Origin of the sequence: Pseudomonas sp. Root71 (assembly GCF_001429045.1) — a bacterium.
Lineage (GTDB): Bacteria > Pseudomonadota > Gammaproteobacteria > Pseudomonadales > Pseudomonadaceae > Aquipseudomonas > Aquipseudomonas monachiensis.
The window spans coordinates 280404-335845 of record NZ_LMHY01000001.1; the positions used below are offsets into that span (position 1 = coordinate 280404).

Genomic DNA, 55442 nt, shown 5'->3' on the forward strand with positions numbered 1-55442 from the left:
GCACTTGTCCTTCATATACGCGCACTGCCGGGCCGGTCATCATCACCGGTTGGCCAGGGCCTGCCCACTCTATGGACAAGCGCCCGCCAGGCAGGTCGATCAATAGCGGCGAATCCATCCACCCCTGGCTGATCGCGGCCACTGCGGCGGCGCAGGCGCCGGTTCCGCAAGCCTGGGTTTCCCCGGCTCCACGCTCCCAGACTCGCAACTGCGCGCGGCTCCGGTCGATGACCTGGAGAAAACCGACATTGACCCGTGCCGGGAAGCGCGGGTGATGTTCGATTTTCGGCCCCAGTTCATGCACCGGCGCGTTGTTGATATCGCTGACCCGCAGCACGGCATGGGGGTTGCCCATGGACACGGCAGCCAGATCGACCGGGGTGCCGTCGACGTCGACCTGATAACTCGTGGCCTGCTCCGGTGCCTGGAACGGAATATCCGCCGGCACCAGGCGCGGGGCGCCCATGTTGACGCTGATCTGGCCATCGTTACGCACGTCGAGCTCGATGACGCCGCTTTTGGTCTCGACGCGAATCAGCCGCTTTGCGGTCAGGCGCTTGTCGAGCACGAAGCGGGCGAAACAGCGCGCACCGTTGCCGCATTGTTCCACTTCGGAACCGTCGGAGTTGAAGATCCGATAGCGGAAATCCACGTCCGGGTTGCTCGGCGCCTCGACGATCAGCAATTGGTCGAAACCGATGCCGGTGTGCCGGTCGCCCCATTGCTTGGCATGCTTGGGCAGGATGTGCGCGTGCTGGCTGACCAGGTCGAGGACCATGAAATCATTGCCCAGGCCGTGCATCTTGGTAAAACGCAGCAGCATGGTTTTACTCCGGCAGCAGGCTTTCGCCAGCAAACAACTCGGCTACCGTTTCACGGCGACGCACTTCAAATGCCCGATCACCGTCCACCAACACTTCTGCGGTACGGCCGCGGGTGTTGTAGTTGGAGCTCATGACAAACCCGTAGGCACCGGCCGAATGCACGGCCAGCAGGTCACCTTCTTCCAGCGCCAGCTGACGGTCCTTGGCCAGGAAGTCGCCGGTCTCGCAGATCGGGCCGACGATGTCGTAGGCGCGGGCAGCGGAGGTGCGCGGGCGCACGGCAGTGACGTCCATCCAGGCTTGGTACAGCGCCGGGCGGATCAGGTCGTTCATGGCCGCGTCGACGATGGCGAAGTCTTTGTGCTCGGTGTGCTTGAGGTATTCGACCTGGGTCAGCAATACACCGGCGTTGGCGACGATGAAGCGGCCCGGTTCGAACACCAGTGCCAGGTCACGGCCGTCGAGGCGCTCGCGCACGGCCTTGATGTAGTCGGCAGCCAGTGGCGGCTCCTCGTCCTTGTATCGCACGCCCAGGCCGCCACCGAGATCGATGTGGCGCAGGTAGATGCCGCAATCGCCAAGGCGGTCGACCAGGCCCAGCAGGCGGTCGAGAGCGTCGATGAACGGTGGCAGGGTGGTCAGTTGCGAGCCGATGTGGCAATCGACGCCGACCACTTCCAGGTTCGGCAGCTGCGCGGCACGCACGTACACATCTTCGGCGTCGGCGATGGCGATGCCGAACTTGTTCTCTTTGAGTCCGGTGGAGATGTACGGGTGGGTACCGGCATCGACGTCCGGGTTCACGCGCAGCGAAACCGGCGCGCGAACGCCCAGTTCGGCGGCGACCACTTGCAGGCGTTCCAGCTCGTCGGTGGATTCGACGTTGAAGCAGTGCACGCCGACTTCCAGGGCGCGACGCATGTCGTCACGGGTCTTGCCGACGCCGGAGAACACGATCTTGTCGGCGCTGCCGCCAGCGGCCAGTACACGTTCCAGTTCGCCACGGGAGACGATGTCGAAACCGGCGCCCAGGCGCGCCAGGACATTCAGTACACCCAGGTTGGAGTTGGCCTTGACCGCGAAGCACACCAGGTGCGGCATGCCGGCCAGTGCATCGGCGTAAGCCAGGTATTGGGCTTCGATGTGCGCGCGCGAGTAAACGTAGGTCGGTGTACCAAAGCGCTCGGCGATGGCAGACAGGGCAACACCTTCCGCGAACAGTTCACCGTCACGGTAGTTAAAAGCGTCCATGAGGTTCCCTTATTATTGGTAGACGTCGTGCTTGTGTGCTTTGGAGGCAGGCTGCTGCTGCGACGACTTGGCTTGCTCGACAGGGTCCTGGTCTTCATCGGGCAGGTACAGCGGGCCTTTTTGACCGCAGGCCGACACAAGGCAGGCAACCGCGAGGAGCGCAGCAAGGGAAGAGATCAGGCGCTTCATGGCGAAATCCTTGAAAATGCATTAATTGCGCCGGAGTATACCGGCCACCCGGCAGCTTGCCTATGCAACGGACCGCCCGTCCGGCGGGGCTTGGCCGCAAGCACATCGAACCCACGGGTAGGGCAACTGGTCGTTATCCTTTGCAATCGACGGGGCTCGGTCGTATCTTGCGGCGCTTGAGCCTGATCAGACACTTTTTGAGGTTGCCGTAATGAGTTTGTCCGAAGCGCGTTTCCATGACCTTGTCGATGCCACCCAGCAAACCCTGGAGGACATCTTTGACGAGAGCGACCTGGATATCGACCTCGAAAGCTCGGCCGGTGTGCTGACCGTCAAGTTCGAGAACGGCAGCCAGTTGATCTTCAGTCGCCAGGAGCCGCTGCGTCAGCTGTGGCTGGCGGCGGTTTCCGGTGGTTTTCACTTCGACTACGACGAAGAAAGCGAGCGCTGGATGTGCGACAAGAGCGAAGAGCAGTTGGGTGAAATGCTTGAGCGTATCGTCCAGCAGCAGGCCGGTGTCGAGCTCGATTTCGAAGGCCTGTGAGATCGTGACCCAGCCTGCGCCTGTTCGTGCTCCCAAGCCGCTCTACAGTAACGTCAGTCCGGCGGTGCCATCGCCCTGCAGCGGTGTGTGCCGGCTGGACGAGCAGAAAGTCTGCCTGGGCTGCTTCCGTCACGTCGAAGACATCCGCGAATGGCGTTCGGCCGATGACGAACGTCGGCGGGTGATTTGCGTGCAGGCTTCGAATCGCAAGGCTGGCGCTCTGTAGGAGCTGCCGAAGGCTGCGATCTTTTGGCAGCTCTGAAGATTGCCGAAGAACAAGATCAAGAGATCGCAGCCTGCGGCAGCTCCTACGCCGCCGTGTGGCGGCTTGTATATTTTTTGAGCTGTGATAGTGTCCAGAAACGCCTCAACCCATCGAGGCTGATGAAAACCCCGCCTTTTTCTGGCGGGGTTTTGCTTTTTTCGTGCAGAAGAAAGGAGTCTGCCCAGATCATGACCGCACCTTCCATCACCCTTACCCGTCTGGACGTACAGCGTCTGGAGCGTCTGATCGACAGCCTGGACGACACGCTGCCGGGCGTTATTGCGCTGCAAACCGAACTGGATCGCGCCGATACCCTGGTCGGCCACGATGAAGTGCCGGCGGATGTCGTGACCATGAATTCCCGAGTGCATTGCCGCGAAGAAGGCAGTGGCAAGGACTACCACCTGACCCTGGTGTACCCCAAGGATGCAAATGCCGACGAAGGCAAGGTCTCGATCCTGGCGCCCGTGGGCAGCGCGTTGCTGGGCCTGAAGGTTGGCCAGCACATCGATTGGCCGGCTCCGGGCGGCAAGACCCTGAAGCTGACGTTGCTGGAAGTCGAATCGCAGCCGGCCAATGGCGGCGCGTTCCCGGAGTGAGACCCCCTCAGGCCTGATCAAGCGCCTCGTTCAACGCGTGCTCCAGGTCTGCCTTGTAGCGCAGGTACAGATGGGTGGAACTCTGCCCTTCGCCCAGCAGGCCTGACAGGTCGAGATCGGTGATGTAGCAGCGGTAGCGTTCGGTTTCCCGGCGCTGCCCGACGATTTCCCGGGCGACCACGCGGAACAACTGGTCGCCATGTTCCAGCTCGGAAAACTCCCGTTGATTGCAATACAACGTCACCTGCACCTGACCCGGTGCGGCTTTGCCGACGATCGCCTGCACGTCGTAGAACGGCTTGTTCACCGGCGTCTGCGGTGCCGGCCGGGCTTCGATGCGGCGCGCCCGGCCAGGGCCTGACGGCAGCAGCTGGCAATACAGGGTGTCGAGGTTCAAGGGGTGGGCCGCGTCCATCGGCAACAGGGCATCGCGACGGTACTGGATCGATTGCAGGAAACGCTGCAGCGGCACCAGCAGGCTTTGCTCATCGTGCCAGGGCAGGCGTTGCTGCCACAGGGCGTTGAACTCATCGAGCACGTACAGATCAGCCTGATCTTCATTGACCCGGTAGAACACTTGAATGCAGTCCGGCTGGCCCGTTGGCAGGAACAGCGCGAGGTCGTGGTCTTCCAGCGCCTTCGGATCGAGGTGCAACGGACTGTAGCTCGTCATTTCCTTGCCCAGGTAATCGATCAGTGCCGGCAGAGTGGCCAGTGCTATGTGCTGGACCTGGCCCGGCACCAACTCCAGCACGTGGTAGTGCTGCTGGACCTGGATCAGGTAGCGATGATTGAGCCGGCTCAGCAGCAGGTTCTGCGCGGTATCGAGGATTTCCTCGACCCGTTGGGCAATGAACTGCGCGCGGTTATGGCAGAAGCAGCGCACCCTCAGCTTCGGCTGTTGTGATCCGGTTGGCAGGTTGTTGAGGTAGTCGCGGATGCAGTCGAGCAGGGCGTGGGGACCGTCGTAGCGGCCGACCAGGACTTCGTTCCAGCTATTGAGCGTGACCTGGTCCAGGGTCAGCACCAGATTTTCCCGGACACCGGCGTAGCTCAGGGAGTCGGTGCGTTCGGTGGTCATGAGGATGTTCAGGTCGCGATGGTGCTTGAGCGGATCGATGCCGACATTCACCAGGATCAGCACTTCACTCGGTACGCTTGCGCGCAACAGAGGTTCCTCGGCGACGGTGGGCAAGGGCAGGGCGATGGTCTGTTGCAGGCTGCCAAGCAGATTGAACAGTTCGAATTCACTCAAGTTGCTGGTGCCGGGGTGCAAGGCCAGGCGGGTGCTGCTGTCGATCACGCCATTGCGGTGGCACCAGGTCAGCAGTTCGAGCAGGTGACGGCTGCGTTTGATCGGCGCGAAATGTTCCCACTCCAGTGCCGTCAGGCTGCCGTTGTACAAGCCCCACTGGCTTTGCCCCGGTTCTTTCTTGTTCGGTGCGTGCACCAGCGTCAGGGTGTCTTCAGCCAGATCCGGGGCGATGCCAGGGTTGATGAATTCGACTTTGCCGGCCTTGCGCTCGAAAGCGGCATACAGGCGACGGCCGAGGACGCTCAGGTCGCGTTTGTTGATACGGCTGACCGTTTGTTCGTGACGGGCAAACTGGGTGAGGAAGCGGTAGCTGTAGTTCAGCTCGTTGACCAGTGCCCGCCGTTCGGAGCCGACCTGGCGGACTTTCCACTGGCTGCGGCTGTCGAGCAGGGTCAGTTGCCGCTGGTCCCAGTGCCATTCATGGGCCAGGCGCTCGAGCAAAGAGCGCTGCCAGCTCTGGGTGCGGCTGTTGCCGGTGAGTTTGCGATTGACCTTCAGGTACAACGCGCGACGCACCAGTTCCAGGCGTTCCGGTTCGTTGCGGGCAATCAGGTATTCCTCGATGCGCCGGTACACCACGACGTATGGATCCAGCTCGTCGAGGTCGAGCCGGTTGGCGAACACCGCCTGCTTGAAGCGCAGGCTCAGGCAATGGACCCTGGGGTGTTCACTGGCATAAACCTCAGTCAGCAGCAGCTTGAGAACCGACTTGTAGGGCGACTCGATGCCCTTGAACAGCTGCCAGAGCCCGGCACCGATAAATTCGCCGGGAGGGATGTAGGCCAGGTTGCCGAGGTCGAGGGTTTCATCGGCACGGATGAAGCGTTTGGAGATCAAGGCATGGGTGTAGCGGTCGTAGCTCGACTCTTCGTAGACCGGCACCAGCCACCAGATCGGTGTGCGCCCGGCGAGCCAGATCGCGGTGCGGTAAAACTCGTCCAGCAACAGGTAGTGCTGGGTAGTGCCGCAATCCTCCGAGCTCAGTTGGGTATCACGCTCACCGCGGACGAAACGGCTCGGATCGATCAAGAAAAAATGCGCTTCGGCGCCCTGGCTGGCGGCCCAGGCTTCCAGCAACTGGCATTTCTTGCGCAGCTCGACGAGTTCGTTTTCGCTCAGGTCCGGCCCATGGCAGACCCACACATCCATGTCGCTCTGGTCAGCCTGCGCCAGGGTGCCGAGGCTGCCCATCAGGAACAGACCATGAATTGGTCTTGGCGGGTTGCTGCCGTGGCGCGGCTTATAGGAAAACGAGCGGGTCAGGCGCTGGGCTTCAGCGAGGACATTGGCATCCGGTTCGAAATTCGACAGCCCGGCCGGCGTACCGCCCGAAACATAGCCGGGCAACAGCGGATGGTTAACGTGGAAAAACAGCGGCAGCAAGGTCAGAACCCCTTGCTGGCGGGTCGACAACCCTTCCATGGCGCGAGCCATGCGTCCTTCGTTGAGTTTCAGAAAGCGTGCGCGCAGCTGGCTGAGAACCTTGCGATCGATTCCCTCGTCCAGATCAGGGCGGATTTCGTGGGTGCGCGTCATGTCAGCTCAAACCGGCTCGCAGGGCTCGGACGTGGGGCTCTTCGGATGTGGGGCAGTTTAGCGCCTTGGGGCGAGGACTTTTAAGCTGATTTTGTTTTTCTGGCGTCAGATTTCTAACGATTGGGGGCAGGCATCAGGGGAATGTGCCCGCGGAAATCCCTGGGTCGGGGTCTCCGTGGGCGATGCGGCAGAATTCAGGCTGTTACTTCGGCGTTAAGAATGGTCAGCACGGATTGCACATTTTGCGCGGCGTCACGACCCAGGCTGGTCAGGTAACCGCCGTCAGGTTGGTCGGTCAGTTCTTTTTCAAAGAGGCGTTTGGCGGCGGCAATGTGTTTCGGGGCAGCGGTCTGATGAATTTTCAGACCTTCCTGGGAACTGTCCAGGTTGAAGAGTGCGAGGACTTCCAGTTCGGCAACCAACTCAGGGGTAAGCGACATAAGGACTCCAGACTTTCTAGGAATTGGACGACAGCGCCCCTAAGGTGATCCCACTTGCGCGGCATGTCCAGTGCTCGCGACAGGGTTTTTTGCCTCGGGTAGCCTTCCCCCGGCGGATGGTGGGGCAGCGGGGTGTTTCCAGTGTAGTCAGGTGTCGGGAGACGGCAGGCAGGATTGGCAACAAAATGTGTGTAGCTTGCTTTCCTGTGGCGAGGGAGCTTGTCGGATCGCCGCACCGTCCCGCTCGGCTGCGAAGCAGTCGCAAAGCTTTTGGGGCCGCTTCGCGACCCAGCGGGAGCAAGCTCCCTCGCCACAAGAATCTATTTCGATGCTTACTGCTTTTCCGGCGGCAACTCGGGCAAGGCGCGCAGGGCAGCTTCGTACCATTCGGTGTTGAACGCGCGGTCTTCTTCGAGGATCGAGTCGATTTCTACCGCCAAAACGTGAGCCATCAGGTTGAGAATTTCTTCGCGTTCGTAACCCACCAGTGTCAGCTTGTTGAACGTCGCCTTGGCAGCCGGCGGGTTGTCGCTTTCGATCTGGTTTTCGATGGCCTGGATCAGGGTGCTTTCGGCGAACTCTTCTTCGTCGTTGTCGATATCGGTTGGCTCGCTCATGGCAGGCTCCTAAGGGAAAGGCGGCCAGTTTACCCGCATTCAGCGGCGTGATGCTGCTGGCAAGAATCCCGGCAGCGTTCTATAAACAGGCACTGCCCACCCCGCACGGCCTGGAGGCTATGTGATGTTTAAACTTTATGGATTTTGTGTCAGCAACTACTACAACATGGTCAAACTGGCGTTGCTGGAAAAAGGCCTGCCATTCGAGGAGGTCATGTTCGTCCCGACCCAGACCCCGGAGTCATTGGCGATCAGCCCGCGGGGCAAGGTCCCGGTGCTGGGTGTCGAGCAGGGCTACATCAACGAAACCAGCGTGATTCTCGAGTACATCGAACAAGCCCAAAAGGGCAAGCCACTGCTGCCGAATGAGCCGTTCGAGCGCGCGCAGGTGCTGGCGTTAGCCAAGGAAATCGAGCTGTACATCGAACTGCCGGCGCGTGCCTGCTTCCCGGAAGCATTTTTTGGCATGACGGTGTCGGAGGCGATCAAGGAAAAGAGCAAGGCTGAGTTGCTACTGGGGTTTGCCTCCCTGGCCAGGCACGGCAAATTCGCCCCTTATGTGGCTGGAGAAAGCTTGAGCATTGCCGATCTGTACTTCCAGTACAGCGTGTCATTGGCCAGTGCGGTCGGGCAGAAGGTGTTCGGGATTGATCTGCTGGCAGAAATGCCGGCGGCCAGGGCGTTGCTGGAACGTCTGGGACAGAACCCCAACGTTCAGCGAATTGCGGCGGACCGGGAGGCGGCGATGCCGGCGTTCATGGCGATGATCGCTGCCAAGAAGTAGTTCTGTGGGGTTTTGAAGTCCGGCATCGTCGGAACGCCGCCCGGAGCCGGCTCGCTCCCACAGGATTGGATGTGCGAACACTATCCAGTGTGGGAGCGAGCCTGCTCGCGAAGTTTTTGGCGATTTAGCGGCTGGCGAGCAGCGCCTGACCACGAGCCACGGCAGCCTTCACCTGCGCCGGCGCGGTGCCGCCGATGTGGTTACGGGCATTGACCGAGCCTTCCAGGGTCAACACGGCGAACACGTCCTGATCGATCTGGTCGCTGAACTTGCGCAGTTCTTCCAGGCTCATTTCCGCCAGGTCCTTGCCGCTGTCCACGCCGTACTTCACGGCATGGCCAACGATTTCGTGGCAATCACGGAATGGCAGGCCGCGACGCACCAGGTAGTCGGCCAGGTCGGTGGCGGTGGAGAAACCGCGCAGGGCTGCTTCGCGCATCATCGCGTGCTTGGGCTTGATCGCCGGCACCATGTCGGCAAAGGCCCGCAGCGAGTCGCGCAGGGTGTCAGCGGCGTCGAACAGCGGTTCCTTGTCTTCCTGGTTGTCCTTGTTGTAGGCCAGGGGCTGGCCTTTCATCAGGGTCAGCAGGCCCATCAGTGCGCCGAACACGCGACCGGTCTTGCCACGCACGAGCTCCGGCACGTCCGGGTTTTTCTTTTGCGGCATGATCGAGCTGCCGGTGCAGAAACGGTCGGGCAGATCGATAAACTGGAACTGCGCGCTGGTCCACAGCACCAGCTCTTCGGAGAAGCGCGACAGGTGCATCATCGCGATACTGGCCGCCGAGCAGAATTCGATGGCGAAATCACGATCGGAGACGTTGTCCAGCGAATTGCCGCCAACCGCGTCGAAACCCAGGAGTTGGGCGGTGTATTCACGATCGATCGGATAGGTGGTGCCGGCCAGCGCCGCGCTGCCCAATGGCATGCGGTTGGTGCGTTTGCGGCAGTCGACCAGGCGTTCATAGTCGCGGCTGAGCATTTCGAACCAGGCCAGCATGTGGTGCCCGAACGTCACCGGCTGTGCGGTCTGCAGGTGGGTGAACCCCGGCATGATGCTGGCGGCTTCGCGCTCGGCCTGCTCCAGCAGGCCTTTTTGCAGGCGGGTGATTTCGGCCAGGATCAGGTCGATCTCGTCACGCAGCCACAGACGGATGTCGGTGGCGACCTGATCGTTGCGGCTGCGGCCGGTGTGCAACTTTTTACCGGTCACGCCGATGCGGTCGGTCAGGCGTGCCTCGATGTTCATGTGAACGTCTTCGAGGTCGATGCGCCAGTCGAACTGACCGGCCTCGATTTCACCCTGGATGGTGTTCAGGCCATCGATGATGCTGTCGCGCTCGGCATCGGTCAGCACGCCGACCTTGGCCAGCATGGTGGCGTGGGCGATCGAGCCCATGATGTCGTGGCGATACAGGCGCTGGTCGAAGGTGACGGAGGCGGTGAAGCGGGCGACGAAGGCGTCGACGGGTTCACTGAAGCGGCCGCCCCAGGACTGATTGGTCTTGTCAGTGCTCATGAATTCGCTCGTATCGGCTTGAAGTAAGAAGGCGTGGAACGCTGGCGCGGATAATAACAGGGTTGCCAATCCTGTCGCTGACACTGGTCGATACGTTTTTTTGGGGGGCGAGAGCCCGGGCCCGGGCAATATCCGCGCATTTTTGCAGAACGATATTTTCCAATTGAGCAATATCGTCCCGGCAACCGTCTACAGTTGGACAGTAGGATCAGCGCACTTCTCGGTGCAGCCGCTGGCTATAAGAAGAGTGGGGTGTTCATATTGCGTATCAGCAAACCCTGTGGCGATGCATCGCCAACGCGGGCCTGGGCCGCCAATCGCCCGGCAGATGAAAATTTAGCCGCCGGACCAACGGCACTTTTTGGCGCTCGCGCTAGTCTTAGCGTGGATCGCGGTGACGGATGTCACTTCACCTGTCTACGCTATCCTTGTGCGAGACTCACGCAGGAATCCAGCGCAATATGAATGTCCTGATCGTTGATGACGAACCCTTGGCCCGAGAGCGCCTGAGCCGCATGGTTGGCGAACTCGAGGGATACAGTGTCCTGGAGCCTAGTGCCACGAATGGCGAAGAGGCGTTGGCACTGATCGACAGCCACAAGCCGGATATCGTGCTGCTCGATATCCGCATGCCCGGCCTGGATGGCCTGCAAGTGGCTGCTCGGTTATGCGAACGCGAAACTCCGCCCGCCGTGGTGTTCTGCGCCGGGCCCGATGAATTTGCCGTGGAAGCCTTACAGGCCAGCGCCGTAGGCTATCTGGTGAAACCTGTGAGAACTGAACAATTACATGACGCATTAAAGAGAGCCGAGCGCCCCAATCGTGCCCAGCTCGCCGCCCTGACCCGCCCTGCCGCCGAAAGCGGCAACGGCCCGCGCAGCCATATCAGCGCCCGAACCCGTAAGGGGATCGAGCTGATTCCGCTGGATCAGGTGGTGTATTTCATTGCCGACCACAAATACGTGACCTTGCGCCACGAAAGCGGCGAAGTGCTGCTCGATGAGCCGCTCAAGGCCCTCGAAGATGAATTCGGTGACCGTTTCGTGCGTATCCATCGCAATGCACTGGTCGCCCGTGAGCGTATCGAGCGATTGCAACGCACACCCTTGGGACATTTTCAGCTATTCCTGAAAGGCCTCAACGGTGATGCGCTGATCGTCAGCCGTCGTCATGTGGCTGGGGTACGCAAAATGATGCAACAGCTTTAAACAGCTGTTCGCAGGCCAATTTTACACCCGATTGCCGGACATCCGGGGCCAGGGAGGCCGAGTAGTATCTGATACAAGTCAAAGTGGATTTGGCTGAGCTGTTATTATCCGCCGTATCTATTCAGTACGGATTGATCCATGTCCTCTCGCCAGATCCGCATCGCCACCCGCAAAAGCGCTCTCGCCCTTTGGCAGGCCGAATACGTCAAAGCCCGTCTTGAAGCGGCTCATCCGGGCCTGCTGGTGACCCTCGTCCCCATGGTCAGCCGTGGTGACAAGCTGCTTGACTCACCGCTGTCGAAAATCGGCGGCAAAGGCCTGTTCGTCAAGGAGCTCGAAACCGCGCTGCTGGAAAATGAAGCCGACATCGCCGTGCACTCGATGAAGGACGTGCCGATGGACTTCCCCGAAGGCCTCGGCCTGTTCTGCATCTGCGAGCGGGAAGACCCGCGCGATGCCTTCGTTTCCAACACCTACACCCGCCTGGATGAGTTGCCCCGGGGCAGCATCGTCGGCACCTCCAGCTTGCGTCGCCAGGCTCAATTGCTGACCCGCCGCCCGGACTTGGAAATCCGTTTCCTGCGCGGCAACGTCAACACTCGCCTGGCCAAGCTCGATGCCGGCGAATACGACGCCATCATCCTCGCCGCCGCCGGCCTGATCCGCCTGGGATTCGAAGATCGCATCAGCTCGGCCATCAGCGTCGACGACAGCCTTCCGGCCGGTGGCCAGGGCGCGGTGGGTATCGAATGCCGCAGCGGCGACAGTGAAATCCATGCGTTGCTGACACCCCTGCATCACCAGGATACCGCCACTCGCGTGACCGCTGAACGAGCCCTCAACAAGCACCTCAATGGTGGCTGCCAGGTGCCGATCGCCTGCTACGCCGTGCTGGAGGGCGAGCAAGTCTGGTTGCGCGGGCTGGTGGGCGATCCGGCCGGTGGCCTGCTGCTCAGCGCACAGGCCCGGGCTCCTCGCGACGATGCCGAGGCGCTGGGTGTGCGAGTCGCCGAAGACCTGCTCAGCCAGGGTGCCGGCGCCATCCTCAAGGCGGTCTATGGCGAGGCTGGTCACGAGTGATCGGCTGGCGCTTGCTGCTGACGCGTCCCGCCGAAGAAGCGGCGGCGCTGAGCAGCCTTTTGGCCGAGCAGGGGATATTCAGTAACAGCCTGCCGCTTTTGGACATCATGCCCATTGCGACCACTGACACAATGCGCCAGGTGATTCAGGCGCTGGATCAGTTCTGCGCCGTCATCGTGGTCAGCAAGCCGGCAGCCCGGATCGGCGTCGAACTGCTCGAGCGGTATTGGCCAACACCGCCCGGTGTGAAGTGGATCAGCGTCGGCGCGGCGACTGCGCGGATCCTCGAGGATCACGGGCTGGACGTGAGCTTCCCGGCAGAAGGCGATGACAGTGAAGCCTTGCTCGAACTTTCCCGTCTGCGCGAGGCTATCGCACAACCCGATGCGCGAGTGCTGATCCTGCGCGGGGAGGGCGGGCGCGAGTTGCTGGCTGAGCGTTTGCGTGAGCTTGGTGCTAGTGTCGAGTATCTGGAGTTGTACCGCCGGGGGTTGCCGATTTATCCGCCGACACTGCTGCCGCAACGGATCCAGGCGGAACGCCTGAACGGGTTGGTGGTCAGCAGTGGACAAGGTTTTGAGCACCTGCACCAATTGGCCGGCGATGCCTGGCCGCAGTTGGCGCGGTTGCCGTTGTTTGTACCGAGCCCCAGGGTTGCCGAGATGGCGCGTGCCGCCGGGGCCAAAACAGTTGTGGATTGTCGCGGCGCCAGTGCCGCGGCCTTGCTGACGGCGTTGCGGGAGCATCCCGTACCCGTTTTCTGATGCAAAGGATGGATACGTGAGCGAAACAGCCTTGCCTAAAGATGACTCGCGACCGGTGCTTGATGCACCTGTTGATGCTCCTGTTGATGAAGTGTCGCCGCCGCCACCTGCTGCCGAGCAGCGTCGAGGCAATGGTCTGGCAATCATCGCGCTGCTGTTGGGCGCAGCCGGTGTAGCCGTGGGCGGTTGGGGTGTCTGGCAGGTGCGTCACCTGCAGGCCAATAATCAGCAGCAACTGAGCCAGGTGCAGGCGCTGAATGACCAGGCGCAAAGCCTCAAGCTCAATGAGGAGCGCCTGAGCGCACGCCTGGCGCAATTGCCTCCCGCCGATGAGCTGGAAGCACGCAGTCGCCTGGTGATTCAGCTGCAAGGTGATCAGCAGCGGTTGAACCAACGGCTGGAAACCGTTCTCGGCGCCAGCCGCAAGGACTGGCGTCTGGCCGAGGCCGAGCACCTGCTACGTCTGGCCAGCCTGCGACTGTCCGCGTTGCAGGACATCAGCAGTGCCCAGGCACTGGTCCAGGGTGCCGACGAGATACTGCGCGAGCAAAACGACCCGGGCTCCTTTGCCGCTCGCGAGCAGGTGGCCAAGACCCTGATCGCCTTGCGCAGCACCGAACAACCGGATCGCACCGGGCTGTTCCTGCGTCTTGGCGCGCTGCGTGATCAAGTGGCCAGCCTCACCGAGCTGGCACCGGAGTACAAGGACCGAGGTGATTCGTTGCTGGGCCTGACTGCCGATGGCGACGGTGCCAGTCGCTGGGCGCAATGGTGGGATCAGATTTCGCGCTACATCCGCATCGATTTCAATGCTGACAAAAACGTTCGCCCATTGTTGGCTGGCCAGAGCCTGAGTCAGGTACGCCTGGCCCTGAGCCTGGCGCTGGAGCAGGCGCAGTGGGCCGCACTCAATGGCCAGGCGGCGGTTTACTCCCAGGTGCTGGACGAGGCGCGGGACATCCTCAAGGGCAACTTCAACCCGGACAACGCGCAAAGCAAAGTCATGCTTGAGCAGGTCGCCGAGTTGAGCAAGCAACCTGTCACCGTCGTCACTCCGGACATGACCGGCACCCTGAGCGCGGTGCAGGGGTATCTGGAGCGGCGCAACGTCAACGCTGAAGATTCGGTCAAGCCACTGGCCAGGCCTGCCGCGAACGCCGCGCCGGAGGCCACGCCATGAGACGCCTCTATGTGATCGTGTTCTTCGTGATCGCTGCTACCGCTGCGCTCGGGTTGGCGATTGCCGAACACTCCGGCTATGTGCTGATTGCCTACAAGACCTTCCGTTACGAGTCGAGCCTGTGGGCTACCTTGGCGCTGGTGGCTGTGCTCTGGCTGGTGATCTGGGGCATCAAGTCGCTGGTCGAACTGGTGATGGCTTCCAGTGGCGTGGTCAATCCGTGGTCGCGGCGCAACCGCAGCCGTCGGGTGCAGGTGGCGATCGAACACGGTCAGCTGGACCTGGCCGAGGGGCGCTGGGCCAACGCGCAACGGCACTTGTATCGGGCTGCCGAAGCCGAGCGCCAGCCGCTGCTTTACTACCTCGGCGCTGCCCGTGCCGCGAACGAACTGGGCAATTACGAAGAAAGCGACAACTTGCTGGAGCGCGCCCTGGAGCGTCAGCCTCAGGCCGAGTTGGCGATTGCCTTGAGCCACGCCCAGTTGCAGACCGACCGCGGTGATACCGAAGGCGCCCTCGCCACCCTGCAAGCCATGCGTGAACGCCACCCTCATAACGCACAGACCCTGCGTCAGTTGCAGCGCCTGCTTGCGCAGCGTGGTGACTGGTCGGCAGTGATTCGCCTGCTGCCGGAACTGCGCAAGGACAAAATCCTGCCGGCTGCCGAACTCGCCGAGCTGGAGCGTCGGGCCTGGGGGGCGAACCTGTCCCTGGCGGCGCAACGGGAAGCAGACGGAACGGTGGGGAAGCAATCGCTGGAACGTGCCTGGCAGCAACTGACTTCGGCACAGCGTCAGGAGCCGCAATTGGTGCTCGCGTATGCCGAACAGCTACGGCAACTGGGGGCTCAGGTCGAGGCCGAAGAAGTGCTGCGCACTGCGCTCAAGCGCAGCTACGACAGTCATCTGGCACGACTCTACGGACTGGTTCGCGGCAATGATCCGGTCCGCCAGTTGCAGGCCGCCGAAGGCTGGCTCAAGGACCATCCGGCTGATCCGGGCCTTCTGCTGACTCTGGGGCGTCTATGCCTGCAAAACAGTTTGTGGGGCAAGGCCCGGGACTATCTGGAAAGCAGCCTGCGTGTACAACGCAATCCGGAAGCCTGTGCCGAGCTGGCACGCTTGCTGGCGCAAATGGGCGATGCCGAGCGCAGCAACCAGCTGTTTCAGGAAGGCCTGGGGTTGTTGGATGAGCGCTTGCTCGCGGCCCCTCTGCCAGCGCCGGTCCGCGCTTGAGCCATTCGTTGGCGCCGGGCTCCGGCGCCTGAGCGATGACCTGTGGCGAGGGAGCAATCGCCCTCGCCGCAGTGCGATGATCAGTTGAAATTCAGTCGCCAAATTTCGTCGCAGGAAAAGTCCTACAGCAGACTACATTTTATCCTCTCGCCTGCGTCGGGATTTCCCTACTCCTGTGCTGAAGTCTCTGTGGGCACTTGCCTTGAAAGGCTGTCGCGCTTTCCTCTACCGTAATGGTCTGTCACTACTTTTACGGAAAAGCCATGTCTTTGGCCTGCTCACGCTCCTTGTTTTTCATGGCTTTCATTGCGGGTGCCCTGGCGATGGGCGTTTCCTACTACCTGGAATATGCAGTCGGCCTGCGACCTTGTGGCTTGTGTCTTGTGCAGCGGTTTTGCCTGGCGCTCCTTACCGGCGTCTGCCTGATGGCTTCGGTCCATGGCCCCGGTCGCATCGGAAACGTTCTGTATTGGTTGCTCAGTCTTTGTTGCAGCCTGGCCGGCACTGTCACGGCATGGCGACAAGTCCTGCTGCAAACCCTGCCGGCGGAACAGGTCGCAGCGTGCTCGACGCATCTGGCGGACCTGTTGTCCAACTCGCCGTGGCTATCGGTCGTACAGCAAATGTTCAAGGGCGCTGCCGATTGTGTGGAAATTTCCTGGACGCTGTTCGATCTGAGTCTCACTGAGTGGAGCCTGCTGTTCTTCGTCGCGATGATGATTCTGGCCATTTACCAGTCGCTGCGACTGGTCTGGAGCGGCTATCAGCGACCACTCAGCGGCGAGTCGTCGCACCGGGCCTTTGCGGGCGATTAAACACTTGTATGAACTTTATCGCCTGCGTACCTTGAAGCCAGTGTCGCGCGGGCATAATCTGGCCCGCACGTGTCATTGGAATTATGTTGCTCGATGACGCTCTGCCTGACCGCCCACCGATGTTACAAGAGGCGAGCGGGCATAGAGCAGCTGACCCACAAGGGAAGAGAGATCACCATGCTCGAAAGTTGTCAGAATGCTCAGGAACGCTGGGGCGGAGTGCACCTGCTGATTGATCGCTGGTTGCAGGAACGACACGAACTGATCGGGGCCTATGACGCTCTCGGCGCAAAGCCTGAGGCGCTGGGTGAGAACCGCAAGCCCTTGCAGGAATTCTGCGGCGTGCTTGTCGATTATGTATCGGCCGGGCATTTCGAGATCTACGAGCAGCTGACGGGGGAGGCCAAGGCCTTCAACGACCAGCGTGGCCTGGAGCTCGCCGAGACGATCTATCCGCGTATCGACGTCATCACCGAAAAGCTGCTCGCCTTCAATGACCTGTGTGATGAAGGAAAGTGTGTTGCCGAAGAGTTCAAGACACTCGGCGGACTGTTGCATGAGCGCTTTGAACTGGAAGACTGTCTGATCGAGGTGCTGCATACCGCCCACAAGGAAACTGATTCGGTTCAGGCCTGAAACACTTCTCTGCAAGATCCCGAAACGGCGTGCCAAGGCACGCCGTTTTCTGTTTGCGTTGTCAGCTGGTGGCTCCGCGCAATTCAACTTCGAACACCAGTGGAGTGAACGGAGCAATCACGTCGCCGGCACCGTCGGCGCCATAGGCTTGAGCCGATGGAATCACCAGTCGCCATTTCGCCCCAACCGGCATGTTCTGCAGCGCGCTGCGCCATCCGGCGATCACGCTGTCGAGACTGAACCATTGTGGCTGACTGCTCTGATCGAACACCGTACCGTCGGGCAAGCGACCGATGTACAGCACCTGCACCTTGCCGTTCGGTCCGGGCTTGGCGCCAGTGCCTGGCGTCAACTCGGTCAGCAACACGCCATCGGCCAGTTCGCGCACGCCGGGTCTGGCTTTTTCCGTGGCGAGAAATCGCTGTTCTTTTTCCAGTGCCATTTCGCTTTGCGGCTCGTCTGACTGCATGGCGATCCGGGCTTCATGCTCGTTCAGTATCTGCTGGATCTGCTCGTCCTTCAGCGCTAGCGGCTTGCCCTGATAGGCCTGCTGCAATCCTTCGACCAGTGCCTGGAGCTGCAGGTCGGGAGCCTCTTGGCGCAAGCGTTCGCCAAGGCTTGCGCCCAGGCTGTAAGCGAGATCGTGGGCTTCATTTCCCTGCGTTTTTTCGGCGGCCTGGGCCACCGAAAAAAACACACACAGCGATAAAAAAAGGTAGCGCGACATGAGCTCTCTCCGACCTGAATTGCGGGCGATTATGCCAGCGAGAATATGCGCAACGGTGAACTGCTTTTGCGCCGAGGCAGAAGTTTTTCAAACCTTTGCAACACAGCGCTTTCGATAGTGTCAACATGCCCTAGCGGCGGTTGCTGCAGAGGTCTAGTATGAGCCGCACTCACTTCAGCCAGGAGGTAAACCATGTCGGCCACCAAGAAGCCAGTAAACACTCCGTTGCACTTGCTCCAACAACTCTCGAGCAGCCTGCTCGAGCATCTGGAAACCGCTTGTTCCGAAGCCTTGGCTGATGCTGAAAAGTTGCTCGCCAAACTGGAAAAGCAGCGCGGAAAAGCGCAAGAAAAACTGCACAAGTCCCGTACTAAATTGCAGGACGCTGCGGCAGCCGGAAAAGCCAAGGCGCAAGCCAAGGCCAAGGGCGCAGTGGCCGATCTTGAGGAACTGCTCGATGCCCTCAAGGATCGTCAATCGGAAACCCGCGGCTACATTCTGCAACTCAAGCGCGATGCTCAGGAAAGCCTGAAACTGGCCCAGGGCGTCGGTCGTGTACAAGAGGCTGTCGGCAAGGTGTTGTCCCTGCGTGCGGCCAAGCCTGCTGCGGCACCAGCGAAGAAAGCCGCTGCCAAACCGGCTGCTGCAAAAGCACCGGCCAAGCCTGCTGCTGCAAAACCTGCAGCTGCCAGGCCAGTCGCTAAAACTGCCGCGGCCAAACCTGCTGCCAAACCGGCTGCGAGAAAACCGGCTGCTGCCAGCGCTGCAAAACCTGCGGCTAAAACCACGGCTGCCAAACCAGCCGCCGCACGACCTGCCGCTGCAAGAACCGCTGCTGGTAAACCAGCCGTAGCTAAAACCGCCGCTGCAAAACCAGCAGCTAAACCGGCTGCAAAACCAGTAGCCAAAGCAGCTGCAAAACCGGCCGCTAAACCAGCTGCCCGGACCGCTGCGGCGAAACCTGCTGCCAAGCCGGCGGCCAAACCCGTCGCTGCAAAACCAGCAGCCAAGCCCGCTGCCAAACCTGCTGTAAAAGCGGCTGCCAAACCAGCCGCAAAACCAGCTGCAGCGAAACCAGCAGTCGCCGCCAAGCCGGCCGCTGCCAAGCCAGTTGCCGCCAAACCTGCTGCGGCAAAACCCGCTGCAAAACCAGCGGCCAAACCTGCAGTGAAAAAGCCGGTTGCCGCCAAGCCAGCCACCGCACCGGTTGCCAAGCCAGCCAACCCGGCTCCGGCAGCAACGTCTGCTTTAGCAGCAGCCACCTCGACAGCCACGCCAGCGCCAACGCCGGCCGCCGCATCGATCGCAGCAACCACCCCAACCAGCGCTTCCTAAGTGCCGGTTACCGCGACGCGCAGCTGATGCAGCGCGTCGCGGTGCAGGTGGGCGGCACCCGCCGCCGCACCTTCCAGCCAGGCCGATAGATCGGTCTCGGCATCTTGCGGCCAACTCTGCGCTGCTCTCTCGAGCCGCAACAACAGATGCCGCTCGGCTTCCAGCTCCAGTGCCTTCACTTGTTCACGCAGGTTGTGCAAGTCGGCGTCTGCCGTGGCAGCGGCTTTCCAGTGTGTGCGCAAGGCGCGTAACGGCCGCACGACATCGGCGTCCCAAGGAACGGCCACACTTCGCAGTTGTTGCAAGCGCTGCTCATCGCAGGCCACGCCTCGCTGTCCCAACCAGGCAGCACACAGCAACAGACACACGTTGATACCCGCCGACTGCAATTGCAGGCATGCCTGCTCAATACCCGGTCGAGCGTAAGTGTTCAGGGAAAAGCTCCACAGGTCAGAGGACATAGTGCTACTCGCGCCAGTTGCGAGCGAAGCTGGTAGACTCCGCCGCCATTATGATTCGACTTCAGAACCTGACTTTACAGCGTGGCCCGCAACGTCTGCTAGAAGACGCCGAGCTGACCCTGCACGCCGGCCAGAAAGCCGGCCTCATCGGTGCCAACGGCGCCGGCAAATCGAGCCTGTTCGCCTTGCTTCGGGGCGAACTGCACCCGGACTCGGGTGATTGCTTCCTGCCGGCCGACTGGCGTATCGCCCACATGCGCCAGGAGGTCGACACCCTCGAGCGCCTGGCGGTCGACTACGTGCTCGATGGCGACCTGCGCCTGCGCCAGGTGCAACGCGACCTGGCGGCAGCCGAAGCGGCCCATGACGGTGCCGCACAGGCCCGCCTGCACTCGGAGCTCGACAGCGCCGACGGTTACACCGCCGACGCCCGGGCGCGCAAGTTGCTGGCCGGCCTCGGGTTCACCAACGAGCAGATGGATCGCCAGGTCGGGGATTTCTCCGGTGGCTGGCGGATGCGCCTGAACCTGGCGCAGGCCTTGATGTGCCCGTCGGACCTGCTGCTGCTCGACGAACCGACCAACCACCTCGACCTCGACGCCATCATCTGGCTCGAAGAGTGGCTCAAGAGTTATCCCGGCACCTTGATGCTGATTTCCCACGACCGGGATTTCCTCGATGCCGTGGTCGACCACATAGCCCACGTCGATCAGCGCAAGATCACCCTGTACCGCGGTGGCTACAGCGCCTTCGAGCGCGCCCGTGCCGAACGCCTGGCCCAGCAACAGCAGGCGTACGAGAAGCAGCAGGTGCAACGTGCGCACATGGAAAGCTACATCGCCCGCTTCAAGGCCCAGGCCACCAAGGCCCGTCAGGCCCAGAGCCGGATCAAGGCACTGGAGCGGATGGAAGAGCTGACCGCTGCCCATGTCGATTCGCCGTTCGACTTTGTCTTTCGTGAATCGCAGAAGATTTCCAGCCCGCTGATCGACCTGTCCGATGCCCGCTTGGGTTACGGCGACAAAGCCGTGCTGGAGAAGGTCAAGCTGCAACTGACCCCGGGTGCGCGAATCGGTCTGCTCGGCCCGAACGGTGCCGGTAAGTCGACCCTGATCAAGAACCTTGCCGGTGAGCTTTCGCCTCTGGCCGGCCGCTTGACCCGTGGCGAGAACACCGTGGTCGGTTACTTCGCCCAGCATCAACTCGATTCTCTGGACTCCAAGGCCAGCCCGTTGCTGCACCTGCAGCGCCTGGCACCAACCGAGCGCGAACAGACCCTGCGCGACTTCCTCGGTGGTTTCGACTTCCGTGGCGCGCGAATCGACGAGCCGGTACTGAATTTTTCCGGTGGCGAGAAAGCCCGCCTGGCGTTGGCCTTGATTGCCTGGGACCGACCGAACCTGTTGCTGCTCGACGAACCGACCAACCATCTGGACCTGGAAATGCGCCTGGCGCTGACCATGGCCCTGCAAGAGTTCAGTGGTGCGGTATTGGTGGTTTCTCACGATCGCCACTTGCTCAAAAGCACCACCGACAATTTCTATCTGGTGGCGGACGGCAAGGTCGAGGAGTTCGACGGCGACCTGGAGGACTACACCCGCTGGCTGGTGGAGTATCGCCAGCGCAACGCCCCGGTCAGCAACACGCCGGTCAACCCGGACAAGACCGACAAGAAAGCCCAGCGTCAGGCCGCTGCTGCGTTGCGTCAGCAACTGGCGCCGCACAAGCGCGAGGCTGACAAGCTCGAAGCCGAACTCGGCAAGCTCCACGAAAAGCTGGCGAAGATCGATGCCAGCCTCGGCGACAGTGACATCTACGAGCCGGCGCGCAAGAACGAATTGCGTGACCTGCTGGCCGAACAGGCCAGGCTGAAGGTGCGTGAGGCAGAGCTGGAAGAAGCGTGGATGGAAGCCCTGGAATTGCTGGAAAGCATGCAGGCGGAGCTGGAGGCACTGTCCTGATGGACGCCTTCAAGATGCCGCTACCGGCGGTGTGGGCCGAGCCGATCTGGCTTGGGGTGCAAATCCTGCTGATCCTTCTGGCCGGCTACATCGCCCAGCGTTTCGTCGCCAAATGCCTGACCCGTCTCGGTGAGCGCTATCCGTTTCCGCCGCAGTTGCTGATGCCGCTGCGCGGTGGTCTACGCTGGCTGATCATGGGTAGTGCGCTGATTTTCGTCCTGGAGCGACTCGGTGTCTCGGCTACGGTGCTCTGGACCGCGTTGTCTGGTTTCGTCGCGGTCGCGGCGGTGGCGTTTTTCGCCATGTGGAGCGTGTTGTCGAACCTGCTGTGCGCGATCCTGATCTTCACCGTCGGCCCGTTTCGCATCGGTGACGTGGTCGAGTTGGTGGACACCACCGACAAGCCCGGCGTCAAAGGCCGGGTGGTGGCGATCAATCTTCTTTACACCACGCTGGTCGAGGCCGAAGAGCTCGGCACCGGCAGCGCGATGGTGCAGGTGCCCAACAGTTTGTTCTTCCAGCGTTCGGTACGGCGCTGGCGCGGGACGGATGTGTTTCCTTCCAGCGGGTTTGAGAAGTAAGGCTTCTGCTGCCTGATACACCGCGATCGCGAGCAAGTCGGCAGTCGCCATGTCCTACAAAAAATCGGTAGTCATTGGCCCAAAGCCGCATTAGCTTAGACGTCTGTCACGAATCTGAGTCGAGGTGTGCAATGGAGCTTCAAACATGGCTGGCGTTTTTTGCCGCCTGCTGGGTCATCAGCCTGTCTCCCGGTGCCGGCGCCATTGCGTCGATGTCCAGCGGCCTGCAATACGGTTTCTGGCGCGGCTACTGGAACGCCCTGGGCCTGCAACTGGGCCTGGCTTTGCAGATCGCCATCGTCGGTGCCGGTGTCGGCGCCATTCTCACGGCTTCGGCCACGGCCTTCTACGCCATCAAGTGGTTTGGCGTGGCGTATCTGGTTTACCTCGCGATCAAGCAATGGCGTGCGCTGCCCAGCGATATGAGCGATGACGCGGCCCTGCGCCAGATCGGCAAGCCGATGGCCCTGGTGTTCCGTGGGTTTCTGGTGAACATCAGCAACCCGAAGGCGCTGGTGTTCATGCTGGCGGTGCTGCCGCAGTTCATCGACCCCCATGCTCCGCTGCTGATTCAGTATCTGGTGATCGGCGTGACCATGGTATGCGTCGACCTGATTGTCATGGCCGGCTACACCGGCCTGGCGTCCAAAGTGCTTCGTATGTTGCGAACGCCGAAACAGCAAAAACGCATGAACCGCACCTTTGCTGGGCTGTTCATCGGTGCGGCGGCGTTCATGGCGACGTTGCGCAGGGCTGCCGTTTAAAACGGCGACTTACAAGGAAGGCGACCCTGGAGGTCGCCTTTTTCGTTTGGGGAGCAATTTCAGAAACCAATGCAATTACGAAGAAGTATCAACAAAGCTTGAGCGAAACCCGTCTGGCGTTAACAATATGTAACTTCGTATTTCCAATTGAGATTCATTCATGATTGCCCCCCCACGTTTCCTGGCCTGGCTGTTGCTGCCGCTGTTGGCTGCGTGCAGCTTTCAACTGCTGGCCGCACCCGCCGAGGGTGCACCGCAGGCGTTGCACTTGCTCGATTACATCGGCACCGATTACCCGGACACGGTGCAGGCGGGCAGCATCACGGACCAGGCAGGATTTCGCGCGCAGCAAGAATCGGTCAAGACGCTGGGAAGTCTGATTACAGCCATGCCGGCCAAGCCGGAAAAAGCTGCGCTGGAGCAAAGCCTGGCCGCGCTGGGAAATTCCATCGGCGCCCGGCAGGAGGGTACCGAGGTCACTCGCCAGGCCAGGCAACTGGGCGCGAAGCTGGCCGTGGCCTATGAAGTCAGCCAGGCCCCGGTGATTACGCCGGACCCGGCGCGTGGCGCGCCGCTGTATGCTCAGCACTGCTCGGTCTGCCATGGCGATGCAGGGGCCGGCGATGGCCCGGCAGGTGTCGGCATGACGCCACCACCTTCTGATCTGCGTGACACTACACGATTGGATCGCCTGAGCCTCTACGCGATCTACAGCACCTTGGGCTTGGGCGTCGAAGGGACTGACATGCCGGCCTTTGCCGATCAATTGGATGATCGTCAGCGTTGGGACCTGGCCACCTATATCGCCAGCTTCAGCGTCGACCCGGCGACGGTCAAGGCTGAAAAGACCTACAACATCGCCGACCTGGCTCGTCAGACCCCGGCCGAAGTACAGGCCGTCGAAGGCCCGCAAGCCGCCGCGACCTTCCGTGCCCAGCGGGCGCAACCGCCGCAGGTCAAGCGTGGCCCGGCGCAACTGCTCGACTACACTGCGGCCACTCTGGACAAAAGCATCGCGGCGTATCGTGCCGGTGAGCATGATCAGGCTTATGACTTATCGGTAGCAGCGTATCTGGAAGGCTTTGAGCTGGTTGAGAGTTCGCTGGATAACATTGACGCCAACGTGCGTAAAAACACTGAAAAATCCCTGATGGCCTACCGTCAGTCGTTGCAGGACGGCCTGCCGGTGAGCGAGGTCGAGCAGCGCCTGGAAGTGGCCAAGGACAAGTTGAAGGTATCGGCCGGCCTGTTGGGCAACGAGGGTTTGAGCTGGTCGCTGAGTTACATTTCCGGTCTGCTGATTCTGCTGCGCGAAGGTCTGGAAGCGATCCTGGTGCTGGCGGCGATCCTTGCTTTCCTGCGTAACACGGATCAACAGGCGGCAGTGCGCAGCGTTAACGTCGGTTGGGGCCTGGCGTTTGTGGCGGGGCTGGGCACCTGGGCGCTGGCAGCCTATGTGATTGATGTCAGCGGTTCACAACGCGAATTGCTGGAAGGTGCGACGGCGTTGTTTGCCAGCGTCATGGTGCTGTGGCTGGGCGTGTGGATGCATGACCGTCGTCACGCGGCGGCCTGGCAGGATTACATCAAGACCAGCCTGGTGGGCGGCGGCGGGCGTTTCGGGTTTGCGACCCTGGCGTTCTTCTCGGTGTATCGCGAGCTGTTCGAAGTGATTCTGTTCTACGAAACCCTGTGGTTGCAGGCGGGGCCCGCGGGGCACAACGCGGTGCTGGCCGGTGGGGCCACGGCGCTGGTGTTGCTGATAGGCCTGGCCTGGGTAATTTTGCGCGGTTCGGCGAAGCTGCCGCTGGCGCTGTTCTTCAGCATCAATGCCGGCCTTTTGTGCGCCTTGTCGGTGGTGTTTGCCGGGCATGGCGTGAAAGCGCTGCAGGAAGCCGGGATCTTCGGTACGCGGCCGGTACCGTTCTTTGACTTTGAATGGCTGGGGATCCATGCCGACGCCTATTCGTTGAGTGCCCAGGCTGTGGCGATCATTGCGATTGTCGTGTTGTACGGTCGTAGCCGAGTGGTTGAGAGGCAGCGGGTGCAGGTTTCTTAAACGGCATTCGCTTCGCTCACTTCCGCGGGCAAGCCACGCTCCCACAGGTTTAGCGTTAACCTGTGGGAGCGTGGCTTGCCCCGGGCGGCGTTCCGACGATGCTTTTAAACAGAGGAAAAACCAATGCGTGTGTGGATCGATGCGGACGCCTGTCCGCGGGCAGCCAAGGATCTGGTGGTGAAGTTCGCCCTCAAGCGCCAGTTCGAAGTGGTGCTGGTGGCCGGGCAACCGCAGACCAAGCCGGGACTGGCCCTGGTCAAGCTGATCGTGGTGCCGAGCGGCCCGGATGCGGCCGATGACTACTTGGTGGAACACGCCGTACCCGGTGAGTTGGTGATCTGCAGCGATGTGCCGCTGGCCGATCGTCTGGTGAAGAAGGGCGTGGCAGCGCTTGACCCGAGGGGCAAGGAGTTTGATGCGCAGAACATGGGCGAGCGGCTGGCGGTTCGCAACCTGTTCACTGATTTGCGCGAACAGGGGCAAATGGGCGGTGGCCCGGCACCCTTTGGCGAGCGTGAGAAGCAGGCGTTTGCCAATGCGCTGGACCGGATTTTGACCAGGTTATCCCGCAACGCCTGAAAAGATCGCAGCCTGCGGCAGCTCCTACAGGTATACACCGCCCCTTGTAGGAGCTGCCGCAGGCTGCGATCTTTTGATCTTGTTTTTACGCATCGTTTTCGTGGGTCAGTTCCAGTACCCGGTCCACCAGCTTGTTGATCCCCGATGCCACCTCACTGATCGATTGCGCCAGCATGTACGCCGGGGTGCTCACCAGTTTGCGTGCCTTGTCCTCGACGATCTCACTGACCGCGCAATCGGTATGGGTCGCGCCCATCTTGTTCATCGCGGCAGCGGTATCGGTGTCGTTGCCTATGGTGCAGGTGACGCCAGGGCCGTAGATCTTTGCCGCCAGGGCAGGGGAGATGCACATCAACCCCACCGGTTTACCAGCCTCGGCAAAGGCTTCGGTCAGTGCCAGGACATCCGGTTGAACGCTGCAGCCGGCGCCTTCGATGGCGAAGTTGGACAGGTTCTTGGCCGAGCCGAAGCCGCCGGGCACGATCAGCGCATCGAACTCATCGACGTTCGCGTCACGGATATCCTTGATGTTGCCCCGGGCAATCCGCGCCGATTCCACCAGCACGTTGCGCGATTCGGGCATTTCTTCGCCGGTCAGGTGGTTGATCACATGCAACTGCGCGATGTTCGGTGCGAAACACTGCACCTGGGCACCGCGCTGGTCCAGGCGCAGCAGGGTGATGACGCTCTCGTGGAGCTCGGCGCCGTCGTACACGCCACAACCGGAAAGGATCACTGCAACTTTTTTGCTCATGGGCTTTTCTCCAGATTCATGGCGTTAAATGTCCACTAATTTGTCCTGCGTTGCCATAGGGTTAATTCACGGCTGCACATAGCATCTGTCCTCAAGATTCCGATCAGGGCGCGTCATGGACTTCATTCTGTATGCGGTGCCATTTTTCTTTGTGCTGATCGCTGCCGAGCTGCTGGCCGACCGTTGGCGCGGGGTGAGCAATTATCGGGTGGCGGACGCGATCAACAGCATCAGCACCGGCGTGCTGTCGACCACCACGGGTCTGTTGACCAAGGGGGTGGGGCTGGTGACCTATGGGTTTGCCCTCAAGCACCTGGCACTGTTCGAACTGTCGGCCGACAACGTCTGGACATGGGTGTTTGCCTTTGTCTTCTACGATTTCTGCTACTACTGGCTGCACCGCATGGGCCACGAGCGCAACATCCTCTGGGCCGCCCATTCGGTGCATCACCAGAGCGAGGACTACAACCTGTCCACGGCGTTGCGCCAGACCAGCACCGGATTCCTGTTGAGCTGGATCTTCTATCTGCCGATGGCGGTGTCCGGCGTGCCGCTGCTGGTGTTCGTCAGCGTCGCGGCGCTGAACCTGCTGTACCAGTTCTGGGTGCACACCCGGCACATTCCCAAGCTCGGCTGGTTCGAATGGTTCTTTGTCACGCCGTCCAATCATCGGGCCCACCATGCACAGAACGCTCTCTACATGGATCGCAACTATGGCGGCGTGTTCATTATTTGGGACCGTCTGTTCGGCTCGTTCCAGGAAGAAGACGACAACGAGCCGGTGATCTTCGGCGTGACCACGCCGCTGGCGAGCTGGAACCCCGTGTGGGCGAACGTGCAGTTCTACGCGCAGTTGTGGGTAGATGCGCGGCGTGCCGAAAGCACCCGGGACAAGCTGCGGATCTGGTTCATGCGCACCGGCTGGCGCCCGGCGGACGTGGCGGCCAGATACCCGATGAACAAGCCGGATCTCAGCCAGTTTCGTAAATTCGAGGTGGCGTTGGACGGGCGTCAGCAGCTCTACGTCCTCTTGCAGTTCTGCATCTACATCGCGCTGGGCAGTTACCTGATGAATCTTGAGTCGAAGCTGCCAGTCGCCGCCCTGGTGTCGGGCTGGGGAGCGGTGGCGTTCGGTCTGTTTGTGCTGGGCGTGGCCCTGGAGAATCGCCCGTGGGCGTTGAAGCTGGAACTGGTGCGGCTGGCGTCGAATCTGCCATTGGCATGGCTGGCCCCGATGGTGGGGCTGTGGCCGGCCAGCGCGCTGGGCTGGGTCGGCCTGCTCAGTTACAGCCTGTTGAGCGGCGTCGGTATTTACTGTTGCAGGAGCCGCATCACTCGGTTGGCGTCGTAGGGCCTTCGGTGTTGGTTCGCACAGCTTTCAGGGCTTGTTCGTCGGCGTAGACCTGCTTGGCCAGGCGGGCATTCTTGAAGCGCCGACGCAGCCACAGCACGAAGCCCAGGACCAGCAGCGCACCGAGTACCCATAGCTCGTACTTCTTCACACTGCCGAGCATGCCTTCGAGCACGGCGCCGAAATGGTATGCGGCGGCCGCCAGGGCTGTGGCCCAGATCGCTGCGCCAATGCCGTTGAGCAGCAGGTAACGGCCCGGCGGATAACCTGACAGCCCGATGGCCACCGGCATGACCGTGCGCAAACCGTAGACGAAGCGGAAGCTCAGCACCCAGATGTCCGGGTGCTTGCGAATGTGTTCCAGCGCCCGGTCACCCATCATCTGCCAGCGCGGTTTGCGCGCCAACAGTTTGCGGCCGTGCTTGCGCCCCAGGAAATACCACAGCTGGTCGCCGGCATAGCTGCCGAAGAAGGCCACGACCACCACCAGGTTGATGTCCATGTATCCACGGAACGCGAGGAAGCCCGCGAGTACCAGGATGGTTTCGCCTTCGAAGAACGTGCCTAGAAAAAGGGCAAAGTAGCCGAATTCATGCAGAAATTGTTGGAGCATTGTCTGGGTGCTGGCGAAATGAACGCGCAGCCTAACCCTTCGGGCACATTCAGGAAAGTGTCCAAATGTGTCTCGACGTGAACATTTCCTACAACGACAATGGAATGCGGCTACCTGTCGCAGCGTGCACATAACTGTCACGCGTTCGTCATAATGGCCGCTTATAACTGTCACGCTCGCACGTCTGCGGGCTCAGGAGTCTGCCGTGAGCTTTACCCCCGCCAACCGTTTGTTCCCCGCAACCCGCCTGCGCCGCAATCGTCGTGACGACTTTTCGCGTCGCCTGGTGCGTGAAAACGTCCTGACCGTCGATGACTTGATCCTGCCGGTGTTCGTACTGGACGGTGAAAACCGTCGCGAAGCGGTGGCTTCGATGCCGGGCGTCGAACGCCTGACCATCGACCTGTTGCTGGAAGAAGCGGCCAAGTGGGTCGAGCTGGGGATTGCGGCGCTGGCGCTGTTCCCGGTGACACCCGCGGAACTCAAGTCGCTGGACGCCGCCGAAGCGTGGAACCCCGAAGGCATCGCCCAGCGCGCGACCCGTGCGCTGCGTGCGCGATTCCCTGAGCTGGGCGTGATCACCGACGTTGCCCTGGACCCGTTCACCACCCACGGCCAGGACGGCATTCTTGATGAAGAAGGCTACGTGCAGAACGACATCACCGTCGACGCACTGGTCAGGCAAGCCCTGTCCCACGCCGAAGCCGGCGCTCAGGTCGTGGCGCCATCGGACATGATGGACGGTCGCATCCAGGCGATCCGCGAAGCCCTCGAAGTGGCCGGTCACGTCAACGTGCGGATCATGGCCTACTCGGCCAAGTACGCCAGTGCCTATTACGGCCCGTTCCGCGATGCGGTCGGTTCGGCGCTGAACCTGGGCAAGGCCAACAAGGCCTCCTATCAGATGGACCCGGCCAACAGCAACGAAGCCTTGCACGAAGTGGCGGCGGACTTGTCAGAAGGTGCAGACATGGTCATGGTCAAGCCGGGCATGCCGTACCTGGACATCCTGTGCCGGGTAAAAGAAGAATTCAAAGTGCCGACGTTTGTTTATCAAGTCAGCGGCGAATACGCCATGCACATGGCGGCGATCCAGAATGGCTGGTTGAGCGAAGGGGTTATCCTCGAGTCCTTGACCGCTTTCAAACGTGCAGGGGCTGATGGCATCCTGACGTACTTTGCCGTTCGTGCCGCTCAATTGTTACGAGAGCAAAAATAGCCCTCCCAGGAACATTCGATGAATACCGAAGTACTCACTGAAGTTGCCGTAAAAGACGCTCAACCTGTGGTGGAGCAAGTCGACGAGACCCCGCCGGAGCTGGAGCCAGCTCCGCCCGCGGCGGTCGTCGAAACCGCCGTGACAGCGCCAGCGCCAGCGCTGGCCATTCCCGGCCTGGATGACAGCAGCCTGTACATCCACCGCGAGCTCTCGCAACTGCAGTTCAACATCCGCGTGCTGGAGCAGGCGCTGGACGAGTCCTATCCATTGCTGGAGCGGCTGAAGTTTCTGTTGATCTTCTCCAGCAACCTGGACGAGTTCTTCGAAATTCGGGTCGCCGGCCTCAAGAAGCAGATCACCTTCGCCCGTGAACAGGCCGGCGCCGATGGTCTGCAACCGCATCAGGCGCTGGCGCGCATCAGCGAACTGGTCCACGGTCACGTCGATCGCCAGTACGCGATCCTCAACGACATTCTGTTGCCGGAACTGGAAAAACATCAGGTCCGCTTCATCCGTCGCCGTAACTGGACGACCAAGCTCAAGACCTGGGTCCGCCGCTATTTCCGTGACGAGATCGCACCGATCATCACCCCGATCGGCCTCGACCCGACGCACCCGTTCCCGTTGCTGGTGAACAAGAGCCTGAACTTCATCGTCGAACTCGAAGGCATCGACGCCTTTGGCCGCGATTCCGGCCTGGCGATCATCCCGGCGCCACGCCTGCTGCCGCGCATCATCAAGGTGCCGGAAGAAGTTGGCGGCGCTGGCGACAACTATGTATTCCTGTCGTCGATGATCCACGCTCACGCCGATGACCTGTTCCAGGGCATGAAGGTCAAGGGTTGCTACCAGTTCCGCCTGACCCGTAACGCCGACCTGGCGCTGGACTCCGAAGACGTCGAAGACCTGGCCCGCGCCTTGCGCGGCGAACTGTTCTCCCGTCGCTATGGCGATGCGGTGCGTCTGGAAGTGGCCGACACCTGCCCGAAGCACCTGTCCGATTACCTGCTCAAGCAATTCAACCTGAGCGAGTCGGAGTTGTATCAGGTCAACGGTCCGGTGAACCTGACGCGACTGTTCAGCATCACTGGCCTGGACAGCCAGCGCGAGCTGCAATACCTGCCGTTCACGCCGCAGATTCCGAAACTGCTGCAGAACAGCGAGAACATTTTCAGCGTGATCAGCAAGCAGGACATCCTGCTGCTGCACCCGTTCGAGTCGTTCACCCCGGTAGTCGACCTGCTGCGCCAGGCCGCCAAGGACCCACACGTTCTGGCGGTGCGCCAGACCCTGTACCGCTCCGGCGCCAACTCGGAAATCGTCGATGCGCTGGTGGATGCTGCGCGTAACGGCAAGGAAGTCACGGCGGTGATCGAATTGCGTGCGCGGTTCGACGAGGAATCCAACCTGCAACTGGCCAGCCGTCTGCAAGCGGCCGGTGCGGTGGTGATCTACGGCGTGGTCGGCTTCAAGACCCACGCCAAGATGATGCTGATTTTGCGGCGCGAGGCCGGTGAAATCGTGCGTTACGCGCACCTCGGCACCGGTAACTACCACGCCGGCAACGCCCGCCTGTATACCGACTACAGCCTGCTGACCTCCGACGACGCCTTGTGCGAAGACGTCGGCAAACTGTTCAGCCAGTTGATCGGCATGGGTAAGACGCTGCGCATGAAGAAACTGCTGCACGCGCCGTTCACCCTGAAGAAGGGCATGCTCGACATGATTGCCCGGGAAACCCAGTTCGCCCTCGACGGCAAACCGGCGCACATCATTGCCAAGTTCAACTCGCTGACCGATCCGAAGATCATCCGCGCGCTGTACAAGGCCAGCCAGTCAGGCGTGCGCATCGATCTGGTGGTGCGTGGCATGTGCTGCCTGCGGCCGGGCATCGCCGGGGTTTCCCACAACATCCATGTGCGCTCGATCATCGGCCGCTTCCTGGAGCACACCCGGGTCTTCTATTTCCTCAACGGTGGCGACGAGCAGATGTTCCTGTCCAGTGCCGACTGGATGGAACGCAACCTCGACAAGCGCGTCGAGACTTGCTTCCCGGTGGAGGGTAAGAAGCTGATCATGCGGGTCAAGAAAGAGCTGGAGTTGTATCTGACCGATAACACCCACAGTTGGAGCCTGCAGTCGGACGGTCGTTACATCCGTAACACACCGACCGGCAACCAGAACCCGCGCAGCGCCCAGGCGACGTTGCTGGAGCGTTTGGGCAGTCCGATCCTGGCGGTTCGTTAATTCGGAACCTGTGGGAGCGGCACAAAAAAGGCCTTCCGAAGAAGGCCTTTTTCAGTTTCAGCGAGCGCTCAACACGATATCGACCCGGGTCAGCCATTGCGCTTCGATTTCGAAGTCGGCCTGGGTCAGCTGGTTTTCGTCCAGCCAGTTCTCCGGGAACACCACTTCGAGGCTATTGCCGTGGGCGTTCAGCTCCACCTGGGGCATTTGCTGGGTGCCACGGATGTGGTGGAACAGGATCGCAAAGCGCAGCAGCACGCACAGGCGAATCAGCTTGATGCCGTCATCGCCGAAATCGGCGAACTTGTCCTTGGGAATGTTGCGTCGGTGGCCGCGTACCAGCAGTGCGAGCATCAACTGGTCTTCGCGGGAGAACCCGGCGAGGTCCGAGTGCTCGATCAGGTAGGCGCCGTGCTTGTGGTACTGGTAGTGAGCGATGTCCAGGCCCACCTCATGGACCTTGGCCGCCCAGCCGAGCAGTTCGCGCCAGACGCCGTCTTCCAGGTCCCAATCCTCGGCCACCTGGTCGAACGCATGTAGTGCCTTGCGCTCGACCCGTACCGCCTGTTCCTGATCGACGTGGTAGCGCTCCATCAGCGAAGTGAGCGTACGTTCGCGCACGTCTTCGTGATGATGACGGCCCAGCAGGTCATAGAGCACGCCTTCGCGCAGGGCACCTTCGCAGTGGTCCATGCGCTGCAGTTCGAGGGAGTCGAAGATGGCTTCGAGGATCGCCAGGCCCGCTGGAAAAATTGCCCGGCGATCCGGTTTAATGCCTTCGAAATCGATTTTTTCGACGTCGCCCAGCTTGATCAGTTTGCGCTTGAGCCAGGCCAGGCCTTCGGCGTTGACCTCGCCGGTGCCGTGGCCGCCGGCCTTCAGCGCCAGACCGATGGCGCGGATGGTGCCCGAGGAGCCGATGGCTTCATCCCAGGTCAGGCGGTGCAGGGCGTGCTCGATGCTCATGATCTCCAGCCGCGCCGCAGTGTACGCCTGGGCGTAACGGGCCGGAGTGATCTTGCCGTCCTTGAAATAGCGCTGGGTGTAGCTGACGCAACCCATCTGCAGGCTTTCGCGCAGCAGCGGCTCGAAGCGCTGGCCAATGATGAATTCGGTACTGCCGCCACCGATGTCGGCCACCAGGCGCTTGCCGGGGGTATCGGCGAGGGTGTGGGACACGCCGAGGTAGATCAGGCGCGCTTCTTCACGGCCGGAAATGACTTCCACCGGGTGGCCGAGAATTTCTTCGGCGCGACGGATGAATTCGGCGCGGTTGCGGGCTTCACGCAGGGCGTTGGTACCCACGATTCGCACGGCGCCGGTGGGCATGCCGCTGATCAGTTGGGCGAAGCGCTTGAGGCAGTCGAGCCCGCGCTGCATCGATTCTTCGTTGAGATGGCGCTCTTCGTCGATGCCGGCGGCCAGCTGAACCTTCTCCCCGAGACGCTCGAGAATACGGATCTCGCCGTTCTGGGCCTTGGCCACGACCATGTGAAAACTGTTGGAGCCCAGGTCGATTGCGGCGATCAGGGACAGATTCTTGGCTTTGGATTGCGGCATGGTCTGGGGTCTCGGTCGATAACCTCGACATCGTGCCACGATCAAAGGCTGGCGCCAACGCGTAGGAGCTGTCGAAGGCTGCGATCTTCTGCCGCGGGAATATTTGCGGTGCTGCTGATGGCCTCTTCGCGAGCAAGCCCGCTCCCACATTTAACCGCGTACCTCAGTAACAACGCGGTCAACTGTGGGAGCGGGCTTGCTCGCGAAGGCGGCCTTCCGGTCAACAAAGATCTATCAGCCCACAGCCTCAACCGTCCCGATGAAATTCGCCAGTTCCGCCGTCTGGGGGTTGGCGAACAGTAGTTTCGGATCCCCAACCTCATGCACCTTGCCCTGGTGCATGAACACCAACTTGTCCCCAACCTCCCGGGCGAAGCGCATTTCGTGGGTGACCATGATAAGCGTCATGCCTTCGCTGGCCAGTTGCCGGACCACGCTCAGCACTTCATTGACCAGTTCCGGGTCCAGCGCCGAGGTGATTTCGTCGCACAGCAAAACCTTCGGCGACATCGCCAGTGCCCGGGCAATCGCCACCCGCTGTTGCTGCCCACCGGACAGCCGATCAGGAAAGGCATCGAACTTTTCCCCCAGCCCGACCCTTTCCAGCATCTGCCGCGCCAATTCGGCGGCCTTGGCTTTCGGCACTTTCTGCACCACTTGCGGCGCGAGCATGACGTTCTCACCCACGGTCAGGTGCGGGAACAGGTTGAACTGCTGGAACACCATGCCGACTTTCTGCCGCAGGCTGCGCAGGTCGGCGCGGGCGGCGTCGAGGTACTCGCCGTCGACTTCGATCACGCCGTCGTTGATCGACTCCAGGCCGTTGAGGGTGCGCAGCAAAGTGGACTTGCCCGAGCCGCTGCGACCGATGATCGCCACCACCTGGCCTTCCTCGATGCTCAGGTCGATGCCTTTGAGCACATGGTGATCGCCATAATATTTATGCAGGGCGGAAATTCTAAGCAGAGGCATGCAGTCTCCTTTCCAGGTAGCGCGCACTGAGCGACAAGGGGTAGCAGAGCAGGAAATAGCCGAGGGCGACGAGGCCGTAGACCATGAAGGGTTCGAAGGTGGCGTTGGCGAGCATGCCGCCGGTCTTGGTCAACTCGGTGAAGCCGATGATCGAGGTCACGGCGGTGCCTTTGACCACCTGCACCGAAAACCCCACTGTCGGCGCCACGGCGATGCGCAGGGCCTGAGGCAGGATCACATGGCGCAATTGCTCCAGAGGGGTCAGCGCCAGACTCGATGAGGCTTCCCATTGGCCGTTTGGAATCGAATCGACGCAACCGCGCCAGATCTCCGCCAGATAAGCGCTGGTGAACAACGTCAGTGCAATCGCCGCCGCCATCCACGGCGAAATCTCTATCCCGGCCAATGCCACGCCGAAAAACACCAGGAACAGCTGCATCAATAGCGGTGTGCCCTGGAACAGTTCGATGTAGGTACGGGCGAAACTACGCGGCAGGGATTTTTTCGAGATACGCATGACCATGATCAGCAAGCCAATCAGCCCGCCGCCAATGAACGCCACCAGTGACAGCGCCAGCGTCCATTGCAGTCCCATGAGCAGGTTGCGCACGATGTCCCAGAAGGTGAAGTCGCTCATCGGCTGCTCCTTGCAATGAAGCGGTGGCCTATCCAGTTCAGCAACTGGCGGATCAGCAGCGCCATGCACAGATAGAGCAAGGTAGTCAGGGCATAGGTTTCAAAGGCGCGGAAGTTGCGCGATTGAATGAAGTTGGCGGCGAAGCTCAGCTCCTCCGTCGCAATCTGCGAACACACCGCCGAGCCGAGCATGACGATGATGATCTGGCTGCTCAGGGCCGGCCAGACCTTGCCCAGGGCCGGTAGCAGCACCACATGGCGGAACGCCTCGAAGCGCGTCATCGCCAGTGCTGCCGCGGCTTCCAGCTGACCCCGGGGGATCGCCTGGATGCCGGCGCGGATGATCTCGGTGGAATAGGCGCCGAGGTTGATGACCATCGCCAGCACCGCCGCCTGCCATTCGGAAATTTGCACGCCCAGGGACGGCAAGCCGAAGAAGATGAAAAACAACTGCACCAGGAATGGCGTGTTGCGGATCAACTCGACGTAGACCGCGAAAATTCCCGCGAAAGGCCGAATGTTCCACGCCCGCACCAGCGCCCCGACGATGCCCAGTCCCACGCCGAGCACAGCGCCGATGGCGGTCAGCTCAAGGGTGAACAACGCACCGCGCAGCAACAGGTCGGTGTTGTTCACCACCGGCAGGAAATCGAACTGATAAGCCATAAAACGTCTCCAGCACGCCGAATCAGAGATCGGCCGGCAACGGCTCTTTCAGCCAGGTCAGGGCGTTCTTTTCCAGCGCGCCGTCACTCTTGGCGGTCACGAGGATCTGGTTGACCTTGTCCAGCAGCGCCGGCTCGTTCTTGTTGACGCCGACGTAGACCGGCGAATCCTTGAGCTTCACTTTCAGCGCCGGCACGCGTTTCGGGCTTTTCTCGCTGATCGCGACCATCACCACGTTGCCGCTGGCGATCAGGTCGACTTGCCCGGCCAGGTACGCGGCAATGGTCGAGTTGTTGTCTTCGAAACGCTTGATGGCCACGCCTTCGGGGGCGACCTTGGTCAGCTCGATGTCTTCGATGGCACCACGGGTGACGCTGATGGTTTTGCCCTTGAGATCGTCCAGGCCCTTGATGTCGGCGTCTGGCGGACCGAACACGGCGAGGTAGAACGGTGCGTAGGCACGGGAGAAGTCGATGACTTTTTCGCGCTCCGGGTTCTTGCCGAGGCTGGAGATCACCAGGTCGACCTTGCCGGTGGTGAGGAACGGGATGCGGTTGGTGCTGTTGACCGGGGTCAGTTCGAGCTTGACCTTGAGCTGATCGGCCAGCAGTTTCGCGGTGTCGATATCGAGGCCGCGGGGTTTCATGTCCGGGCCGACCGAGCCGAAGGGCGGGAAGTCCTGGGGCACGGCCACCTTGAGGACGCCGCGCTTGACCACATCCTCCAGACCGTCGGCGTGGGCGGGTGCCTGGTTCAGCATCAGGCTGGCAAACAGGGCGGCGAGGAGGGCGCTGTAACGCTGGGTCATGGCAAATCTCCGGATCGGCAAGAAGTGATTTCTGCGGATCGACAGAGCATGGGCCATGCCAACATGGGGTCTTGAGGGCGCCAGGGCGCGGTTTTGCTGGTGTCGTACGGTCTTACTGGTCTGAACAGTCGGGTTGCGTTTCGCACCCCGATGGCGCAGCCGTGAAAATCACCGAACCCCCATGGGGCACGACTTGCCGGGCGTCGCGAATAGCTTTACAACTGAGCGCACATTGGCCTGGTTCGTCTGGAAAACCATGAACTCGATCTCCCGCGCCGTACCTGAAGTGGCGCTGCAAGCCATCCGTAAACTGATTACCGAACAGGGCTTCGGGCCGGGGGATGCCTTGCCTTCGCAACGGGACCTGGCGGTGCAACTGGGGGTCAGTCGGGCGTCGCTGCGCGAGGCGTTGTCATCGCTGAGTGCGCTGGGGGTCATCAGCATCCAGCCGGGCAAAGGCGTATTCGTGCAGTCGCCGGTGGAGCTGCCGCGTGGCGATGCAGCGCCGGGCTGGCCGTTCGCGGCGCAGGCTTCGCCGCTGGACATCTTCCAGTTGCGCTATGCGCTGGAAGGGTTTGCGGCGGGGTTGGCGGCCGTAACCTTGAGCACCGACGAACTGGATGCGCTGGAAGACAATGTCGCCGCCATGCGTAACGAACTGAAGTCCGGCGACTTCGAAGCCGCGGCCCGCCTGGATTTCGAATTCCACCGCCGCATCCTGCTGGCCAGCGGCAATCAGGCGATGCTGAGCATCCTGACTGCCAGCGCCGACATCTTCCTGGAGAGTCAGAAGCTACCGTTCATCCGGGTCGAACGTGCCATGGAAACCTGGCAGGAACACCGTAAAATCCTTCGTGCGCTGGCCCGTCGAGCGTCTGGCGCCGCGCAAAAGGCTATGCAAGAGCACGTACGCAATGCCGCGCTGCGTACCGGAATCGCGTTCATCGCTCCCGTCGCTTCATGACCTGAGCTATACCCAAACTCATGAATCACCATAGCGAGACTCAATCATCTGCACCTTCCTGAACGAGGGAAGGACCGCTATGATGGGCCACGTTTTTTTGCTTACAACCTGGAGAATTCCATGAGCAGCGATCTTATCAAACACGTTAGCGACGCTAGCTTCGAGGCCGACGTACTCAAGGCCGAAGGCGCTGTACTGGTCGACTACTGGGCTGAATGGTGCGGCCCTTGCAAAATGATCGCTCCGGTTCTGGACGAAATTGCCGAGACTTACAAAGGCAAGCTGACCGTTGCCAAGCTGAACATCGACGAGAACCAGGAAACCCCGGCCAAGCACGGCGTGCGCGGTATCCCGACCCTGATGCTGTTCAAGAACGGCAACGTTGAAGCGACCAAGGTCGGCGCACTGTCGAAGTCGCAACTGGCTGCCTTCCTCGACGCCAACATCTAAGCGTCGCTGCAAAGTGTCCTGAAAAAGCCCCGCAAAATAGCGGGGCTTTTTGCGTATTCAGGGCTAGACGCTCCTAAACTCAGGTGGTACATTCGGCCCCGCACTGGTTTCTCCATTGCCCCCTGCTAGCCGTCGCCGACGCACTCCTTTTCGAATAAGTACGCGATCCTGTCGCCTTCTCTGCGGCGCGGCCTCATTAAGCCAAAAGCTTAATTTCCCCCCTCCATAAATGATTACGTCATTCCTATATGAATCTGACTGAACTCAAGCAAAAGCCGATTACCGAACTGCTCGAATTGGCCGAACAGATGGGCATAGAAAATATGGCCCGTTCGCGCAAGCAGGACGTGATTTTCTCCCTGCTCAAGAAGCACGCGAAAAGCGGTGAGGAAATCTCCGGTGATGGCGTGCTGGAGATTCTCCAGGACGGCTTCGGCTTCCTGCGCTCCGCTGACGCTTCCTATCTCGCCGGCCCAGACGATATCTACGTCTCGCCGAGCCAGATCCGTCGCTTCAACTTGCGCACCGGTGACACCATCGTTGGCAAGATCCGCCCTCCAAAGGAAGGCGAGCGTTATTTCGCGCTGCTCAAGGTCGACACGATCAACTACGACCGTCCGGAAAACGCGAAGAACAAGATTCTCTTCGAGAACCTGACCCCGCTGTTCCCGACCGTGCGCATGAAGATGGAAGCCGGTAACGGCTCCACCGAAGACTTGACCGGTCGTGTCATCGACCTGTGCGCCCCGATCGGCAAAGGCCAGCGCGGCCTGATCGTTGCACCGCCGAAAGCCGGCAAGACGATCATGCTGCAGAACATCGCGGCGAACATCGCACGTAACAACCCTGAAGTTCATCTGATCGTATTGCTGATCGATGAACGTCCGGAAGAAGTGACCGAAATGCAGCGCACCGTGCGCGGCGAAGTGGTTGCCTCGACGTTCGACGAGCCGCCAACCCGCCACGTGCAGGTTGCCGAAATGGTGATCGAGAAGGCCAAGCGCCTGGTCGAGCACAAGAAAGACGTGGTGATCCTGCTCGACTCCATCACCCGTCTGGCCCGTGCCTACAACACCGTGATCCCGAGCTCCGGCAAGGTACTGACCGGTGGTGTCGATGCCCACGCCCTGGAGAAACCGAAACGTTTCTTCGGCGCCGCGCGGAACATCGAAGAAGGCGGCTCGCTGACCATCATCGCCACCGCGCTGGTTGAAACCGGCTCGAAGATGGACGAAGTGATCTACGAGGAATTCAAAGGCACCGGCAACATGGAGCTGCCGCTGGATCGCCGTATCGCTGAAAAGCGCGTCTTCCCGGCCATCAACATCAACCGTTCCGGCACCCGCCGCGAAGAGTTGCTGACTGCCGACGACGAGCTGCAGCGCATGTGGATCCTGCGCAAGCTGCTGCACCCAATGGATGAAGTGGCTGCCATCGAGTTCCTGGTCGACAAGCTGAAAACGACCAAGACCAACGACGAATTCTTCCTGTCGATGAAACGCAAGTAACATCGCCCGTTGAGTTCAAGAGAATGGCGCCCCGGTGGGGCGCCATTTTTTTTGCCCGCACTTTTTTGCCCGGGCCATGGGAGGTTTTTGATTGGCCAAGGTCAGTTACTTGGCAATTCAACCAGGCGCGTTTGCAGTCATCTCCGGGGACGATGCCCAAGCGCGCTGAAAACAACGATCTGAATGGTTTAATGTTTATGAGCTCACTGGCTTATCGACGGGATATCGACGGCTTGCGCGCAGTGGCGGTGATCGCTGTCGTGCTGTTTCATTTTGGTGTTCCGGGGTTTACCGGCGGCTTTGTCGGCGTGGACGTGTTTTTCGTGATTTCCGGTTACCTGATCACCTCGATCATCTGGAATCAGCGCCAGGCCGGACAATTCAGCTTTGTCGATTTCTGGGCCCGGCGTGCGCGGCGGATTTTGCCGGCGTTGTTCGCGATGATCATCGCGGTGCTGGCGGTCGGCTGGTTTTTGCTGGCACCGAAGGATTACGAAGAGCTGGGGCGATCGGTGCGTTACCAGGTGATGTTCGTGTCCAACATCCTGTTCATGCGCCAGGACGGCTATTTCGATGTCGCCTCCGATCTCAAACCCCTGCTGCACACCTGGTCGCTGGCCGTGGAGGAGCAGTTTTACATCGTCTTCCCGTTGCTGCTGACACTGCTGTCGAGCCGTCTCAAGTATCGGCGACTGACGCTGTTCGGCGTATTGCTGCTGTCCTTTGGCTTGAGCGTGTGGGCCGTCGCCCATCATCCGGAAAAAGCCTTCTTCCTGTTGCCGATGCGTGCGTGGGAGCTGTTGGCCGGAGCGATGCTGGCGGTCGCGCCCAAGTCTGCGTGGCGTCTCAAGCCGATGGCGGCGCAGTGGCTGAGCCTGCTGGGCATGGTGCTGATCCTGCTGGCGGTGTTCGGTTATGACAAGGCCACGCCATTCCCGGGCGTTGCTGCGTTGTTGCCGGTGCTGGGTGTGGTGCTGCTGATTCTGGCCAACGGTCATCGTGAAACCTGGATTGGTCAGTTTTTGAGCAGTCGGATAATGGTCGGCCTCGGCCTGGTTTCTTATTCCTGGTACCTGTGGCACTGGCCGGTGTTCGTATTCTCCCGCTATGCCAGCGTCGGTGAGCCGAGTGCTTTCGACAGTGCCGGGTTGATTCTGCTGACGCTGTTGCTGGGTTATCTGTCCTGGAAATTTGTCGAAACCCCGTTTCGTGAGCGTCGCCTGATTGCCGGACGCCGGCAGATCCTGCTCGCCAGCGCATGCGGTGTCCTGGTGCTCGGCCTGGCCGGGCAGACCTTGCGCTGGACCGACGGCTTGCCGTGGCGTCTGTCTGACCAGGCCTTGCAATACGCCAAGGCTCGCGAATGGCGACCGGAGCTGATGGCCTGCCTGGCCGATGACAAGACGCCGGATGACAAGTTGTTCTGCCGTTATGGCGCACAAAATCGCCTGCCCCCAGCGCTTGTCTGGGGCGATAGCCATGCCACGGCGTTGATTCCGGTTTTCGACGAGGGTGCCAAGGCCCATGGCGTCAACGTGATCCTCGCCAGTTCTGCTGGTTGTTTGCCAGTCGATGGCCTGGAGCACGATGCGCGTTGTGCGCGGTTCAACCGGCGCGTTGAACAGGCCTTGATGCCGCAAGCTGTCGGCGATGTGGTGTTGGTCGCGCACTGGAGCCTGTACCTCTATGGCGACGGCAAAGGTGACTTGGGCCACGCACTGAAAAGCGCTGACGGGCACTACGACCGCGCCAGCGCCGAACAACGTCTGGCCGATGGCTTGCGTGCACGAGTCGCGCAATTGCGTGCAGGCGGGCATCGGGTCTGGCTGGTAAAAGAGGTGCCGTTGCAGGCCTTCAGCCCTCCGTATCGCCTCACCCGCCTGGCAATGCTGGACCGCCCGGTCGACGATGTCGGGCTGGCGCTCGCAGAGCACCACAAGCGCCAGGCATTCATCAGTCGATTGTTTGCACAACTGGCGCAAGACCCGGCGGTACAGGTGGTGGACCCGGCGCCAAGGCTGTGTGACGCGAGCGGCCTGTGCCGCGCCGAACGCAGCGGCTACTCGTTGTACACCGATGACAATCACCTCTCGGAAGTCGGTGCGCGGTTCGTGGCGCCGATCCTCGAACCGCTGTTTGTCAGTCTGCAGCCGGGGCAAACCCGGGGTAATGCATCCAGATAAGCAGCGATAAGCTGCCAGCGGCCAGCAGAGCAGGTAGGATGTACGCCTATTTTTCGGGTGCCATCATCAAATGAAATTCAAGGATCTTCGGGATTTCGTGCAGCAGCTTGAGCAGCGCGGAGAGTTGAAACGCATCCAGATCCCCGTCTCTCCAGTGCTGGAGATGACCGAGGTGTGTGATCGCACACTGCGTGCCAAAGGCCCGGCGCTGTTGTTCGAAAAGCCGACAGGCTATGACATCCCGGTGCTCGGCAACCTGTTCGGCACCCCCGAGCGGGTCGCCATGGGCATGGGTGCCGAGTCGGTCAGCGAGCTGCGCGAAATCGGCAAGCTGCTTGCGTTCCTCAAGGAGCCCGAGCCGCCGAAAGGCTTGAAGGATGCCTGGTCCAAGCTGCCGATCTTCCGCAAGATCATTTCGATGGCGCCGAAAGTCGTCAAGGACGCGGTGTGCCAGGAAGTGGTCATCGAAGGCGACGACGTCGACCTGGCCATGCTGCCGGTACAGACCTGCTGGCCGGGCGATGTCGGCCCGCTGATCACCTGGGGCCTGACCGTCACCAAAGGCCCGAACAAGGATCGCCAGAACCTCGGCATTTATCGTCAGCAGGTGATTGGTCGCAACAAAGTCATCATGCGCTGGCTGAGCCACCGTGGCGGCGCGCTGGATTACCGCGAGTGGTGCGAGAAGCACCCGGGCCAGCCGTTCCCGGTTTCCGTGGCCCTGGGTGCGGACCCGGCGACCATCCTCGGTGCCGTGACCCCGGTGCCCGACAGCCTTTCCGAATACGCCTTCGCCGGCCTGTTGCGCGGTAACCGCACTGAGCTGGTGAAGTGCCGCGGCAACGACCTGCAAGTGCCGGCCACCGCCGAAATCATCCTCGAAGGCGTAATCCATCCGGGCGAGATGGCCGATGAAGGCCCATACGGCGACCACACCGGTTACTACAATGAAGTCGACAGCTTCCCGGTGTTCACCGTCGAGCGCATCACCCATCGGATCAAGCCGATCTATCACAGCACCTACACCGGCCGTCCGCCGGATGAGCCGGCGATCCTCGGCGTGGCGTTGAACGAAGTGTTTGTGCCGATCCTGCAGAAGCAGTTCCCGGAGATCACCGATTTCTACCTGCCACCCGAAGGCTGCTCGTACCGCATGGCCATCGTGACCATGAAGAAGTCGTATCCGGGCCACGCCAAGCGGGTAATGCTGGGTGTCTGGTCGTTTTTGCGACAGTTCATGTACACCAAATTCGTTATCGTCACCGACGACGATATCAACGCCCGGGACTGGAACGACGTGGTCTGGGCCATCACCACGCGCATGGATCCCAAGCGCGACACGGTGATGATCGACAACACGCCGATCGACTACCTGGACTTTGCCTCGCCGGTGTCCGGCCTGGGGTCGAAAATGGGCCTTGATGCCACGCATAAATGGCCGGGCGAAACTACCCGCGAATGGGGCCGGGTCATCGTCAAGGACGATGCCGTGACCCAGCGGATCGATGCCATCTGGAATCAGTTAGGAATAGATTGATGCGTGTAACCTTGCAGCCCTCCGGAGCAGTGCTTGAGATATTGCCCGGCGAGCGGATTCTCGATGGCGCACGACGTCTGGGCTACGAATGCCCGCAAAGCTGCCGCAACGGCAATTGCCACGTGTGCGCGGCGCTGCTGGTGGAAGGCCGGGTCGAGCAGGCCGGCAATGTGCGCGACCATGGCGAGTTCTACACTTGCATAGCAGAGCCGCTGGAAGACTGCATCGTGCTGTGGGATGGCGTGCTCGCGCTGGGAGAACTGCCGGTGCGCAGCGTGTCGTGTCAGGTCATTGAGTGCAAGGGGGTGGGCGGCGACACCTGGCGCGTGCGTCTGCGGGCTCCGGCCGGTAAACCACCGCGCTACCACGCCGGCCAGTACTTGATGATCGAGCGCGAGAACGGCGAAAAGTCCGCCTTCTCCCTCGCCTCGGCCCCGCATGCGGGGCGCGACCTGGAAATCCACGTACTGGCGCGCGAATCCAGTGCGCTGAGCCTGATCGAACAGCTCCAGCGCAACAGCATGGTGCGGGTCGAATTGCCGTTTGGCGATACCCACCTGGAGGAGTTGCCGGACGGTCCTCTCGTGCTGATCGCCGCTGGTACCGGCATGGGCCAGATCCACAGTCTGATCGAGCATTGCCGGGCCTCGGGGTTCAAGCACCCGGTGCATCTGTATTGGGGCGTGCGTCGTCCTGAAGATTTTTATCAAATCGAGCATTGGGACGAATGGCTGAAGCTGCCCAACCTGTTCCTGCACAAGGTCGTCAGCGATCAATGCGGTTGGGGAGGGCGGTGCGGCATGTTGCATGAAGCGGTCTGTGAAGACTTCCCTGACCTCAAGCCGCTGCACGTGTACGCCAGCGGCTCTCCGGCCATGGTCTACGGCACGCTGGATGCGCTGGTGGAAGCGGGGATGGACGCCCACCAGATGCGCGCCGACGTTTTTGCGTATGCGCCGCGCCCTTGAGCCGCGATCTTGATCCGCGCTCTTTCGTTATAACTCTATATATAGCCAATCGGCATTTATAAACTTTTATAAATGTCGGTAGGTTATATGTCGTTCAGGCATTTAAATAAGTACGGTGCCATGGCATTCAAATTGCCTTAAAACTTATGTGCCTTATTGTTACAGCTGTGCGTTCTATTAAGTAATTCTTCACTCGCGGGGAGCTGAACGCTATTCGCCATGAGCGCCATTGAATCTGCTTTTTTGAATCTGGCTTACCCTCCGCGGCTCGATCTGGGGCCGCAGCTCACGCACGAACAACTGCTCGGCTCGATGCAATCGACCATGGCGCGCCACAAAGGTGGGCCGGTCTGGTTGTTTGCGTATGGTTCACTGATCTGGCGCCCTGAGTGCACGGCGGTTGAGCGGGTTCGCGGCCGGGTGCATGGCTACCATCGCGGGTTGTACCTGTGGTCCCACGAACATCGCGGCACACCGGAAATGCCTGGCCTGGTGTTTGGCCTGGATCGCGGCGGTTCTTGCAGCGGTTTCGCCTATCGCTTGCCCGAAGAGCAACTCGAAGCCTCGCTCTACGCACTATGGCAGCGCGAGATGCCTTTCCCTTCCTACCGCCCGCACTGGCTCAACTGCCGTCTCGAAGATGGCAGCCAGGTTCAGGCATTGGGATTCGTTCTGGAGCGACACCTGCCCAGCTATGCCGGCAACCTGCCGGACCATGTGCTGAGCCATGTGTTCGAAAACGCCTGCGGGCGCTACGGCACCACTCGCGATTATGTCGAGCAGACCGCGCACGCCCTGCGCAGCCACGCCATGCCAGACCGGAATCTGGAGGCGCGGCTCAAGCGCTGTAAATCAACGGCCGATCAAGCGAGTGCTTCGCGGCCCTGACTGGCGATTTGTTTGTGCCGTAGCGTCGGGGCCAGGAAGGCCATCGCCAGCAGGCAGGCGCCGACCAGCAGCACGAAGCCGCCGTCCCAGCCGAAATGGTCCACGGTGTAGCCCATCGCTGCACTGGCCGCGACCGAACCGCCCAAGTAGCCGAACAGACCGGTAAAGCCCGCCGCCGTACCGGCAGCTTTCTTCGGTGCCAGTTCCAGCGCCTGCAGGCCGATCAGCATTACCGGGCCGTAGATCAGGAAGCCGATGGAAAGCAGCGCGATCATGTCGACCATCGGATTACCGGCAGGGTTGAGCCAGTAAACCAGCGTCGCAACCGTCACCAGCGCCATGAACACCATGCCGGTCAGGCCACGGTTGCCCCGGAAGATCTTGTCCGACATCCAGCCGCACAGCAGCGTGCCCGGGATACCTGCCCACTCGTAGAAGAAGTACGCCCACGAGGTTTTATCCACAGTGAAACCCTTGGCCTCCTTGAGGTAGGTTGGCGCCCAGTCCAGCACGCCGTAACGCAGCAGATAGACAAAGACGTTGGCCAGGGCGATGTACCAGAGCATTTTGTTGCGCAGCACGTATTTGACGAAAATTTCCTTGGCGCTGAATTCCTCTTCGTGGCTGGCGTCGTAGCCTTCCGGGTAGTCGTTCTTGTATTGCTCGATCGGCGGCAGGCCAACCGATTGCGGGGTGTCGCGCATGGTCACAAAGGCAAACACCGCTACTGCCAGCGCCACGGCTGCCGGCACGTAGAACGCGGCGTGCCAGTCATTGAACAGGCCCATGCCGATCAGGAACAACGGGCCGATCAGGCCACCACCGACGTTATGCGCCACGTTCCACACGGACACCACGCCGCCACGTTCCTTCTGCGACCACCAGTGCACCATGGTCCGGCCACTTGGCGGCCAACCCATGCCCTGCGCCCAGCCGTTGATGAACAGCAGAATGAACATCATGGTCACGCTGGACGTCGCCCAGGGTGCGAAACCGAAAATGAACATCACTCCGGCCGACACCAATAGGCCGAACGGCAGGAAGAAGCGCGGGTTGGAACGGTCGGACACCAGGCCCATCAGAAACTTCGACAGGCCGTAGGCAATCGCGATGGCAGACATCGCCAGGCCCAGCTGGCCACGGGAGTAACCCTCGTCGATCAGGTACGGCATGGCCAGGGAGAAGTTCTTGCGCAGCAGGTAGTAACCGGCATAGCCGATGAAGATACCGGCGAAAATCTGCCAGCGCAGGCGTCGGTAGGTGCTGTCTATTTTTTCTTCAGGCAATGGAGCCTGATGTGCGGCAGGACGAAAGAAAGCAAACATTCAAGAGCTCCAGGTTTCTTGTTTTGACTGCGGATACGAATGTTACAGTTTCGTTACCGAAAATAGCACCGGTTCTCATCGGCAAAACAGCGGAAATGTTGGATATCGCGCGTTCCTTTATGAACATGTCGGTCAGATGTAAGTGAGGGGCGTTGTAGGAAGCGTTACCTGTTTGGTTGGCAGGCGCTTGATGTGCCTGAAATAGGGCAGGTCTTTAGGAAAGGCCCTTCGTTTAAAGCAGAAGTCATGGCGTTATGCCGAATGACTCAGCGCCTTAACCTTTGTGCTGTTGCCAGGTCTGGCGTTGTAGGCGAAGGGAGAGGGACATGCGGTGGTGGGTATGCGTGCTGTTGTTGGTGGTGTCCCTAGATGTCAGGGCCGGGGAGGTGTTCCTGATTCCCGAGAATAATCCGAAGCCGGTTTATCCAATGGCGCTGCATAGGGCGGGTGTCACCGGGATGGTGCGTGTCAGCATGATTGTGAAGGCCGATGGATCAGTCAGTAATGCCGTGATTGCGCAAAGTGTGCATCCCGAACTCGAAGAGGCATCATTGGCCGCAGTCAACCAATGGCGATTCAAGCCGTGGACAGTTACCAAGGATCAGCCTGCACAAATCATCGTGGTCGCACCTATGGAGTACAGGCTGGACAGAGATCATCCCTTCCACGTCAACAAGGAATTGGAGCGGCTGAAATGCAGTGCTATCGCACGGGCATCGTTGAACATCGCCACTTCCTCGTGGGTGGACCTGCCGGTTTTCAGCTGGACTCGCAGTTACCTGACCCACTCGCTTTCACCGACGCAATTGCCGGAAGAGAAACGTCTGGCTCTGATCGCCAGGCTCAATGCCAGCGTGCGTTCGATTGTGCAGCGGTGTAGCGCACATCCGGCAAGTCGGTATGTGCGGTTTTTGCCGGAGGAGATTCGGGTGTTGCTTTGACGGCAAGAAAGAGCGCGGCTAAATGGCCGCGCTTTTATTGCAGATAGAGATTCAGCGAACCTGCACCACCACTTTCCCCACCGCTTTACGCTGGCCAAGGTCATTGATCGCCTGCGCCGCATTGCTCAGCGGATACACCTGAGACACCAGCGGCTTGAGCTTGCCTTCGGCAAACCAGCCAAACAACTGCTGGAAGTTTGCCGCATTGTCTTGCGGCTGACGTTGGGCGAACGAGCCCCAGAACACGCCGAGCACCGCCGCACCCTTGAGCAGGGCCAGGTTGACCGGCAACTCGGGAATGCGCCCGCTGGCGAAGCCGACCACCAGCAGGCGGCCGTTCCAGGCGATGGCGCGGATCGCCTGGTCGAACAGGTCGCCGCCGACCGGGTCGTAGATCACGTCGGCACCCTGGCCGTCGGTCAGGCGCTTGATTTCGTCCTTGAGGCTGGTTTCGCTGTAGTTGATCAGTTCGTCGGCACCGGCGGCCTTGGCCACGGCGAGTTTCTCTGCGCTGCTGGCCGCGGCGATCACCCGGGCGCCCATGGCTTTGCCGATTTCCACCGCCGCCAGGCCGACACCACCGGAGGCACCAAGCACCAGCAGGGTTTCGCCCGGCTGCAGGTTACCGCGCTGCTTGAGGGCGTGCATCGAGGTGCCGTAGGTCATGCTGAAGGCGGCGGCAGTGTTGAAGTCCATCGATGGCGGGATCGGCAGCGCGTTGTAACCCGGTACAGCGACCTGCTCGGCAAAGCTGCCCCAGCCGGTCAGGGCCATGACCCGGTCACCGACTTTCAGGTGGCTGACCTTTTCGCCCACTGCGCTGACCACGCCGGCCGCTTCACCGCCCGGTGAAAACGGGAAGGGCGGCTTGAACTGGTATTTGCCCTCGATGATCAACGTGTCGGGGAAGTTCACCCCGGCGGCGTGCACGTCCAGCAGGATTTCGTTCTTCTTTGCGACAGGACTGGCGACGTCTTCCAGCACCAGCGATTCGGCAGGGCCGAAGGCTTTGCACAGCACGGCTTTCATCAGGGCTATTCCTTTGGGAGTGATGGCCGATAAGTGTAGGTGTGTGGGTCGATGGGTCAACGAGCATGCCCGACCCTGATAGTCAGCCATAAGCTTGTGCTGGCGTGGCGGGTCGTTATGCTAGGCCGCAAACCGGATAAGGAGCGAATTGTGAAAGCGTGGATCATGTTGATGCTGGCCCTGTCCCTGCCTGTGGCAGCGGTGGCCGAAGAAGCCAGGGAAGATGCAGCGCCGAAAGTCAGTTACATCACCCTGAGCCCGCCGTTCGTGGGTAACTACGGGCTGGATGGCACGCCGAAACTGAAGGTCTACAAGGCCGATGTGGCGTTGCGGGTAACCGGTGACGAAGCCGCCAAGGCGGTGAAGGCCAATGAGCCGTTGATCCGCAATCAATTGGTCGCGCTGTTCGCCCAGCAGACCACCGAGACGATGAACAATGTCGAGGCCAAGGAAAAGCTGCGTCAGGAAGCGTTGAAGCAGACCCAGCAGGTGATGAACGACGAAACCGGTAAGCCGGTGGTTGAGGATTTGTTGTTCAACAACCTGATCATCCAATAAGACTCTCGCTGTCCTGACGGGCCTCTTCGCGAGCAAGCCCGCTCCCACAGGGTTCCGTGGTGGACTTATGATCATGTTCCAACACAAATCCACTGTGGGAGCGGGCTTGCCCGCGAAGGCGTTCTGAAAGACGCTGCAAATCCTACGGCTTGAGCGCAACCACCGCTGCCCACTGCTCCGCCGTCACCGGCATCACCGACAGCCGCGAGCCTTTCTGCACCAGCGGCAACCCGGCCAGTGCCGTCTGCTGTTTCAGATAATCCAGTTTCAGCACCCGGGCAAAGGTCTCGACATGCTCGACATCGATCGCGCTCCAGGCGTTTTTGTCCGGGGTGGCCTTAGGGTCGAAATAATGGCTCTCTGGCTCCAGCGCCGTCGGGTCCGGATACGCGGCTTCGACAATCTTGCCGATTCCGGCGATGCCCGGCTCAGGGCAGCTGGAATGATAGAAAAAGAACTCATCCCCCACCGCCATGGTCCGCAGGAAATTGCGTGCCTGATAGTTGCGAACCCCGTCCCAGCGCGCTTTGCCGAGCTTTTCCAGCCCCTTGATCGAGAGTTCGTCGGGCTCGGACTTCATCAGCCAATAGGCCATGTCTGTTGCTCCTTGCGTGGTGATTGAGCAGCTTGTCGGCGATTTTATGACAAACCGACAGTCGGTTGACGTCAGCATTTGCGCAGCGGTTCACGTTGTCGCAAAATGCCGGCCTTTAGAGCTTGACGCTGCTGCACGGCCTACAAACGGAAACCGCTGCTGTCATCGTGTTGATGTGCCTTTGGGGGGCAATCGATGAAACGCAAACCGGATTTACTATGGATTTTGGTCATTTTGTTTGGCCTTGGCGTCGTAACCACTGGCTATGCCCAAAGCCTGTGGGCCAACAAGACCGATGCACCGGTCGAACTCGCCCAATTGCAGCAACAGTCGACCGCCTTCAAGCGCTGATCCTGTTGCCTCGGCGCCACTGATCGAAGTGGCGTCTAGCCTGCGTAATACCAGGCCTTGTCTGTCACCGTTCCTTGCAGCGGCACATCCCAGCTCGCCTGAGCCAATCGCGCCACTTTCTGACATTCATGGGCCAGCCCCAACAGCGTCGGCTTGCGCCAGTCGTTTCGTCGCGCCAGGTAGGCCAGGCTGCGGTCGTAGAAGCCACCGCCCATCCCCAGGCGCCCGCCGACATCGTCAAAACCCACCAATGGCAACAGCACCAGATCCAGTGCCCAGATCTTGCGCTGCCGGGCGAGGTTGGCCCGTGGTTCGAGAATACGGAAGCGGTTGGGTTTGAGTTTTTCCCCGGGTCGGATGCGCTGGAACACCATTTTGGTTCGCGGCCAGGCGCTCAGCACCGGTAGATAGGTGGCCTTGCCCCGGCGTTGCGCGGCGCGCAGCAACAGGCGTGGATCGATTTCACCGTCGGTGGGCAGGTAGAGCGAGATGTGCCGGGCGCGGCGGAACAGCGGTTGCTGGGCCAATTGCTTGTACAGTCCGCGAGCGGCCTGGCGTTGCTGACTGGGAGTCAGTGCGCGGCGGGCCTTGCGCAGCATGCGTCGAAGTTGCGGGCGGGGGAGCAGCGCAGGTTCGGTCATGTATTCGGGCTTCAACAATGCGGATACGTGAAGCGTACCCGTAAAAACGCCAATGCCGGTATCAAAACCGGCATTGGACTGAAATCAGGCTCCCCGAATGTGCCGCTGTCGACTTAGCCCTTGAACCCGAAAGTTCAAGGTGGAAGATGCAGTAGGCTTTAAGGCTTTCCGTCTAGCGGACATGCACACCAGCCCAACGTGCAACCTCCAGGGTATAGCAAATCGGCTCAGGGACATCGCCAACTGGCAAGCACCCCAGGGAGTTAGGGGATTATACCGCAAGCGGCGGCGCGAATCAGCCTTTGGTGACGTCCGGATCGGTGGCGAGCGCCAGATCGACGCGATCGAGCAGGTCACGCACCTGTTCGCGGGTCGATCCGCTGGCCTGGATATCCGGGCGTTCTTCCTTGTGCAGCAAGTCGTGGGTGATGTTCAGCGCGGCCATCACGGCGATACGGTCGGCACCGATGACCTTGCCGCTGCTGCGGATCTCGCGCATCTTGCCGTCCAGATAACGGGCTGCGCTGACCAGGTTACTGCGCTCTTCCTGAGGGCAGATGATCGAATACTCTTTGTCGAGGATCTGCACGGTGACGCTATTGCTTGAACTCATGAGTCTTGCTCCAGGGCCTTGAGGCGCGAAATCATCGATTCGACCTTACGCCGGGCGATTTCGTTTTTTTCAATGAGGTGCGCGCGTTCCTCGCGCCAGGTCTTTTCCTGAGCTAGTAAGAGTGCGTTTTGACTCTTAAGTTGCTCGACTCGGGTAATCAGCAGCTCGAGTCTGGCCATCAGCGCTTGCAGGTCGGTGTCTTCCATATTGTCCACTGTGTCTGACGGGGTAGCTGGCGGACAGCCTTTAATAGTCTTGGCGAGTCTGTCGATGTAGGATACAAGGCCTTCATTCTAGACATAGCGCCGTCTGGCGCCTAGCTGCCCATGACCATTCAGAATTCCCCGTACCAAGCCTTCGCCACCCTGCTGACTTCCAGCGGTCACAACGTCTCGCCCGCTGAACTGCACGGGCTGTTGCTCGGCCGCAGCTGCGCCGGCGCCGGTTTCGACGCCGAAGGCTGGCTGATCGACGCCGCTGAACTGCTCGAAAGCGAGCCGCAGGACAACGTTCGCAACGCCCTGACCGGCCTGCAAGAGATGGTAAAAGGCGAACTCACCGGCGATGACGTGACCGTCGTTCTGCTGCTGCCGACTGACGACGCCCCGCTCACCGAGCGTGCCGCTGCACTGGGCGAGTGGTGCCAGGGCTTCCTCAGTGGCTTTGGCTTGAACTGCCGTGACAGCAGCGCCCTGAGCACCGAGGCCACCGAGGTGTTGCAGGATCTGGCGGCCATTTCCCAGGTGCAAGATGCCCTGGAAGAGTCCGACGACGGCGAAAACGACTACATGGAAGTCATGGAGTACCTGCGCGTCGCACCGCTGCTGCTGTTCTCCGAGACCAAAAAAGACGTGCAGGTCGCTGCCAAACCGTCTTTGCACTAATCGTAAGACAGGGAAAACCATCTGCCCATGATTCATATCCCGAAATCGGAATACAGCCGTCGCCGCAAGGCCCTGATGGCGCAGATGGAACCCAACAGCATCGCCATCCTGCCCGCCGCCGCGGTCGCAATTCGTAACCGCGACGTCGAGCACGTCTACCGCCAGGACAGCGACTTCCAGTACCTCAGCGGTTTTCCCGAGCCTCAGGCCGTACTGGTGCTGATGCCGGGGCGCGTGCATGGCGAATACATCCTGTTCTGCCGCGAACGCAATGCCGAGCGCGAGCTGTGGGATGGCCTGCGTGCCGGGCAGGAAGGCGCAATTCGCGACTTCGGCGCCGACGACGCCTTTCCAATCACTGATATCGACGACATCCTGCCAGGCCTGATCGAAGGCCGTGACCGGGTGTATTCGGCGATGGGCAGCAACCCCGAATTCGATCGCCACCTGATGGAGTGGATCAACGTGATCCGCTCCAAGGCCAACCTCGGTGCCCAGCCGCCGAACGAATTCGTTGCCCTGGATCATCTGCTGCACGACATGCGCCTGTATAAATCGGCGGCAGAAGTGAAAGTGATGCGCGAGGCGGCGCGGATTTCCGCCCAGGCGCATGTACGGGCCATGCAGGCCTGTCGCGCCGGGTTGCACGAATTCAGCCTGGAAGCCGAGCTCGATTACGAATTTCGCAAGGGCGGGGCGAAGATGCCAGCCTACGGGTCGATCGTCGCGGCGGGGCGTAACAGCTGCATCCTGCATTACCAGCAGAATGACGCGTTGCTCAAGGATGGGGATATGGTGCTGATCGACGCCGGTTGCGAGATCGACTGCTACGCCAGTGACATCACCCGGACCTTTCCGGTCAGCGGTAAGTATTCTGCGGAACAGAAAGCGATTTACGAATTGGTGCTGGCTTCCCAGGAAGCCGCCTTTGCCGAAATCGCCCCGAACAAGCACTGGAATCAGGCACACGAAGCAACGGTCCGGGTCATTACCGCCGGGCTGGTCAAACTGGGCCTGCTGCGGGGCGACGTTGATGAACTGATCGCCAGCGAAGCCTACAAGGCGTTTTACATGCACCGCGCCGGCCATTGGTTGGGCATGGATGTGCATGACGTCGGCGAATACAAGGTCGGCGGCGAGTGGCGCGTGCTGGAAGTCGGCATGGCGCTGACCGTGGAGCCGGGGATCTATATCGCCCCGGACAACCAGAATGTTGCGAAGAAATGGCGTGGCATTGGCGTGCGCATCGAGGACGACGTAGTGGTCACCAAAACCGGCTGTGAAATATTGACGAACGGCGTGCCGAAAACCGTTGCCGAGATCGAGGCCCTGATGGCCGCCGCGCGGACACAGGCAGCATGAGTCGAGTCAACCTGGCAATCATTGGTGGCGGGCTGGTCGGTGCAAGCCTGGCGCTGGCGCTTCAGGCCGGGGCCAAGGCCCGGGGCTGGAAGATCGTGTTGATCGAACCGTTCGCCCCTGGCGACAGCTATCAACCGAGTTACGATGCCCGTTCCTCGGCGTTGTCCTTCGGCTCGCGGCAGATCTATCAACGGCTGGGCGTCTGGCAGGAAGTCTCGCGCCGCGCCGAGCCGATCAAGCAGATTCATGTTTCCGACCGTGGTCGGTTCTCGACGGCGCGGCTGTCGGCGATGGAAGAGGGTGTTCCAGCGCTGGGTTATGTCGTTGAAAACGCCTGGCTCGGCCAATGCCTGTGGCAAGGCCTGGACAAGGACGTGATCAGTTGGCGCTGCCCGGCGGAAGTCACCCGCATGGAGCCGCTGGTCGATGGCTATCGCCTGACCCTGAATGATGAAACCACCCTGGAATGCGACCTCGCGGTGCTCGCCGATGGCGGCCGCTCCGGCTTGCGCGAGCAGTTGGGGATCGGTATCCGCAAGCGTCCGTACAACCAGAGCGCGCTGATCGCCAACATCACCCCGAGTGAAGCCCACAACGGCATGGCCTTCGAGCGTTTCACCGACGAAGGCCCGATGGCGTTGCTGCCGCTTCCGGATAATCGCTGCGCACTGGTCTGGACCCGCCTGGGCATGGACGCGCAACGCCTGGCGGCCCTGGATGAGCGCAGCTTCCTCAGCGAGTTGCAGGGTGTGTTCGGTTATCGCCTCGGCACATTGAAGCAGGTGGGTGCGCGGCATCTGTATCCACTGACGCTGGTCGAGGCTGAAGAACAGGTGCGCCCGCATCTGGCGATTCTCGGCAACGCAGCGCACAGCCTGCATCCGATCGCCGGCCAAGGGTTCAACCTGTCCCTGCGCGATGCCCAGGCTTTGGCCGATGCCTTGCTCGCCAGCGAAAACCCTTTGGGCGACTTCGCCACGTTGCAGGCCTATCGCGAACGCCAGCGACTCGATCAGGACCTCACCGTGGGTTTCTCCGATCAGGTTACGCGCCTGTTTGGCAGCACCCAGCCGCTGGTGTCCCTGGGGCGCAACATCGGCTTGCTCGGCCTGGATCTGCTGCCACCGGCCAAACGCTGGTTTGCCCGGCAGGCGATGGGGTTGGGTACGCGACCGGATGCGTGACTGGCTGATCCGCGGATTCGGCAAGGCACGATCGATAAAAATACCTGCCTGCAGGTTCGGCATTCATGACGGCTCTTGCCACTGGGTGGCGCGGGTCGGGAAAACCCTTTACGTGCGGCTCAAGCCGCAAGAGAGACAGGCTTAAAGCATGGAAATGCGCGCAGATCTGCTGATTGTCGGGGCCGGAATGGTCGGCAGCGCCCTGGCGCTGGCGTTACAGGACAGCGGGCTGGAAGTCCTGCTGCTGGACGGCAGCCCCATGAGCGTCAAACCGTTCAACGCTCAGGCTGCGTTTGAACCGCGGGTGAGCGCCTTGTCGGCCGCCAGCCAGCGGATTCTCGAGCGCCTGGGTGTGTGGGACGGCATCGCCGGGCGGCGCAGCAGCCCCTACACCGACATGCAGGTCTGGGATGGCAGCGGCACCGGGCAAATCCACTTCTCGGCGACCAGCGTGCATGCCGAGGTACTGGGACATATAGTCGAGAACCGCGTGGTGCAGGATGCCTTGCTCGAGCGCCTGCACGAATGCGACCTGGGGTTGCTGGCCAATGCTCGCCTGGAGCAGATGCGCCGCTCCGGCGATGATTGGCTGCTGACCCTGGCCGACGGCCGCACCCTGCGCGCGCCGCTGGTGATCGCGGCGGATGGCGCCAACTCGGCGGTGCGACGCCTGGCCGGTGTGGCGACCCGCGAATGGGATTATCTGCACCATGCCATCGTTACCAGCGTGCGTTGCGCCAGGCCGCATCAGATGACGGCCTGGCAGCGCTTCACCGATAACGGTCCGTTGGCGTTTCTGCCCCTTGAGCGCGACGGCCAACAGGATTGGTGTTCGATCGTCTGGTCGACCACACCCGGCGAAGCCGAACGCCTGATGGCGATGGATGAACAAGGTTTCCGCAAGGAGCTGGAGCGGGCCTTTGAAGGTCGGCTCGGCGAGGTGCTTAGCGCTGACCCGCGCCTGTGTGTGCCTCTGCGCCAGCGGCATGCCAAGCGTTATGTGGCTGAAGGCCTGGCATTGATCGGCGACGCGGCCCACACCATTCACCCGTTGGCCGGGCAGGGGGTGAATCTCGGGTTCCTTGATGCCGCCGTGCTGGCCGAAGTGTTGCTGCAAGCGACAACACGTGGCGAACGCCTGGCGGATGTGAAGGTCCTCAGCCGTTACGAACGTCGGCGCATGCCCCACAACCTGGCGCTGATGGCGGCGATGGAAGGCTTCGAGCGCTTGTTCCAGGCCGATCCGTTGCCGGTGCGCTGGTTGCGTAATACCGGGTTGAAAATTGTGGAGAAGATGCCGGAAGCCAAGGCGTTGTTCGTGCGTGAAGCGCTGGGGTTGACCGGGGATTTGCCGGCGCTTGCCAAGC

Annotated in this window: 56 protein-coding genes, 1 other RNA gene and 1 pseudogene (2 of these 58 cut by a window edge); 35 read left to right on the forward strand and 23 right to left on the reverse strand. The window is 61.0% G+C overall.

Going from position 1 to position 55442, the window contains the following annotated elements:
* The 3 genes in view from dapF to lptM are tightly spaced (at most 12 nt apart) and all read right to left on the reverse strand, a layout consistent with a single transcriptional unit that may run on beyond the window.
* Nucleotides 1–823, reverse strand: partial view of a diaminopimelate epimerase gene (gene dapF / locus ASD95_RS01345; protein WP_056726357.1) — the 5' portion only. 8 nt of this gene lie to the left of the window's left edge; 823 of the gene's 831 nt are visible here — the first part of the coding sequence; its start codon is at nt 821–823; the stop codon falls past the left edge of the window.
* Nucleotides 824–827: 4 nt separating this feature from the next.
* Nucleotides 828–2075 (reverse strand): diaminopimelate decarboxylase, encoded by a 1248-nt coding sequence (lysA, locus tag ASD95_RS01350; protein ID WP_056726358.1) that lies wholly within the window; start codon nt 2073–2075, stop codon nt 828–830.
* A 12-nt stretch (nt 2076–2087) separates the two neighbouring features.
* Nucleotides 2088–2264: an LPS translocon maturation chaperone LptM gene (gene lptM, locus ASD95_RS28200; RefSeq protein ID WP_007980804.1), complete on the reverse strand. Its 177-nt coding sequence runs from the start codon at nt 2262–2264 to the stop codon at nt 2088–2090.
* A 211-nt stretch (nt 2265–2475) separates the two neighbouring features.
* On the opposite strand from lptM, the gene cyaY reads away from it, so the two are divergent.
* The 3 genes from cyaY (at nt 2476) to rnk (ending at nt 3672) form a co-directional block, all read left to right on the forward strand.
* A complete protein-coding gene (gene cyaY, locus ASD95_RS01355) occupies nt 2476–2808 on the forward strand; it encodes an iron donor protein CyaY (protein WP_008050853.1) in 333 nt (110 codons plus the stop codon).
* 4 nt (nt 2809–2812) lie between these two features.
* On the forward strand, nt 2813–3034 hold the full coding sequence (locus tag ASD95_RS01360; RefSeq protein WP_056726673.1) for a DUF1289 domain-containing protein: 222 nt from the start codon (nt 2813–2815) through the stop codon (nt 3032–3034).
* 227 nt (nt 3035–3261) lie between these two features.
* Nucleotides 3262–3672, forward strand: a complete 411-nt coding sequence (rnk, locus tag ASD95_RS01365; RefSeq protein ID WP_008050852.1) for a nucleoside diphosphate kinase regulator — start codon at nt 3262–3264, stop codon at nt 3670–3672.
* A gap of 7 nt (nt 3673–3679) precedes the next feature.
* Here the strand turns inward: rnk and ASD95_RS01370 are convergent, their stop codons facing one another.
* The 3 genes from ASD95_RS01370 to ASD95_RS01380 form a co-directional block, all read right to left on the reverse strand.
* A complete protein-coding gene (locus ASD95_RS01370; RefSeq protein WP_056726359.1) occupies nt 3680–6523 on the reverse strand; it encodes a class I adenylate cyclase in 2844 nt (947 codons plus the stop codon).
* 194 nt (nt 6524–6717) lie between these two features.
* On the reverse strand, nt 6718–6963 hold the full coding sequence (locus ASD95_RS01375) for a TIGR02647 family protein (protein WP_007980796.1): 246 nt from the start codon (nt 6961–6963) through the stop codon (nt 6718–6720).
* 332 nt (nt 6964–7295) lie between these two features.
* Nucleotides 7296–7580 (reverse strand): hypothetical protein, encoded by a 285-nt coding sequence (locus tag ASD95_RS01380; RefSeq protein WP_056726360.1) that lies wholly within the window; start codon nt 7578–7580, stop codon nt 7296–7298.
* A 124-nt stretch (nt 7581–7704) separates the two neighbouring features.
* On the opposite strand from ASD95_RS01380, the gene ASD95_RS01385 reads away from it, so the two are divergent.
* Nucleotides 7705–8364 (forward strand): glutathione S-transferase family protein, encoded by a 660-nt coding sequence (locus ASD95_RS01385; protein WP_056726361.1) that lies wholly within the window; start codon nt 7705–7707, stop codon nt 8362–8364.
* A 124-nt stretch (nt 8365–8488) separates the two neighbouring features.
* On the opposite strand, the gene argH is transcribed toward ASD95_RS01385, so the two are convergent.
* Nucleotides 8489–9883 carry an argininosuccinate lyase gene (gene argH / locus ASD95_RS01390; protein WP_008001478.1) on the reverse strand — a complete coding sequence of 465 codons (1395 nt, stop codon included), beginning with the start codon at nt 9881–9883 and terminating at the stop codon, nt 8489–8491.
* A gap of 461 nt (nt 9884–10344) precedes the next feature.
* Between argH and ASD95_RS01395 the strand changes: the two genes are divergently transcribed.
* The 7 genes from ASD95_RS01395 (at nt 10345) to ASD95_RS01425 (ending at nt 16801) form a co-directional block, all read left to right on the forward strand.
* A complete protein-coding gene (locus tag ASD95_RS01395) occupies nt 10345–11091 on the forward strand; it encodes a LytR/AlgR family response regulator transcription factor (RefSeq protein ID WP_008048635.1) in 747 nt (248 codons plus the stop codon).
* A gap of 138 nt (nt 11092–11229) precedes the next feature.
* Nucleotides 11230–12171, forward strand: a complete 942-nt coding sequence (gene hemC / locus ASD95_RS01400) for a hydroxymethylbilane synthase (protein ID WP_056726362.1) — start codon at nt 11230–11232, stop codon at nt 12169–12171.
* Nucleotides 12168–12935 carry a uroporphyrinogen-III synthase gene (locus tag ASD95_RS01405; RefSeq protein WP_056726363.1) on the forward strand — a complete coding sequence of 256 codons (768 nt, stop codon included), beginning with the start codon at nt 12168–12170 and terminating at the stop codon, nt 12933–12935. The genes hemC and ASD95_RS01405 overlap by 4 nt, the downstream gene beginning before the upstream one ends.
* A gap of 16 nt (nt 12936–12951) precedes the next feature.
* Nucleotides 12952–14115, forward strand: a complete 1164-nt coding sequence (locus tag ASD95_RS01410) for a uroporphyrinogen-III C-methyltransferase (RefSeq protein WP_056726364.1) — start codon at nt 12952–12954, stop codon at nt 14113–14115.
* Nucleotides 14112–15350: a heme biosynthesis protein HemY gene (locus tag ASD95_RS01415; RefSeq protein WP_056726365.1), complete on the forward strand. Its 1239-nt coding sequence runs from the start codon at nt 14112–14114 to the stop codon at nt 15348–15350. Before ASD95_RS01410 ends, ASD95_RS01415 begins: the two co-directional genes overlap by 4 nt.
* A gap of 263 nt (nt 15351–15613) precedes the next feature.
* A complete protein-coding gene (locus ASD95_RS01420; protein WP_056726366.1) occupies nt 15614–16165 on the forward strand; it encodes a disulfide bond formation protein B in 552 nt (183 codons plus the stop codon).
* A 177-nt stretch (nt 16166–16342) separates the two neighbouring features.
* A complete protein-coding gene (locus ASD95_RS01425) occupies nt 16343–16801 on the forward strand; it encodes an Rsd/AlgQ family anti-sigma factor (protein ID WP_056726367.1) in 459 nt (152 codons plus the stop codon).
* A gap of 61 nt (nt 16802–16862) precedes the next feature.
* Here ASD95_RS01425 and ASD95_RS01430 read toward each other — a convergent pair whose 3' ends face one another.
* Entirely contained in the window at nt 16863–17528 is a 666-nt protein-coding gene (locus ASD95_RS01430) for an FKBP-type peptidyl-prolyl cis-trans isomerase (protein ID WP_056726368.1), read from the reverse strand.
* Between the two features lie 192 nt (nt 17529–17720).
* On the opposite strand from ASD95_RS01430, the gene ASD95_RS28215 reads away from it, so the two are divergent.
* Nucleotides 17721–18863 (forward strand): AlgP family protein, encoded by a 1143-nt coding sequence (locus ASD95_RS28215; protein ID WP_082562994.1) that lies wholly within the window; start codon nt 17721–17723, stop codon nt 18861–18863.
* Here the strand turns inward: ASD95_RS28215 and ASD95_RS01450 are convergent.
* Nucleotides 18860–19324, reverse strand: a complete 465-nt coding sequence (locus ASD95_RS01450; protein ID WP_056726371.1) for a TIGR02444 family protein — start codon at nt 19322–19324, stop codon at nt 18860–18862. The genes ASD95_RS28215 and ASD95_RS01450 overlap by 4 nt on opposite strands.
* A 50-nt stretch (nt 19325–19374) precedes the next feature.
* Between ASD95_RS01450 and ASD95_RS01455 the strand changes: the two genes are divergently transcribed.
* The 5 genes from ASD95_RS01455 (at nt 19375) to ASD95_RS01475 (ending at nt 25268) form a co-directional block, all read left to right on the forward strand.
* Nucleotides 19375–21285 carry an ATP-binding cassette domain-containing protein gene (locus ASD95_RS01455; RefSeq protein WP_056726372.1) on the forward strand — a complete coding sequence of 637 codons (1911 nt, stop codon included), beginning with the start codon at nt 19375–19377 and terminating at the stop codon, nt 21283–21285.
* A complete protein-coding gene (locus tag ASD95_RS01460) occupies nt 21285–21866 on the forward strand; it encodes a mechanosensitive ion channel family protein (RefSeq protein ID WP_056726373.1) in 582 nt (193 codons plus the stop codon). The genes ASD95_RS01455 and ASD95_RS01460 overlap by 1 nt, the downstream gene beginning before the upstream one ends.
* A gap of 131 nt (nt 21867–21997) precedes the next feature.
* Nucleotides 21998–22630, forward strand: a complete 633-nt coding sequence (gene rhtB, locus ASD95_RS01465) for a homoserine/homoserine lactone efflux protein (RefSeq protein WP_056726374.1) — start codon at nt 21998–22000, stop codon at nt 22628–22630.
* Nucleotides 22631–22790: 160 nt separating this feature from the next.
* Nucleotides 22791–24689 carry a cytochrome c/FTR1 family iron permease gene (locus tag ASD95_RS01470; RefSeq protein WP_056726375.1) on the forward strand — a complete coding sequence of 633 codons (1899 nt, stop codon included), beginning with the start codon at nt 22791–22793 and terminating at the stop codon, nt 24687–24689.
* Between the two features lie 123 nt (nt 24690–24812).
* Nucleotides 24813–25268 carry a YaiI/YqxD family protein gene (locus ASD95_RS01475; protein WP_056726376.1) on the forward strand — a complete coding sequence of 152 codons (456 nt, stop codon included), beginning with the start codon at nt 24813–24815 and terminating at the stop codon, nt 25266–25268.
* 85 nt (nt 25269–25353) lie between these two features.
* Here ASD95_RS01475 and elbB read toward each other — a convergent pair whose 3' ends face one another.
* Nucleotides 25354–26022 carry an isoprenoid biosynthesis glyoxalase ElbB gene (elbB, locus tag ASD95_RS01480; RefSeq protein ID WP_056726377.1) on the reverse strand — a complete coding sequence of 223 codons (669 nt, stop codon included), beginning with the start codon at nt 26020–26022 and terminating at the stop codon, nt 25354–25356.
* 115 nt (nt 26023–26137) lie between these two features.
* On the opposite strand from elbB, the gene ASD95_RS01485 reads away from it, so the two are divergent.
* A complete protein-coding gene (locus ASD95_RS01485) occupies nt 26138–27373 on the forward strand; it encodes a sterol desaturase family protein (RefSeq protein WP_056726378.1) in 1236 nt (411 codons plus the stop codon).
* On the opposite strand, the gene ASD95_RS01490 is transcribed toward ASD95_RS01485, so the two are convergent.
* Nucleotides 27354–27986: a DedA family protein gene (locus ASD95_RS01490; RefSeq protein ID WP_056726379.1), complete on the reverse strand. Its 633-nt coding sequence runs from the start codon at nt 27984–27986 to the stop codon at nt 27354–27356. The two genes, ASD95_RS01485 and ASD95_RS01490, sit on opposite strands and share 20 nt — an antisense overlap.
* A gap of 205 nt (nt 27987–28191) precedes the next feature.
* On the opposite strand from ASD95_RS01490, the gene hemB reads away from it, so the two are divergent.
* A complete protein-coding gene (hemB, locus tag ASD95_RS01495) occupies nt 28192–29205 on the forward strand; it encodes a porphobilinogen synthase (protein ID WP_056726380.1) in 1014 nt (337 codons plus the stop codon).
* 18 nt (nt 29206–29223) lie between these two features.
* Nucleotides 29224–31452, forward strand: a complete 2229-nt coding sequence (gene ppk1 / locus ASD95_RS01500; RefSeq protein WP_056726381.1) for a polyphosphate kinase 1 — start codon at nt 29224–29226, stop codon at nt 31450–31452.
* A gap of 57 nt (nt 31453–31509) precedes the next feature.
* Here ppk1 and ppx read toward each other — a convergent pair whose 3' ends face one another.
* The 5 genes from ppx to ASD95_RS01525 all read right to left on the reverse strand — a co-directional run bounded on the left by ppx (nt 31510) and on the right by ASD95_RS01525 (nt 36094).
* Entirely contained in the window at nt 31510–33012 is a 1503-nt protein-coding gene (ppx, locus tag ASD95_RS01505; protein ID WP_056726382.1) for an exopolyphosphatase, read from the reverse strand.
* Between the two features lie 234 nt (nt 33013–33246).
* Entirely contained in the window at nt 33247–33984 is a 738-nt protein-coding gene (locus ASD95_RS01510; protein ID WP_056726383.1) for an amino acid ABC transporter ATP-binding protein, read from the reverse strand.
* Entirely contained in the window at nt 33971–34621 is a 651-nt protein-coding gene (locus ASD95_RS01515; RefSeq protein ID WP_056726384.1) for an amino acid ABC transporter permease, read from the reverse strand. The genes ASD95_RS01510 and ASD95_RS01515 overlap by 14 nt, the downstream gene beginning before the upstream one ends.
* The gene (locus ASD95_RS01520) at nt 34618–35286 is read right to left on the reverse strand and encodes an amino acid ABC transporter permease (RefSeq protein WP_046039042.1); all 669 of its coding nucleotides are present in this window, start codon (nt 35284–35286) and stop codon (nt 34618–34620) included. The genes ASD95_RS01515 and ASD95_RS01520 overlap by 4 nt, the downstream gene beginning before the upstream one ends.
* A gap of 22 nt (nt 35287–35308) precedes the next feature.
* A complete protein-coding gene (locus tag ASD95_RS01525) occupies nt 35309–36094 on the reverse strand; it encodes a transporter substrate-binding domain-containing protein (protein ID WP_056726385.1) in 786 nt (261 codons plus the stop codon).
* A gap of 256 nt (nt 36095–36350) precedes the next feature.
* Here ASD95_RS01525 and ASD95_RS01530 point away from each other — a divergent pair, with 256 nt between their 5' ends.
* The 7 genes from ASD95_RS01530 to ASD95_RS01560 all read left to right on the forward strand — a co-directional run bounded on the left by ASD95_RS01530 (nt 36351) and on the right by ASD95_RS01560 (nt 44592).
* The gene (locus ASD95_RS01530) at nt 36351–37058 is read left to right on the forward strand and encodes a FadR/GntR family transcriptional regulator (RefSeq protein WP_056726675.1); all 708 of its coding nucleotides are present in this window, start codon (nt 36351–36353) and stop codon (nt 37056–37058) included.
* A gap of 120 nt (nt 37059–37178) precedes the next feature.
* Nucleotides 37179–37508, forward strand: a complete 330-nt coding sequence (gene trxA / locus ASD95_RS01535; protein ID WP_003206727.1) for a thioredoxin TrxA — start codon at nt 37179–37181, stop codon at nt 37506–37508.
* Between the two features lie 248 nt (nt 37509–37756).
* Nucleotides 37757–39016 (forward strand): transcription termination factor Rho, encoded by a 1260-nt coding sequence (gene rho / locus ASD95_RS01540; RefSeq protein WP_046039047.1) that lies wholly within the window; start codon nt 37757–37759, stop codon nt 39014–39016.
* A gap of 197 nt (nt 39017–39213) precedes the next feature.
* Nucleotides 39214–41199 (forward strand): acyltransferase family protein, encoded by a 1986-nt coding sequence (locus ASD95_RS01545; protein WP_056726676.1) that lies wholly within the window; start codon nt 39214–39216, stop codon nt 41197–41199.
* Between the two features lie 70 nt (nt 41200–41269).
* Nucleotides 41270–42736, forward strand: a complete 1467-nt coding sequence (gene ubiD / locus ASD95_RS01550; RefSeq protein ID WP_056726386.1) for a 4-hydroxy-3-polyprenylbenzoate decarboxylase — start codon at nt 41270–41272, stop codon at nt 42734–42736.
* Entirely contained in the window at nt 42736–43704 is a 969-nt protein-coding gene (locus ASD95_RS01555) for a CDP-6-deoxy-delta-3,4-glucoseen reductase (RefSeq protein WP_056726387.1), read from the forward strand. The genes ubiD and ASD95_RS01555 overlap by 1 nt, the downstream gene beginning before the upstream one ends.
* Before the next feature lie 219 nt (nt 43705–43923).
* Nucleotides 43924–44592, forward strand: coding sequence for a gamma-glutamylcyclotransferase (locus ASD95_RS01560; protein ID WP_056726388.1), 669 nt, complete (start codon nt 43924–43926; stop codon nt 44590–44592).
* Here the strand turns inward: ASD95_RS01560 and glpT are convergent.
* Complete coding sequence (gene glpT / locus ASD95_RS01565; protein ID WP_008048696.1) at nt 44568–45917, reverse strand: glycerol-3-phosphate transporter; 1350 nt, start codon at nt 45915–45917, stop codon at nt 44568–44570. The genes ASD95_RS01560 and glpT overlap by 25 nt on opposite strands.
* Before the next feature lie 326 nt (nt 45918–46243).
* Between glpT and ASD95_RS01570 the strand changes: the two genes are divergently transcribed.
* Nucleotides 46244–46858 (forward strand): energy transducer TonB, encoded by a 615-nt coding sequence (locus ASD95_RS01570; RefSeq protein WP_056726389.1) that lies wholly within the window; start codon nt 46244–46246, stop codon nt 46856–46858.
* 51 nt (nt 46859–46909) lie between these two features.
* On the opposite strand, the gene ASD95_RS01575 is transcribed toward ASD95_RS01570, so the two are convergent.
* Entirely contained in the window at nt 46910–47887 is a 978-nt protein-coding gene (locus ASD95_RS01575; RefSeq protein WP_056726390.1) for an NADPH:quinone oxidoreductase family protein, read from the reverse strand.
* Nucleotides 47888–48037: 150 nt separating this feature from the next.
* Between ASD95_RS01575 and ASD95_RS01580 the strand changes: the two genes are divergently transcribed.
* Nucleotides 48038–48445, forward strand: coding sequence for a flagellar basal body-associated protein FliL (locus ASD95_RS01580; RefSeq protein WP_056726391.1), 408 nt, complete (start codon nt 48038–48040; stop codon nt 48443–48445).
* A gap of 142 nt (nt 48446–48587) precedes the next feature.
* On the opposite strand, the gene ASD95_RS01585 is transcribed toward ASD95_RS01580, so the two are convergent.
* The gene (locus ASD95_RS01585) at nt 48588–49040 is read right to left on the reverse strand and encodes an EVE domain-containing protein (protein ID WP_056726392.1); all 453 of its coding nucleotides are present in this window, start codon (nt 49038–49040) and stop codon (nt 48588–48590) included.
* 195 nt (nt 49041–49235) lie between these two features.
* Here ASD95_RS01585 and ASD95_RS29400 point away from each other — a divergent pair, with 195 nt between their 5' ends.
* The gene (locus ASD95_RS29400) at nt 49236–49391 is read left to right on the forward strand and encodes a hypothetical protein (protein ID WP_007982896.1); all 156 of its coding nucleotides are present in this window, start codon (nt 49236–49238) and stop codon (nt 49389–49391) included.
* Nucleotides 49392–49426: 35 nt separating this feature from the next.
* Here the strand turns inward: ASD95_RS29400 and ASD95_RS01590 are convergent, their stop codons facing one another.
* The 4 genes from ASD95_RS01590 to ASD95_RS01600 all read right to left on the reverse strand — a co-directional run bounded on the left by ASD95_RS01590 (nt 49427) and on the right by ASD95_RS01600 (nt 50851).
* Nucleotides 49427–50032, reverse strand: a complete 606-nt coding sequence (locus tag ASD95_RS01590; protein ID WP_008048703.1) for a 5-formyltetrahydrofolate cyclo-ligase — start codon at nt 50030–50032, stop codon at nt 49427–49429.
* An 86-nt stretch (nt 50033–50118) separates the two neighbouring features.
* A non-coding RNA gene (ssrS, locus tag ASD95_RS28220) (6S RNA) lies at nt 50119–50297 on the reverse strand.
* A gap of 30 nt (nt 50298–50327) precedes the next feature.
* Nucleotides 50328–50645 carry a cell division protein ZapA gene (locus tag ASD95_RS01595; RefSeq protein ID WP_007982900.1) on the reverse strand — a complete coding sequence of 106 codons (318 nt, stop codon included), beginning with the start codon at nt 50643–50645 and terminating at the stop codon, nt 50328–50330.
* The gene (locus ASD95_RS01600) at nt 50642–50851 is read right to left on the reverse strand and encodes a TIGR02449 family protein (protein WP_007940359.1); all 210 of its coding nucleotides are present in this window, start codon (nt 50849–50851) and stop codon (nt 50642–50644) included. Before ASD95_RS01600 ends, ASD95_RS01595 begins: the two co-directional genes overlap by 4 nt.
* Before the next feature lie 120 nt (nt 50852–50971).
* Here ASD95_RS01600 and ASD95_RS01605 point away from each other — a divergent pair, with 120 nt between their 5' ends.
* The 5 genes and pseudogenes from ASD95_RS01605 to ASD95_RS01620 all read left to right on the forward strand — a co-directional run.
* Entirely contained in the window at nt 50972–51529 is a 558-nt protein-coding gene (locus ASD95_RS01605; protein WP_056726393.1) for a YecA/YgfB family protein, read from the forward strand.
* 27 nt (nt 51530–51556) lie between these two features.
* On the forward strand, nt 51557–52891 hold the full coding sequence (pepP, locus tag ASD95_RS01610; RefSeq protein ID WP_056726394.1) for a Xaa-Pro aminopeptidase: 1335 nt from the start codon (nt 51557–51559) through the stop codon (nt 52889–52891).
* Nucleotides 52888–54075: a 2-octaprenyl-6-methoxyphenyl hydroxylase gene (gene ubiH / locus ASD95_RS01615; RefSeq protein WP_056726395.1), complete on the forward strand. Its 1188-nt coding sequence runs from the start codon at nt 52888–52890 to the stop codon at nt 54073–54075. The genes pepP and ubiH overlap by 4 nt, the downstream gene beginning before the upstream one ends.
* A gap of 58 nt (nt 54076–54133) precedes the next feature.
* Nucleotides 54134–54220: pseudogene (locus ASD95_RS29525) on the forward strand (tetrameric acyl-CoA thioesterase); the annotation flags it as partial.
* A gap of 9 nt (nt 54221–54229) precedes the next feature.
* On the forward strand, nt 54230–55442 hold the 5' portion of the coding sequence (locus tag ASD95_RS01620; protein ID WP_177336486.1) for a 2-octaprenyl-3-methyl-6-methoxy-1,4-benzoquinol hydroxylase. Its footprint extends 5 nt past the window's final position; only the first 1213 of its 1218 coding nucleotides appear in the window; it begins with the start codon at nt 54230–54232; its stop codon lies beyond the right edge, outside the window.

Excerpts from the sequence above, each read along its gene's own strand:
- rho (WP_046039047.1), top strand. The coding sequence starts at position 37,757 with ATGAATCTGACTGAACTCAAGCAAAAGCCGATTACCGAACTGCTCGAA.
- ASD95_RS01470 (WP_056726375.1), top strand. The coding sequence starts at position 22,791 with ATGATTGCCCCCCCACGTTTCCTGGCCTGGCTGTTGCTGCCGCTGTTG.
- elbB (WP_056726377.1), bottom strand. The coding sequence starts at position 26,022 with ATGAGCAAAAAAGTTGCAGTGATCCTTTCCGGTTGTGGCGTGTACGAC.
- ASD95_RS01530 (WP_056726675.1), top strand. The coding sequence starts at position 36,351 with ATGAACTCGATCTCCCGCGCCGTACCTGAAGTGGCGCTGCAAGCCATC.
- ASD95_RS01595 (WP_007982900.1), bottom strand. The coding sequence starts at position 50,645 with ATGAGTTCAAGCAATAGCGTCACCGTGCAGATCCTCGACAAAGAGTAT.
- ASD95_RS01575 (WP_056726390.1), bottom strand. The coding sequence starts at position 47,887 with ATGAAAGCCGTGCTGTGCAAAGCCTTCGGCCCTGCCGAATCGCTGGTG.
- lptM (WP_007980804.1), bottom strand. The coding sequence starts at position 2,264 with ATGAAGCGCCTGATCTCTTCCCTTGCTGCGCTCCTCGCGGTTGCCTGC.
- ASD95_RS01605 (WP_056726393.1), top strand. The coding sequence starts at position 50,972 with ATGACCATTCAGAATTCCCCGTACCAAGCCTTCGCCACCCTGCTGACT.
- ASD95_RS29400 (WP_007982896.1), top strand. The coding sequence starts at position 49,236 with ATGAAACGCAAACCGGATTTACTATGGATTTTGGTCATTTTGTTTGGC.
- rhtB (WP_056726374.1), top strand. The coding sequence starts at position 21,998 with ATGGAGCTTCAAACATGGCTGGCGTTTTTTGCCGCCTGCTGGGTCATC.
- trxA (WP_003206727.1), top strand. The coding sequence starts at position 37,179 with ATGAGCAGCGATCTTATCAAACACGTTAGCGACGCTAGCTTCGAGGCC.
- ASD95_RS01425 (WP_056726367.1), top strand. The coding sequence starts at position 16,343 with ATGCTCGAAAGTTGTCAGAATGCTCAGGAACGCTGGGGCGGAGTGCAC.
- ASD95_RS01520 (WP_046039042.1), bottom strand. The coding sequence starts at position 35,286 with ATGGCTTATCAGTTCGATTTCCTGCCGGTGGTGAACAACACCGACCTG.
- ASD95_RS01510 (WP_056726383.1), bottom strand. The coding sequence starts at position 33,984 with ATGCCTCTGCTTAGAATTTCCGCCCTGCATAAATATTATGGCGATCAC.
- ASD95_RS01590 (WP_008048703.1), bottom strand. The coding sequence starts at position 50,032 with ATGACCGAACCTGCGCTGCTCCCCCGCCCGCAACTTCGACGCATGCTG.
- ppx (WP_056726382.1), bottom strand. The coding sequence starts at position 33,012 with ATGCCGCAATCCAAAGCCAAGAATCTGTCCCTGATCGCCGCAATCGAC.
- ASD95_RS01490 (WP_056726379.1), bottom strand. The coding sequence starts at position 27,986 with ATGCTCCAACAATTTCTGCATGAATTCGGCTACTTTGCCCTTTTTCTA.
- ASD95_RS28215 (WP_082562994.1), top strand. The coding sequence starts at position 17,721 with ATGTCGGCCACCAAGAAGCCAGTAAACACTCCGTTGCACTTGCTCCAA.
- rnk (WP_008050852.1), top strand. The coding sequence starts at position 3,262 with ATGACCGCACCTTCCATCACCCTTACCCGTCTGGACGTACAGCGTCTG.
- ASD95_RS01420 (WP_056726366.1), top strand. The coding sequence starts at position 15,614 with ATGTCTTTGGCCTGCTCACGCTCCTTGTTTTTCATGGCTTTCATTGCG.
- ASD95_RS01585 (WP_056726392.1), bottom strand. The coding sequence starts at position 49,040 with ATGGCCTATTGGCTGATGAAGTCCGAGCCCGACGAACTCTCGATCAAG.
- ASD95_RS01455 (WP_056726372.1), top strand. The coding sequence starts at position 19,375 with ATGATTCGACTTCAGAACCTGACTTTACAGCGTGGCCCGCAACGTCTG.
- pepP (WP_056726394.1), top strand. The coding sequence starts at position 51,557 with ATGATTCATATCCCGAAATCGGAATACAGCCGTCGCCGCAAGGCCCTG.
- cyaY (WP_008050853.1), top strand. The coding sequence starts at position 2,476 with ATGAGTTTGTCCGAAGCGCGTTTCCATGACCTTGTCGATGCCACCCAG.
- glpT (WP_008048696.1), bottom strand. The coding sequence starts at position 45,917 with ATGTTTGCTTTCTTTCGTCCTGCCGCACATCAGGCTCCATTGCCTGAA.
- ASD95_RS01545 (WP_056726676.1), top strand. The coding sequence starts at position 39,214 with ATGAGCTCACTGGCTTATCGACGGGATATCGACGGCTTGCGCGCAGTG.
- ASD95_RS01600 (WP_007940359.1), bottom strand. The coding sequence starts at position 50,851 with ATGGAAGACACCGACCTGCAAGCGCTGATGGCCAGACTCGAGCTGCTG.
- ASD95_RS01370 (WP_056726359.1), bottom strand. The coding sequence starts at position 6,523 with ATGACGCGCACCCACGAAATCCGCCCTGATCTGGACGAGGGAATCGAT.
- ASD95_RS01375 (WP_007980796.1), bottom strand. The coding sequence starts at position 6,963 with ATGTCGCTTACCCCTGAGTTGGTTGCCGAACTGGAAGTCCTCGCACTC.
- ASD95_RS01380 (WP_056726360.1), bottom strand. The coding sequence starts at position 7,580 with ATGAGCGAGCCAACCGATATCGACAACGACGAAGAAGAGTTCGCCGAA.
- ASD95_RS01485 (WP_056726378.1), top strand. The coding sequence starts at position 26,138 with ATGGACTTCATTCTGTATGCGGTGCCATTTTTCTTTGTGCTGATCGCT.
- ASD95_RS01475 (WP_056726376.1), top strand. The coding sequence starts at position 24,813 with ATGCGTGTGTGGATCGATGCGGACGCCTGTCCGCGGGCAGCCAAGGAT.
- ASD95_RS01560 (WP_056726388.1), top strand. The coding sequence starts at position 43,924 with ATGAGCGCCATTGAATCTGCTTTTTTGAATCTGGCTTACCCTCCGCGG.
- lysA (WP_056726358.1), bottom strand. The coding sequence starts at position 2,075 with ATGGACGCTTTTAACTACCGTGACGGTGAACTGTTCGCGGAAGGTGTT.
- ASD95_RS01395 (WP_008048635.1), top strand. The coding sequence starts at position 10,345 with ATGAATGTCCTGATCGTTGATGACGAACCCTTGGCCCGAGAGCGCCTG.
- ubiD (WP_056726386.1), top strand. The coding sequence starts at position 41,270 with ATGAAATTCAAGGATCTTCGGGATTTCGTGCAGCAGCTTGAGCAGCGC.
- ASD95_RS01415 (WP_056726365.1), top strand. The coding sequence starts at position 14,112 with ATGAGACGCCTCTATGTGATCGTGTTCTTCGTGATCGCTGCTACCGCT.
- ubiH (WP_056726395.1), top strand. The coding sequence starts at position 52,888 with ATGAGTCGAGTCAACCTGGCAATCATTGGTGGCGGGCTGGTCGGTGCA.
- argH (WP_008001478.1), bottom strand. The coding sequence starts at position 9,883 with ATGAGCACTGACAAGACCAATCAGTCCTGGGGCGGCCGCTTCAGTGAA.
- ASD95_RS01525 (WP_056726385.1), bottom strand. The coding sequence starts at position 36,094 with ATGACCCAGCGTTACAGCGCCCTCCTCGCCGCCCTGTTTGCCAGCCTG.
- ASD95_RS01555 (WP_056726387.1), top strand. The coding sequence starts at position 42,736 with ATGCGTGTAACCTTGCAGCCCTCCGGAGCAGTGCTTGAGATATTGCCC.
- ASD95_RS01450 (WP_056726371.1), bottom strand. The coding sequence starts at position 19,324 with ATGTCCTCTGACCTGTGGAGCTTTTCCCTGAACACTTACGCTCGACCG.
- ASD95_RS01515 (WP_056726384.1), bottom strand. The coding sequence starts at position 34,621 with ATGAGCGACTTCACCTTCTGGGACATCGTGCGCAACCTGCTCATGGGA.
- ASD95_RS01460 (WP_056726373.1), top strand. The coding sequence starts at position 21,285 with ATGGACGCCTTCAAGATGCCGCTACCGGCGGTGTGGGCCGAGCCGATC.
- hemC (WP_056726362.1), top strand. The coding sequence starts at position 11,230 with ATGTCCTCTCGCCAGATCCGCATCGCCACCCGCAAAAGCGCTCTCGCC.
- ASD95_RS01385 (WP_056726361.1), top strand. The coding sequence starts at position 7,705 with ATGTTTAAACTTTATGGATTTTGTGTCAGCAACTACTACAACATGGTC.
- ppk1 (WP_056726381.1), top strand. The coding sequence starts at position 29,224 with ATGAATACCGAAGTACTCACTGAAGTTGCCGTAAAAGACGCTCAACCT.
- ASD95_RS01430 (WP_056726368.1), bottom strand. The coding sequence starts at position 17,528 with ATGTCGCGCTACCTTTTTTTATCGCTGTGTGTGTTTTTTTCGGTGGCC.
- ASD95_RS01570 (WP_056726389.1), top strand. The coding sequence starts at position 46,244 with ATGCGGTGGTGGGTATGCGTGCTGTTGTTGGTGGTGTCCCTAGATGTC.